This is a genomic window from Bacillus sp. 3255 (assembly GCF_031456485.1).
In the GTDB taxonomy this organism is placed as follows: Bacteria; Bacillota; Bacilli; order Paenibacillales; family NBRC-103111; genus Paenibacillus_E.
In genome coordinates, this window is record NZ_JAVDUS010000030.1 from 1 (window position 1) to 57,671 (window position 57,671).

General features: G+C 53.8%; 46 protein-coding genes (1 of these 46 running past the window's edge). 37 read left to right on the forward strand and 9 right to left on the reverse strand.

The window, feature by feature from the left end; all coding sequences use genetic code 11:
• Positions 1-633 precede the first annotated feature (633 nt).
• The 15 genes from J2X61_RS33305 (at position 634) to J2X61_RS33375 (ending at position 22,275) form a co-directional block, all read left to right on the forward strand.
• Positions 634-1,590, forward strand: coding sequence for an ABC transporter permease (locus J2X61_RS33305; RefSeq protein ID WP_274469805.1), 957 nt, complete (start codon positions 634-636; stop codon positions 1,588-1,590).
• 24 nt (positions 1,591-1,614) lie between these two features.
• Complete coding sequence (locus J2X61_RS33310) at positions 1,615-2,499, forward strand: carbohydrate ABC transporter permease (protein WP_274469804.1); 885 nt, start codon at positions 1,615-1,617, stop codon at positions 2,497-2,499.
• Positions 2,500-2,554: 55 nt separating this feature from the next.
• Complete coding sequence (locus tag J2X61_RS33315) at positions 2,555-4,090, forward strand: extracellular solute-binding protein (RefSeq protein WP_274469803.1); 1,536 nt, start codon at positions 2,555-2,557, stop codon at positions 4,088-4,090.
• Positions 4,091-4,210: 120 nt separating this feature from the next.
• A complete protein-coding gene (locus J2X61_RS33320; RefSeq protein ID WP_310194487.1) occupies positions 4,211-6,496 on the forward strand; it encodes a helix-turn-helix domain-containing protein in 2,286 nt (761 codons plus the stop codon).
• 190 nt (positions 6,497-6,686) lie between these two features.
• Positions 6,687-8,393: an S-layer homology domain-containing protein gene (locus J2X61_RS33325; RefSeq protein ID WP_310194489.1), complete on the forward strand. Its 1,707-nt coding sequence runs from the start codon at positions 6,687-6,689 to the stop codon at positions 8,391-8,393.
• Between the two features lie 3 nt (positions 8,394-8,396).
• Positions 8,397-12,797 carry a 3-keto-alpha-glucoside-1,2-lyase-like domain-containing protein gene (locus J2X61_RS33330; protein WP_310194494.1) on the forward strand — a complete coding sequence of 1,467 codons (4,401 nt, stop codon included), beginning with the start codon at positions 8,397-8,399 and terminating at the stop codon, positions 12,795-12,797.
• A gap of 97 nt (positions 12,798-12,894) precedes the next feature.
• Entirely contained in the window at positions 12,895-14,316 is a 1,422-nt protein-coding gene (locus tag J2X61_RS33335) for a glycoside hydrolase (protein ID WP_310194497.1), read from the forward strand.
• Positions 14,317-14,820: 504 nt separating this feature from the next.
• Positions 14,821-16,449, forward strand: a complete 1,629-nt coding sequence (locus J2X61_RS33340) for an ABC transporter substrate-binding protein (RefSeq protein WP_310194500.1) — start codon at positions 14,821-14,823, stop codon at positions 16,447-16,449.
• Complete coding sequence (locus tag J2X61_RS33345) at positions 16,437-17,411, forward strand: ABC transporter permease (protein WP_274469797.1); 975 nt, start codon at positions 16,437-16,439, stop codon at positions 17,409-17,411. The genes J2X61_RS33340 and J2X61_RS33345 overlap by 13 nt, the downstream gene beginning before the upstream one ends.
• Complete coding sequence (locus tag J2X61_RS33350) at positions 17,408-18,265, forward strand: ABC transporter permease (protein WP_274469796.1); 858 nt, start codon at positions 17,408-17,410, stop codon at positions 18,263-18,265. Before J2X61_RS33345 ends, J2X61_RS33350 begins: the two co-directional genes overlap by 4 nt.
• Positions 18,266-18,290: 25 nt before the next feature.
• Positions 18,291-19,208: an ABC transporter ATP-binding protein gene (locus J2X61_RS33355; protein WP_310194503.1), complete on the forward strand. Its 918-nt coding sequence runs from the start codon at positions 18,291-18,293 to the stop codon at positions 19,206-19,208.
• A complete protein-coding gene (locus J2X61_RS33360) occupies positions 19,198-19,797 on the forward strand; it encodes an ABC transporter ATP-binding protein (protein WP_310194505.1) in 600 nt (199 codons plus the stop codon). Before J2X61_RS33355 ends, J2X61_RS33360 begins: the two co-directional genes overlap by 11 nt.
• Positions 19,798-19,862: 65 nt before the next feature.
• Positions 19,863-21,074: a chromate efflux transporter gene (gene chrA, locus J2X61_RS33365; RefSeq protein WP_310194508.1), complete on the forward strand. Its 1,212-nt coding sequence runs from the start codon at positions 19,863-19,865 to the stop codon at positions 21,072-21,074.
• A gap of 38 nt (positions 21,075-21,112) precedes the next feature.
• Positions 21,113-21,883 carry a putative protein N(5)-glutamine methyltransferase gene (locus tag J2X61_RS33370; RefSeq protein ID WP_274470872.1) on the forward strand — a complete coding sequence of 257 codons (771 nt, stop codon included), beginning with the start codon at positions 21,113-21,115 and terminating at the stop codon, positions 21,881-21,883.
• A gap of 113 nt (positions 21,884-21,996) precedes the next feature.
• Positions 21,997-22,275 (forward strand): chorismate mutase, encoded by a 279-nt coding sequence (locus J2X61_RS33375; protein ID WP_274469793.1) that lies wholly within the window; start codon positions 21,997-21,999, stop codon positions 22,273-22,275.
• A 60-nt stretch (positions 22,276-22,335) separates the two neighbouring features.
• Here J2X61_RS33375 and pdxR read toward each other — a convergent pair whose 3' ends face one another.
• Positions 22,336-23,799 (reverse strand): MocR-like pyridoxine biosynthesis transcription factor PdxR, encoded by a 1,464-nt coding sequence (pdxR, locus tag J2X61_RS33380; RefSeq protein ID WP_274469791.1) that lies wholly within the window; start codon positions 23,797-23,799, stop codon positions 22,336-22,338.
• Positions 23,800-23,906: 107 nt separating this feature from the next.
• Here pdxR and J2X61_RS33385 point away from each other — a divergent pair, with 107 nt between their 5' ends.
• The 3 genes from J2X61_RS33385 (at position 23,907) to J2X61_RS33395 (ending at position 27,441) form a co-directional block, all read left to right on the forward strand.
• Positions 23,907-24,791, forward strand: coding sequence for an arylamine N-acetyltransferase family protein (locus tag J2X61_RS33385; protein WP_310194513.1), 885 nt, complete (start codon positions 23,907-23,909; stop codon positions 24,789-24,791).
• A 108-nt stretch (positions 24,792-24,899) separates the two neighbouring features.
• Entirely contained in the window at positions 24,900-26,078 is a 1,179-nt protein-coding gene (locus J2X61_RS33390) for an MFS transporter (RefSeq protein WP_310194515.1), read from the forward strand.
• 121 nt (positions 26,079-26,199) lie between these two features.
• Positions 26,200-27,441, forward strand: coding sequence for an SH3 domain-containing protein (locus tag J2X61_RS33395; protein WP_310194517.1), 1,242 nt, complete (start codon positions 26,200-26,202; stop codon positions 27,439-27,441).
• 61 nt (positions 27,442-27,502) lie between these two features.
• Here the strand turns inward: J2X61_RS33395 and J2X61_RS33400 are convergent, their stop codons facing one another.
• The 5 genes from J2X61_RS33400 to J2X61_RS33420 form a co-directional block, all read right to left on the reverse strand.
• Entirely contained in the window at positions 27,503-28,738 is a 1,236-nt protein-coding gene (locus J2X61_RS33400) for an MFS transporter (protein ID WP_310194518.1), read from the reverse strand.
• A gap of 144 nt (positions 28,739-28,882) precedes the next feature.
• Positions 28,883-29,356, reverse strand: coding sequence for a MarR family transcriptional regulator (locus J2X61_RS33405; RefSeq protein ID WP_274469780.1), 474 nt, complete (start codon positions 29,354-29,356; stop codon positions 28,883-28,885).
• A 162-nt stretch (positions 29,357-29,518) separates the two neighbouring features.
• Entirely contained in the window at positions 29,519-29,737 is a 219-nt protein-coding gene (locus J2X61_RS33410; protein ID WP_274469779.1) for a hypothetical protein, read from the reverse strand.
• A 156-nt stretch (positions 29,738-29,893) separates the two neighbouring features.
• Positions 29,894-30,658, reverse strand: a complete 765-nt coding sequence (locus J2X61_RS33415; RefSeq protein ID WP_274469777.1) for an AIM24 family protein — start codon at positions 30,656-30,658, stop codon at positions 29,894-29,896.
• A 103-nt stretch (positions 30,659-30,761) separates the two neighbouring features.
• Complete coding sequence (locus J2X61_RS33420; protein WP_274469776.1) at positions 30,762-31,268, reverse strand: DUF6022 family protein; 507 nt, start codon at positions 31,266-31,268, stop codon at positions 30,762-30,764.
• Positions 31,269-31,422: 154 nt separating this feature from the next.
• On the opposite strand from J2X61_RS33420, the gene J2X61_RS33425 reads away from it, so the two are divergent.
• From J2X61_RS33425 to J2X61_RS33445, 5 genes are all read left to right on the forward strand, one after another.
• Positions 31,423-32,136 (forward strand): MerR family DNA-binding transcriptional regulator, encoded by a 714-nt coding sequence (locus J2X61_RS33425; protein WP_274469775.1) that lies wholly within the window; start codon positions 31,423-31,425, stop codon positions 32,134-32,136.
• Between the two features lie 33 nt (positions 32,137-32,169).
• Positions 32,170-32,679 carry a GNAT family N-acetyltransferase gene (locus tag J2X61_RS33430; RefSeq protein WP_274469773.1) on the forward strand — a complete coding sequence of 170 codons (510 nt, stop codon included), beginning with the start codon at positions 32,170-32,172 and terminating at the stop codon, positions 32,677-32,679.
• A gap of 20 nt (positions 32,680-32,699) precedes the next feature.
• Positions 32,700-33,413 carry a gamma-glutamyl-gamma-aminobutyrate hydrolase family protein gene (locus tag J2X61_RS33435; protein ID WP_310194523.1) on the forward strand — a complete coding sequence of 238 codons (714 nt, stop codon included), beginning with the start codon at positions 32,700-32,702 and terminating at the stop codon, positions 33,411-33,413.
• A gap of 97 nt (positions 33,414-33,510) precedes the next feature.
• Positions 33,511-33,867 (forward strand): VOC family protein, encoded by a 357-nt coding sequence (locus J2X61_RS33440; RefSeq protein WP_274469771.1) that lies wholly within the window; start codon positions 33,511-33,513, stop codon positions 33,865-33,867.
• Between the two features lie 293 nt (positions 33,868-34,160).
• Complete coding sequence (locus J2X61_RS33445; protein WP_310194527.1) at positions 34,161-34,643, forward strand: CcdC protein domain-containing protein; 483 nt, start codon at positions 34,161-34,163, stop codon at positions 34,641-34,643.
• Here J2X61_RS33445 and J2X61_RS33450 read toward each other — a convergent pair whose 3' ends face one another.
• Entirely contained in the window at positions 34,644-35,675 is a 1,032-nt protein-coding gene (locus tag J2X61_RS33450) for a stalk domain-containing protein (RefSeq protein ID WP_310194530.1), read from the reverse strand.
• Between the two features lie 187 nt (positions 35,676-35,862).
• Here J2X61_RS33450 and J2X61_RS33455 point away from each other — a divergent pair, with 187 nt between their 5' ends.
• The 10 genes from J2X61_RS33455 to J2X61_RS33500 all read left to right on the forward strand — a co-directional run bounded on the left by J2X61_RS33455 (position 35,863) and on the right by J2X61_RS33500 (position 49,226).
• Complete coding sequence (locus J2X61_RS33455; RefSeq protein WP_274469768.1) at positions 35,863-36,066, forward strand: hypothetical protein; 204 nt, start codon at positions 35,863-35,865, stop codon at positions 36,064-36,066.
• A 140-nt stretch (positions 36,067-36,206) separates the two neighbouring features.
• Complete coding sequence (locus tag J2X61_RS33460; RefSeq protein WP_379239967.1) at positions 36,207-37,316, forward strand: DUF3626 domain-containing protein; 1,110 nt, start codon at positions 36,207-36,209, stop codon at positions 37,314-37,316.
• Positions 37,317-37,390: 74 nt separating this feature from the next.
• Positions 37,391-38,398 (forward strand): DUF3231 family protein, encoded by a 1,008-nt coding sequence (locus J2X61_RS33465; RefSeq protein WP_274469765.1) that lies wholly within the window; start codon positions 37,391-37,393, stop codon positions 38,396-38,398.
• Between the two features lie 331 nt (positions 38,399-38,729).
• A complete protein-coding gene (locus tag J2X61_RS33470; protein WP_310194536.1) occupies positions 38,730-39,851 on the forward strand; it encodes a glycoside hydrolase family 88/105 protein in 1,122 nt (373 codons plus the stop codon).
• Positions 39,848-41,455 carry a glycoside hydrolase family 43 protein gene (locus J2X61_RS33475; RefSeq protein ID WP_310194538.1) on the forward strand — a complete coding sequence of 536 codons (1,608 nt, stop codon included), beginning with the start codon at positions 39,848-39,850 and terminating at the stop codon, positions 41,453-41,455. The genes J2X61_RS33470 and J2X61_RS33475 overlap by 4 nt, the downstream gene beginning before the upstream one ends.
• On the forward strand, positions 41,452-42,894 hold the full coding sequence (locus tag J2X61_RS33480; protein ID WP_310194540.1) for a glycoside hydrolase family 28 protein: 1,443 nt from the start codon (positions 41,452-41,454) through the stop codon (positions 42,892-42,894). Before J2X61_RS33475 ends, J2X61_RS33480 begins: the two co-directional genes overlap by 4 nt.
• 204 nt (positions 42,895-43,098) lie before the next feature.
• Complete coding sequence (locus tag J2X61_RS33485; protein WP_396135534.1) at positions 43,099-45,447, forward strand: helix-turn-helix domain-containing protein; 2,349 nt, start codon at positions 43,099-43,101, stop codon at positions 45,445-45,447.
• Between the two features lie 307 nt (positions 45,448-45,754).
• The gene (locus J2X61_RS33490) at positions 45,755-46,717 is read left to right on the forward strand and encodes an ABC transporter permease (RefSeq protein WP_274469757.1); all 963 of its coding nucleotides are present in this window, start codon (positions 45,755-45,757) and stop codon (positions 46,715-46,717) included.
• Between the two features lie 27 nt (positions 46,718-46,744).
• On the forward strand, positions 46,745-47,617 hold the full coding sequence (locus J2X61_RS33495) for a carbohydrate ABC transporter permease (RefSeq protein WP_274469756.1): 873 nt from the start codon (positions 46,745-46,747) through the stop codon (positions 47,615-47,617).
• A gap of 88 nt (positions 47,618-47,705) precedes the next feature.
• A complete protein-coding gene (locus J2X61_RS33500) occupies positions 47,706-49,226 on the forward strand; it encodes an extracellular solute-binding protein (RefSeq protein WP_274469754.1) in 1,521 nt (506 codons plus the stop codon).
• 580 nt (positions 49,227-49,806) lie between these two features.
• On the opposite strand, the gene J2X61_RS33505 is transcribed toward J2X61_RS33500, so the two are convergent.
• Together J2X61_RS33505 and yicI are read right to left on the reverse strand one after the other, a co-directional pair.
• Positions 49,807-50,148 carry a hypothetical protein gene (locus J2X61_RS33505; RefSeq protein ID WP_310194547.1) on the reverse strand — a complete coding sequence of 114 codons (342 nt, stop codon included), beginning with the start codon at positions 50,146-50,148 and terminating at the stop codon, positions 49,807-49,809.
• Complete coding sequence (yicI, locus tag J2X61_RS33510) at positions 50,076-52,397, reverse strand: alpha-xylosidase (RefSeq protein WP_310194549.1); 2,322 nt, start codon at positions 52,395-52,397, stop codon at positions 50,076-50,078. The genes J2X61_RS33505 and yicI overlap by 73 nt, the downstream gene beginning before the upstream one ends.
• A gap of 130 nt (positions 52,398-52,527) precedes the next feature.
• Here yicI and J2X61_RS33515 point away from each other — a divergent pair, with 130 nt between their 5' ends.
• From J2X61_RS33515 to J2X61_RS33530, 4 genes are all read left to right on the forward strand, one after another.
• Positions 52,528-53,406, forward strand: a complete 879-nt coding sequence (locus J2X61_RS33515; protein WP_274469746.1) for an AraC family transcriptional regulator — start codon at positions 52,528-52,530, stop codon at positions 53,404-53,406.
• 14 nt (positions 53,407-53,420) lie between these two features.
• Positions 53,421-55,178 (forward strand): sensor histidine kinase, encoded by a 1,758-nt coding sequence (locus tag J2X61_RS33520; protein ID WP_274469744.1) that lies wholly within the window; start codon positions 53,421-53,423, stop codon positions 55,176-55,178.
• Positions 55,175-56,278, forward strand: coding sequence for a response regulator (locus J2X61_RS33525; RefSeq protein ID WP_310194552.1), 1,104 nt, complete (start codon positions 55,175-55,177; stop codon positions 56,276-56,278). Before J2X61_RS33520 ends, J2X61_RS33525 begins: the two co-directional genes overlap by 4 nt.
• Before the next feature lie 160 nt (positions 56,279-56,438).
• Positions 56,439-57,671, forward strand: the 5' portion of a protein-coding gene (locus J2X61_RS33530) for an extracellular solute-binding protein (protein ID WP_274469741.1). The gene runs 486 nt beyond the window's last position; 1,233 of the gene's 1,719 nt are visible here — the first part of the coding sequence; it begins with the start codon at positions 56,439-56,441; the stop codon falls past the right edge of the window.

The following is a 57,671-nucleotide window of genomic DNA, read 5'->3' on the forward strand; positions in this document are numbered from 1 at the left end:
CGCGCCGGCCCGAATTCGCGGAATAAGGTCCGCTGTGTCCGTTAGCCCGCCGGGGAAGTGAGCGGCCAGGGAGGTGCTGTGCCGTTCCCCCGCCGTCGCTCGCGCTAACGGACACCACGGCCGCTATTCGCGCGCAAATCGGCGCGACGCGATTCTAACGGACACGGGAGTCCTTATTTGCCGGTTTCGGGGCAAATTCATGCCCGCCGACGCCAAATAGCGTCGCCGGTGTCCGTTAGAATTCCGCGCCGGCCCGAATTCGCGGAATAAGGTCTTCTGTGTCCGTTAGCCCGCCGAGGTCCAGTCGGACTAGTCGGGCCAACCGGCCGACCGACCGACCGGCCGGCACCCGGCAGCGAGTGCAGCGCAGACCGCCGATGAAAGAAGCCTGAGGCTCGGCCTCAGGCTTCTTTGGCGTTCCCTCAGCCCCGTCAAACAATGACTATCGCCGGCGGATAATGACTATATCAAGGGCTCAAGCCTTGATTTATAAGGGTTTTGCAGCGTAATACAAGACGTGCAGGAATGACTATGGACGGCAACGGAGGGAGTCTCCTATGATGCAGAGGTGGCAAGGCAAACCGCACTGAAAGCGAACATATCACCATGCAAGTGGTAGAAAGGAAGGGGTTTATGAGCACTCAAACTGCAGCAGCCCACACGGTGCTAAGCAAGACGACGTATCGCAAACAGCAGGCAAGGCGCATGCTGCGAAACCGGTGGCTCTATCTGATGCTGCTCCCCGGCATCTTATATTTTCTGATTTTTAAATATGTGCCCATGTACGGCGTGTTGATCGCGTTCAAAAATTATCAGCCGTTTCTCGGCTTCTGGGACAGCCAGTGGGTCGGCATGAAGCATTTTGACCGGTTTTTCGGGGATCCGCTGTTCTGGAAGCTGCTGCGCAACACATTTATTTTGGCGGTATACAATATCGTTTTCTTCTTTCCGCTGCCGATCGTGATCGCCTTAATGCTCAACGAGCTTCGTGTGGAGCTGTTCAAAAGGACCGTGCAAACGGTCGTGTACATTCCGCATTTCATGTCGTGGGTCGTTATCGTCTCGATTGTGTACTTGTTTTTTACGACGGAGGGCGGACTCATTAATGAGGGCATCAAGTTCCTTGGCGGTGAGAAAATCAATTTCCTGCTCAGTCAGGATTGGTTTCGAACATTCATAACCGCAGAAGTGATTTGGAAGGAAACCGGTTGGGGGACGATTATTTTCTTAGCCGCACTGGCGGGCGTCGACCCCGGACAATACGAAGCCGCCCGGATTGACGGGGCGAACCGGATGCAGCAGATGGTGCATATTACGCTACCGGCGATTCGGTCCACGATCGTGATTTTGTTGATTTTGCGTTTAGGCCATTTCCTGGACACCGGTTTTGAACAAATTTGGCTTATGCTGAACGCGATGAACCGCGAGGTGGGCGAAGTGTTCGATACTTATGTCTATGCGACGGGAATTTCGGAGGGCCAATACAGCTATAGTACGGCCGTCGGCTTGTTCAAGTCGGTTGTCGGATTGGTGCTTGTTGCCGCTTCCAATTATTTGGCCAAAAAAATGGGCGAAGAAGGCATCGTATAAGCCGTATGGAAAGGGGGCTGCCGAATGGTTAAGGACCGTTCGTTCGGAAGCCGGTTATTTGATTGTATCAATGTTGGATTGTTAACGATATTTGCGCTGGTGACATTCATTCCTTTCATTTATATCATCGCAGGCTCGTTCGCGACGCAAAAAGAATTGCTCCAGCGGGGGTTCATCCTGTTCCCGACGGAATTTTCGCTTAGCGCATACGAGTATATTTTCTCGACAGGCACGCTGATGCGCAGTATGGGCGTGACGATTTTCATCACGATAGCGGGGACGCTTATCAACATTATGATGACCTGTCTGATGGCCTATCCATTGGCCAGGAAGGACTTGGACTACCGCAAGCCGATCCAGCTCGCGGTCATCTTCACGATGCTGTTCGGCGGGGGGATGATCCCGACATTTCTGGTCGTCAAGCAGCTTGGCATGATCGATACGTACTGGTCGCTGCTCATTCCCGGTGCAATCAGCGCTTTTAACCTGATCATTATGCGCAATTTCTTCCAGCAAATGCCGGACGGCCTGGAGGAATCGGCCAAAATCGACGGCTGCAGCGACCCGGGCATCTTGTTCCGCATCGTGATCCCGCTGTCCCTGCCGGCGATTGCGACGTTCTCGCTGTTTTACGCCGTAGGCCACTGGAACACATTTTTCAGCGCCGTGCTGTACATCAACGATTCCACCATGTGGCCCATTCAAGTACTGCTGCGGCAAATTGTCATCATGTCCGACGGCGGAGGACTCGGCGATTCCACATCGCTTGCCGCCGACTTTGTCCAGCCGCCTGAGCAAAGCGTGAAGATGGCCGTTATCGTCATATCGACACTGCCGATCCTGGCGGTCTATCCGTTCCTGCAGAAGCATTTCGCCAAAGGCGTGCTGTTAGGTTCCGTGAAAGGGTAAACTGTTTCCACAGTTTCTCGATACATGTATCATATACAAAAAGGGAGGACGAAACATGAAACAAACAACAAATCCAAAAGCAATCGCCCTGGCGTCGCTGCTGACCCTGACGGCTGGAGTAGCCGCAGGCTGCGGAGGGGGAGGAGCAGCCGCTCCTGGCACAGGCAGCGCAGCGCAGCCATCCGCTTCAGCGGAAGCCGCAAAGCCGGCGGCTCCTTATAAACTGTCCATTATGATGCCGAGCTTCAATCCCGAGCCGATGTCGACGGATGGAGAAATTTTCAAAAAAATTCAGTCTGCCACCAACACGGAGCTGAAGCTCAATTGGGTACCGTCGGCAACATACTCCGACAAGCTTAGCGCAACGGTCGCTTCAGGAGAGCTGCCCAGCGTCATCACGGTGCTCAATCAGAAGGTTCCCTTCATCGTGAACTCCGTTCGTTCGGGCATGTTCTGGGAAGTTGGCCCGTATTTGAAGGATTATCCAAACTTAAGCCGCATGAATCCCATCGCCCTGAACGCGATTTCCATCGATGGCAAAGTGTACGGGATATACCGGGAGCGCGATTTGGCCCGTGACGGTGTTACGCTGCGTAAAGATTGGCTCGATAATCTCGGCTTGAAGGAGCCGAAGACGATCGATGAGTTTTATAAGGTGCTGAAAGCGTTCACGAATGACGATCCGGACAAGAACGGTAAGAACGATACGATCGGGCTTGTCGAGCAGCAGGTGCCTGCGGGCTGGAGAAGCATGCTGGCTTGGCACGGCGGTCCTGCCGATTGGGAAGTGAAGGACGGGAAGGTAACGCCTGCTCATCTGTCGCCTGCTTATCTGGAAACGATGAAGTTCTATAAGAAGCTCTATGACGAGAAGCTGATGAACCTCGATTTCGCAGTTGTCAAAGACGGCCGCCAAGTGATGAACAAAGGCACAGCCGGCGCATGGGTCGCCAATCTGAATGACGCCAACGGCATTGAGGAGCAGGCTAAGAAGGCGGATCCGAAGGCGAAGGTGACGCTGGTCGGTGCGCTGGAAGGGCCGAAAGGGCTGCGCAGCATTGCAGGCACAGGGTCTTACGGGATCTTCATGATTCCGAAAACGTCCGTGAAAACGGAAGCGGAATTGAAAGCGATCCTGAACTATTTTGACAAGCTGTCCGATAAAGAGATGCAAAACATGCTGTATAACGGCATCGAAGGCCGCCAATATACGGTAGAGAACGGACAGTACAAGAAAACGGCGGATCCGAAGATGCTTGTCGAATACGGAATGGGCGATTCTTCGCAGCTTGCCGTGTTAAGAGATCAGGTCACCACTTTCGGGCCGGAGCTCGTGCATCAGCGTGATATTGTGTGGAAAGAAAATGCGAAAATCGCGATTGAGAATCCGGTCAATGCGTTCATCTCCGACACCTACAGCGAGAAGGGCAAAGAGCTGGAGAAGCTGATTGAGGATGCCAGAACGAAGTTCATCATGGGTGCAATCGATGAGAACGGCTGGAAGAAGGCGGTCGACCAGTGGCTGCAAAACGGCGGAAGTAAAGTGATTGAGGAATATACGGCCGAATACAACAAAGCTGCCAAGAAGTAAAGCTGCAGGCCGGTTTGGCAGGAGGGTCTGTGATTTATCCCCATGACGCAGACCCTTAATGATATACTGAAAGATAACGGACAGGTCACCCAGAAATGCCTTCGGAGGAGATAATCGGGCATGAATACACATCCATATTTACGAAAACTGATCGTGCTTACGCTCGTTGTGGGGGCTTTTCCAGTGCTTATCTTAGGGTGGTACTCCTATACGTATTCATCCCGCACGGTGCTGGAAAAAGTGAACGAAAGCAACGAACAGTTGTTGAGACAAACGCAGCTGCGGGTCGAGCAAACCTTAAAAACGATCGATTACTCAGCCTCGCAGCTGCTGAACACCCCAATGGTCTCGGGCGCCATCGGCAAGAGGCTTGCTTATACGGATACGGATCTGATTACGGATATGTACGATAGTTTGATCGGGATCCAGACCTTTGAGCTCGGGATTAAGGATGTTTTCCTATACAGCATGGAGAAGGATTGGTTGATTTCCAACTCGGGTCTCAATGAGCACAGCCAACTGAAGATGAAGGATCTTTTGCAGGATTTCGCCCGTATGCACCAAGGCTCCAAGTGGGTTAGCATGGATGTTTCCGAATATGTCGAGGCCGATCCCGGACTGACGAGCCATCCCCAGACGATCATGAACATCAAGAAATGGCCGATTAACTCGCTCAATCCACAAGGCATGCTGGCCGTCATGCTAACGGGCAAGGAAATGAACAATTTGATTAATTTGGACGGCAGCTCGCATGGGCAAATCTATATTGTAGATGAAAACGGCAAAATCGTTGCTCACTCGGAAGCGGGTTTGATCGGCAGCGATTTATCGCATGAAGCATATATGCGCCAAATCGCGGAATCCGGCGAAGGGACAGGGTTGTTCACATCCCAAATCCACGATGAAGATATGTCGGTGTCCTACCGGAAATCCACGTATAACGGCTGGATTTACATCTCTGCGCTGCCGATTAGCGAGCTCACGAAGCGGGCGCAGGGGATTGCGTGGACATCACTATGGGTGAGTCTGATCGCCTTGATCGCCTCCGTCGTCGTCGCCGTTTTCGGCACGCGGAGCGTTTACAGGCCGGTACGGAGCATCTACCGTACATTAACCAATGAGAAGACCGTTCGCGGGGCGAAGGACGAGTTCGGCGTCATTCGGGAAGGCATCCAGTCGCTCTTGACCAATCAATCGAAGATGCAGTTCCAATTGGCCGGTCAGCAGGAGCATATGACGGAACTGCTCGTTCGCAAAATGCTCGCCGGCGAGGCGAAATCGTCGGAGATTCAAGATCGGCTTCAATATTACGGCTATACGCAGGAATGGGACCGCATGCGCGTCCTGCTTCTGCAAATCGATGACTTGTCGGGCAGCCGTTTTGACGAGAAGGACCGCGACTTGCTGCTGTTCGCCATCGGCAATATCGTGTCCGAGCTCGTGCCGAGCCAGGAACGGCTTGCGCCGATCGTGTATCAGGATGCCGTGCTGCTCATCGCCGGTTCGCAAGCAAGCTCCGAGGGGGCTTTCAAGGAAAAGGTATACGAGATCGCCGTATCTATACAAAAAGCAGTGAAGCGGTACTTGTCCATCGAAGCCAGCGTCGGAATCAGCCGAAGCTTCGCGCATTGGATGGATGCCGAGCAAGGCTATGCGGAGTGTGTGGCAGCCTTGAAATACCGCGTTCAGCTCGGGAGGGAGGCGGCATTGTTCATCGAGGACGTGCAGCCTAATAAAAGCAAGGACGTTCATTATCCCAAAGAATCCGCTGCACAGCTCATCGATGCGATTCAATCGTTCGAACCGGCTCGTGCGCAGGAGGCATTGGCTGTATTTATTGCGAATGCCTCGCAATCCGCCGGCAGCCACAACGATTATCAGCTGTCTTTGGTTCGGCTGCTGGTCGATTTGATCCGCTTGCTGCAGGATTCAGGCATATCGTTGTATGAATTGAACGAGAGGGAGCGGTCGTTGTTCGACGACCTGCTTCATCTGCACGCGCCCCGAGACATTGAAGCCTGGTTCTTCGAACAAATTATCGAGCCTAGCGTCCGGCTGCTGGAGCAGTCAAGGGATACGCAGTTCCGCACGATATCCGATGAGGTGAAACGGTTGATCGAGGACGAGTTCGATACCGATTTGACGCTTGAGAAGTGTGCGGCCCGAATCAATTATCATCCGCAGTATATCAGCCGTGTGTTTCGTCAAGAAACGGGCATCAATTTCGCCGACTATTTGGCCCAATACCGTCTTCATATGGCAAAACGTTGGTTACGCGATACGAATATGACGGTGACGGATATCGCTGACAAGCTGAAATATAACAATCCGGCTAATTTCATCCGGTACTTCCGCAAGATGGAGGGAATAACTCCCGGACAGTATCGGGGGAAGCCGGAAAGGTAACAGGCGGTCTTCGGGTCCCCGCTCGACGAGGGGGAGGGATCTGAAGACCCTCTTATAAGGACATGCCGAAAGCGCTTACCTGTACGTGGCGAGACGAGGAAAGGCGGTCTCTTCGGTATGCCTTGTTTAATAACCTATTATTTGCATTGGAAAGAGAGGGATTAGTCGATTGATAAGGCGAATAGCATGCATGGCAGTTCTGGTTGCGAGTCTGTGTTCGTTCAACCATGTGTTCGCTGCTGTACCGTCGACCATGCTTGCCTCCATCGCGCCTCAGAAACAGGGCGATATGTTCGTCGTTCAAGGAACGACAAGCTTGGAGGAGGTCGTGGTGCTCATTCTGCGTCCGAATGAGACGATGCTGGAAATGGATCAGCTGAGCAAGGAGCAGCTGCGCGCGGGCAAGACGGTGACGCTGCCTGCCGATAGTCCTGCCGGTACGTATACGGTGAAGGCGGGCGCAGGGAGGGATTGGGCCGAAACGGCGTTTGAGGTCGCAGCGAAGGACCGCCCTGAGGAGCCCGGACCGGGTTCAGAGCCTGGACCAGGTCCGGGCCCCGGTGGCGGTGAAGCCGGTGGCGGTGAAGCCGGAGGCGGTAATGGCGGCAACGGCAGCAACGGCAGCAGTGGCAGCAGTGGCGGTGGAAATAACGGAAATAACAACGGAAATAACGGCAGTCACGGGTCTGGAGAGGCAACGAGCCCATCCGCAGGCGGCACCGTCAAGCTGGCGGTGCTCCCTGCCGGCAAGCCGGACGCATCCGGATTGGCCAGAGCAGCCGTAGGGCAAGCGGAGATCCAGTCCGCTTACGACGAAGCAGGCAAGGCGTCGTCTTCTCCGAAGGTGATTCTGGAAGTACAGCACACGGAGGGCGCTTCCGGCTACGAGATTACGCTGCCGGTCTCCTTCCTGACAGCGGGCGTTCCGGGAAGCAAGCTGGAGATCCGGACGGAGACCGGCCGTCTGCTCTTGGCAGGCGGCATGTTCAAGCCGGACGAAGCAGCGGGTGTGAAACAGGTGACATTCACAATCACGCTGGCAAGCAAAGATGCGCTGCCGGAGAAGGTCAAGTCCGCAATCGGCGGCCGCCCCTTGATTGATGTGAGCGTGATGCTGGATGGCCATCCGGTCGCTTGGTCGAATCCGGATGCCCCGGCCGTGATCTCCATCCCGTACGACGCTGCGCCTGCGGAGCTGAGCAATCCGGACGGCATCACCGTTTGGCACATCGACAGCAAAGGGAATGCGGCTCCCGTGACAAGCGGCAATTATGACGCTGAAACCGATACGGTTACGTTCAAGACACCGCACTTCAGCCAATATGCCGTCGTCTATGCCGTGAAGTCGTTCAGTGACTTGTCCGGCTACCCCTGGGCCAAGAAGCAAGTGGAAGCGCTCGCCGCCAAAGGTATCGTGACTGGGGTGACAGACGATGCGTTCGTGCCGGAAGCTGCGGTCAAACGTGCGGACTTCGTTCTGCTGCTGGTAAGAACGCTAGGCTTGTACGCTTCTTTCGAGGAAAATTTCAACGATATTCATCCTGACGATTATTACTATGAGGCGCTGGGCATTGCTCGTAAATTAGGTATCGCCGACGGTTCGGGCAAAAACCTGTTCCAGCCGGATAAAGACATTTCCAGGCAGGAAATGATGGCGCTTACGGCGAGAGCGCTCGGTCTTGCTAACAAGCCCCAAGGTTCAGGAACCGCCGCCTCAGCAGCCCCATTCAAGGATGCCGATCAAGTATCGGCGTATGCGGCAGCTGCCGTGCAGGCGCTTCTTGCCTCCGGCTACATCGAAGGCAGCGGCGGCTTCCTGCACCCGCAGCGGAGCACGAGCAGAGCCGAAGCGGCCGTCATGCTGTATCGGATTTATAGTCAAACAAGGGGGTTATAACGAATGCTGATTAAGCTGAAAAAGATATGCGCAGTATGGACGGCAGCCGCTTTGCTGGCTGCAGCCGCCGCCGGTCTCGCGCCACAGCCCGCTCAGGCGGCGGGCATCGAGCTCGAGGCGGATTATGCGGTGTCGGAAGGACCGCTGGTCCGCACGGAGCAATTCAACAATACGAACTATACCCCGCTGCCGGTCCACGTCGTGGATGAACTGAAGGGGCTGAAGACGAAAGTCGTACGCGATTTCGTGAAAATCAACTGGTACTACAATAAAGATGCAGCGAACGGCGACTATTTGGCTTATTCGATCGACGATCCGCGCAACGCCGACAATCCCGACTTGCTCAGCGCCCGTAAGGAAACGTACGATTTCATGTCGCAATTCTCGGAGTCGCTCTTGATCTCGCTTGCTTATTCGTACGGAGGCGATGCCAACCCGGCCAAGAACAGATTGATCGCCGGGGAAACGGAAATGAACTGGCCGGAATTCGATAAGGCGATGAAGAAAATCATTTATACGCTCAAGACGAAAAATCCGAAGCTGGAATACATCGAGGTAGGCAATGAGCCGAATCTGGAGCCTGCCTTTTACGGACATGTGAAGGACGATATTCCCGGCTACATGCGGATGTACCAAGGCATGTCCGAGGCTGTCAAATGGGTGAATACGCAAGGTCTTGCCGGTCAGTCGCTGAAGGTCGGCGGGCCCGTGCTGTCCGGATACAATTTCGAGAAGCAGAAGCAGTTCGTCGACATCAGCTATGCGAACGGCTATCAAGTCGATTTCGTATCTTGGCACCGCTATCAAGAGGATGTCCGCATGAACGAAACGCAGGAAATTCAAATGAAGAATTACTTGCGCCAGTATTACCCGAATGCGATCACGATCGTAAGCGAGTACGGCTGGAAAGGCGGCGGCGGGCTGAGCGATGCGACGAACAATGTAGGCCTTGCCAAGCAAGCGGCCTTTATGACGGATTCGGCTTATTTCTACGCGCGCGGAGGAACAGACATCCCGATGAACTGGGTGGCCGTGCATACGCTGAACGCCTACTTCAAAAACCAGTTCGACGTCGATTATGCACTCAGCAACGGAGATACGTCGAACTGGCAAACCTTTACCAGCCGCAATGACAAGCCGCTTCAATACCTTAATCTGCGCGGTTGGCGGGAGTCCGCATCTTCATCCAAGCCGATGAAAATCAAGGAAATCCGGTTCTTTGACAGCCAAGGAGAGCCGATTCCGATTCCTAACCCGGCTAATGATCCCAATATCGCAGCGGTCACGGACCAGGACGATTCGACGCAGTTCACACAGGCGGACTACTGGACTTGGCTGAAATTCGACTTGGGGCCTTCCGCTCTGGCAATCGCAAGAGTAGATATCAAGTGGGGCAACGCCGACATCAATACATTCCAACTGATCGGAACGGGAGATAAGCTGAATTATTACGAAGTGCTCGGCAAAACGTTCTATACACCGTATTTCAATACGATGAGGATGTTCGCCCGGCTCGGGGATACACGCGTGAAGACGACAGGCGGAAGTACGGATATCTACGGTACCCGGATGCTCGCCACCAAGAATAGCGACACCAAGGCGACGATGATGGTATGGAACAAGCAGGGCGATGGCACCGTATCTTCCAATGTCAATGTGCATGTGACCAATCTTCCGGCAGGCTTTCAAGGGAAAAGCGTGCGATACAAGACCTATGTAGTTGACGAAACGCACAGCAATTATGCGTACAACAAAACGGACGATCTGCAGATCGTTGAGGAATCGATTGTGAATGCAGCGGATGAAATCGTACTGGGACAAACGCTTGAGAAAAATGCCGTTATGCTCATCGAGCTTGAAGCGGTTGACCCCAGCATCAAGAATATTGTTTCCGCAGGCAAAACGGTTACTGTTTCCCCGGGGATGAGCGGCGGCTCGAATCTCGTCGACGGCAGCAGCGAGACATCTGCCATCGCTGCGAGCAGTACCTATCCGCAGTCGGTCGTCGTGGATCTGGGCAAAGCGTACCATTTGGCCGGAATGCAAATCGATTGGACGAACAGCGCTTCCCGAGGATTCCGGTATGCCATATCGACAAGCCTGGATGGCAGCTCATACACCGCAGCTGTCGATAAGACCTCGCCGGACTATGTCCCATCGCCTGGGAACAGTCTTGAATGGTTCGGCGGTAAGGCCCGGTACGTCAAGCTGACGGTAACCGGTTCCACTTACGACGGGCCGCTCTCGATCGACGAGGTGAAGGTTTTTGCGGAAGCGATGTACAAGAATGCGTTCGAAACCGCCGGGGAACGGGATCTGTCCTCCTGGACGATGACGGGATACAGCAGTGCAGCAACGCCTTGGACAACGATTACGGATAGCGTATATAACAATACGTACGTCCAACCGGTTAACGTGTATGGAGCAACGCCGAGTTTTGCGATTTTCGGGGAAGATTTGAAGGATTACGGCGTGGAAGCCCGGGTCAAGGTGGCTAATAGCGCTTACCAAGGCAATGTGCAGATGGGGTTGCTGGCAAGAGCGAGCACGTATAACAGCCATTATTATTTCAAAATGATTCGATCAGGCACCGTCCAACAGGCGGTGTTGGAGAAACGCATTAACGGAACGGCGACCGTGCTTGCCTCTTACAACCTGCCTTACAACATTGCTTCCGACAGATGGTATAAGCTGAATCTGGAGCTTGCCGGCAGTACGATCACAGGCTATATCGACGGCGTCAAGGTCGTTGAGAGTACGGATACAGGCCGGACCAGCGGCAAATTCGGTTTGAGAAGCCATGAAGCGCTCGCTGATTTCGACGATGTGAAGGTGTACCCGATTGTTCCGCTGCTCGGCGATATTGCCGTGAATGGCGTGACCATCCAAGGCTTCGATCCACGGATTAACCATTACACGGTTCTGGTGCCTTCTTCATCCAGCACCGTGAACATAACGGGGGCGGTGTACGGTACGGCGAATGCCGCCGTTGCGCCTGCGTCCGGGACGGTGACATTTGACAGGGTGGGACAAGAGAAGAAATTCACACTTGCCGCTCTATCCAACGAAGGCAGCGGAGCCAACTACTATACGCTGACGCTGCGGCAGGCTAGCTCGGATACGACGCTTAGCTCGTTAAGGCTCTCGGTCATTACCGACAAGCTGACGGCTCCGGGGCAAAAGCTGCCGGAAACGAGCATTGCGCTTGTTCCGGGGCAAACGGAATATCACATTCAAGTTCCGTCCAGAACCGGCTACGTGAAAGTCGTGGAGGCCGTGCCGACGGCAAGCAATGTGGCGAGGACGCAAATTACGGACGCTGTTCTAACGAATGGGACCGGGATCGCGAAAGTGCTGGTCACCTCGGAGGCGGGCACGATGACGGCGTATACGCTGCATATCCAAGCGAATCCGGAAGCGCCGGTTGGAACGATTTTGTACGAAGAGAACTTCGAGAACGGACAGTTTAATCAAGATAGCGCTGCCGGCTGGAGCAACGGGGCATCGCCGAACGGGGCCGCCTCTCATCTGCGGATTGCGGACGAAGACCAGGGCAAGGTGCTGGAGAAATATACGACGACTTCCATGGCTTTCACGGTCGGCCAGAGCGCATGGACGAATTATGAAGTGAGAGCAAGAGTGAAGGCTCAGGTCGGCACCTCGCTGCCTGGCGTCATCGCCAGGGCGTCGGACGACGGCAAAAACTTCTATATGCTGCGGATTCATAACGGCACCAACGGGTTGCCGGGAGGCAGTACAGGTTATATGGCACTGGGTCGCATTGTGAACGGAACCATCAAGGAGCTGGACAGCAAAAAAATTCCGTACCCTTATATCGTCGGCAACTGGTACCAGTTGAGATTGGTTGTGGACGGCAATCGCATCCAAGGATACGTCGATGACAATTTGATTTTCGACGAGACGGATAACGGCGCGCTGTTCCCATCCAACCCGCCGGCCTTGACGCAAGGCAAAGCGGGGATTCGGGTAGCGAATCAAGCGGCCAGAATCGATGATTTCCTCGTCGCCGAAATTGCGGAGGATACGGAGCCAGAGCCTGGGCCTGGGCCTGGCGCAGAGAAGCCTTTCACCGTTACGCAGAATGGTGCGCTGATCCGAACGCATGGCTTGAGCGCGAGCGTCGATGTTGCGCCCGCAGCGGGAGCAGCCGACCATGCCGGAACGGAGGTCGTTTACTTCCAGCTGGTGAAAGGGACGACGCCTGTCGCCCATGTGGCGCTGGAGAGCGATATCACTTCGGCCGGCCGGCTTACGGGACACTTCGATGTGGCTGATCCGGATAATACGAATTATAACGTTCGTGTCTTTGTCGTAGACAAGTTGGATTGGCAAGACGAGACCCTGCCGGTTCCGCTATCGAACAAGCTGGAATTGGTACGTTAATGACTATAGACGAAACGGTTTGAGCGCGCTTACAATTTGGGTATCCTCACTGGTAACGCGCGGCCGGGGAGGCAGCATGGCAAACAAGGAGTGAATAATGAGATTGAATAAGCTGAGATTAAGCGGACGTTCTATTAGTCTTCTCGCTGTTGTTTGGTTCGTTGCAAGCTATACGCTGAATCTTCCCGTCGCCGCCGCCGCCGAAACCATTGTGTTAACCAAGAGTACGACATACCAAACTATTGACGGCTTCGGGGCAGCGGCCAATAAACCGGTATACGACCTGCAAACCGGTATGAGTACGGCCGTCCAAAATGAAATCCTCGACAAGCTGTTTCTTAACAGCGGTTCCAATGCGGGACTCACCGTTGTCCGATGGGAGATTAATCCGTTCAAGCCCAGCGAAGATTCCTCGGGAGTCGAGATTTCGTATTGCGGCTGGAACGGCTGCACCGAGGATTGGACCACCGATGCGCATCAGCGCTGGTTCGCGGATCAAGCGCTTGCGCGGTACAGTCCCATGCAATTCTATGCGGTTCCCTGGAGTCCGCCATCCTGGATGAAGGATACGGGAACCGTGAAGGGCGGCCATCTGCTGGCGGCGCGCTATACCGACTACGCCAATTACTTGGCGAGATGGGTGCAGAAGTATAGGAATGACTTCGGCTACAATATCAAATGGCTCAGCATCCAGAATGAAGCTGATTACGAGAATGCGCAATGGGCGACAGCCCGCTATTTCAATGCGGAGATGGACAGCTTCGTCGGCTATTTGGATACGGCCCTGACCGCCAAAGGTGTAAGGCCGCAGGTCAAACTTACGGCTCCGGAGGCGACCTCGGAGAATGTAGCGATGAATTTTCTGAACAATATGCCGGCTAATGAAAGCAAACTGGATTATATAGCTTACCATAATTACGGTAATAACAATGCTGCGTTGTACGAGGAAACCAAGCCGAAGCTGATGACGGAATATAATTTCAAGGACGAGAGCAACAATCTTTGGAATCCCGGCGATGCGGCATACGATAACCAGCAGGCTGTCGACCTGGCGGCCAACATCCACCGGGCGTTGACAGCCGGCGGCATGAATGGGGCAAGAGGGTATCTGTACTGGTGGAGCGTCGGCAAGGATGAAAGTTTGGCCCAGCAGCTGATCAATTTGAATACGAGCAGCGGCACGTATGCCACGAGTAAGGTGTTGTATGCCATGGGCAACTTCAGCCGTGTGATGCGTCCGGGGTACGTGCGAATCGGGGCGGTGTCCAGCCATCCCTCGCTGCTGGCCGTTGCCACCAAGATCAATTCCACAGGCAAAGCGCAGCTTGTTGTCGTGAATACGTCTAGCTCCGACATCACGGCAACCGTGAGCGGGTTCGGCACATCCTCTGCGGCTGCGAGCAAGCTCAAGACGAGCGCCACGGATAATCTCAACAACATGGCGGATGTCGCTTTGTCGGGCGGCTCGTTTACAGCAACATTCTCGGCCAAATCCATCTACTCGTTTTCGGAGAAGTAGGTTTGGATCGGGACGAAGTCAATAGGCACCATTGACGGCAAGGACTTCCATTGAGCCATTTATATGGCTCGGGGAAGTCTTTTTTTACAGTCTGTATGATTTTTCGAATACAATTCCTGGATTATCGGTAAAAAGCCAGATTGTATTCTATATTTCATATACAATTAAGGATTTTTCCCTCTTTGTGCAATATGTATATGATTTTTCATATAGAATCTGGAGGGGAGTGCCGGGGCGGACCTGTTCGGTGACGGCTGTGCGGTCGAATAACATCGTGCTCAGCTAAGTCCCCGACACACGGGGAAGCCCCCCGTTATGCATGTAAATTCTGGATGACATAACCCGTCTGCCCTCCGTTATGCATGTGAATTCTGGTTGGATAACATAACCCGTCTGCCCCCCGTTATGCATGTAAATTCTGGATGACATAACCCTTCTGCTGTGTTACTATTTGATAAAATCGTGTTACTGCACACGTTAACATTGGAAAAAGGGGGAAGACGGATGAAACAAAGATGGGCTGCACTTTCCATGGCATTGGCGCTTGCTATTGGCCTAACGGCCTGTAAGTCGGATAAGCCGCAGCCGCAGCCAAGCGCACAGACAACTCCGACGGCCCAGACCGCACATAGCGCGAAAACAGAGCTGGTGCTCGCTATCGGGGGCGAGCCGGAGACCGGTTTCGATCCCACAACAGGGTGGGGTCGCTATGGATCGCCGTTGTTTCAGAGCACGCTGTTGAAACGGGATAGCGGGATGAACATCACGAACGATTTGGCGACGGGATACGAGGTAAGCGCGGACGGTACCGTCTGGACCGTGAAGCTTCGCCAAGGAGCGAAGTTTAGTGATGGCAAGCCTGTTACATCCGCAGATGTGCAGTATACGTACCAAGCGGCGGCGGCAAGCGGTTCGTCGGTCGATCTGAGCAATGTCCGGAGCGTTGAAGCGCCAGATGAGCTGACCGTGAAGTTTACATTGAAGGAACCGCAATCGACTTTTGCCCAGATGCTCGTGTCTACGGGGATTGTTCCCAAACATGCGCATGGGAAGGAGTATGCGATGAAGCCCATCGGCTCCGGCCCTTACAAATTGGTTCAGTGGGATAGAGGGCAGCAGCTGATTGTGGAAGCGAACGAGAACTATTACGGGACGAAGCCTTTTTTCCAAAAGCTCACGTTCCTCTTCCTTGGCGAAGATGCGGCATTCGCGGCTGCGAAGGCGGGAACGGTCGATATGGCGGCCATACCGGCTGCATTCAGCAAGCAAGCGGTGAGCGGGATGGAACTGATCGCCGCGAGGACCGTGGACAACCGCGGCATCATGTTTCCTTATGTGAAGTCCGGCGGAAAAACGAAGGAAGGCTATCCGATCGGCAATGATGTTACGGCAGATAGGGCTATTCGCCAAGCCATCAATCTCGCGCTGGACCGGAAAGCGCTGGTGCAAGGCGTGCTGGAAGGGCACGGAACGCCGGCCTACACGCTGAATGACGGGCTTCCTTGGTTCAATCCGGAGGCTGTCATTCCGGATGCCGATATGCCGGCGGCGATTAAGCTGCTTGCCGATAACGGCTGGCACGATACGGACGGCGACGGGATTGTGGAACAAGGAGGCTTGAAAGCCGAGTTCAGCCTGCTTTATCCGTCCAGCGACTTCACGCGGCAATCGCTGGCGATTGCGTCGGCGGATATGCTGAAGCCCTTGGGGATTAAGGTCCAAGCGGAGGGGAAGAGCTGGAGCGAGATTGAAATGCTGATGCATGCGAATCCGGTTCTTTTGGGCTGGGGAAGTCATGATCCGCTAGAAATGTACAATGTCTATAGCAGTAAATTCGGCGGCGTCGAGTATTACAACCCAGGCTATTACAGCAACTCCATGGTTGAAGATTACATGACGAAGGCTCTGCGGGCGACGGGCGAACAGGAGGCCTGGTCCTACTGGAAGAAAGCCCAATGGGACGGTGCAACAGGGCTGAGCGCCAAAGGCGATGCGCCTTGGACATGGCTGGTTAATATGGACCATCTGTATCTGGTCAAAGCCGGATTGGATGTCGGCAAGCAGAAGATTCATCCGCACGGCCACGGCTGGCCGGTCACGGATAACATTGAGGAATGGCGATGGAAATCTTAATTCGCAGAGGGTTCGGTCTCATAGGCTTGCTGTTCGCGGTAAGTGCGATTTCGTTCATGCTCGTACATTTGTCCCCGATCGACCCTGTTCAGGCTTATGTAGGAGCCGATATGCTGCGGGTCAGCGCGGAGCAGCGAGAGGCGATCATGCAATACTGGGGATTGAACGATCCGCCGCTCGCCCGTTACTGGAACTGGCTGACGGCTGTGGCAAGCGGGGATATGGGAACGTCTATGATCTATAGACGGCCTGTGCTTGAGGTGATCGGCGAGAGGTTCGCCGCATCTCTAGCGCTTATGGGGGCTGCATGGCTGCTGTCTGGACTCATCGGATTCACTGCCGGCGTACTTGCAGCGATGAACCGAAATACGCGGCTCGATAAGCTGATCCGGTGGTATTGCTACACGCTGTCGTCAACGCCAACCTTCTGGGTGGGACTGCTGCTGATGCTCCTATTCTCCGTATGGCTCGGCTGGCTGCCGGTCGGGCTTGCCGTTCCCGCGGGCGTCACGGCGGATCATGTGCAATTCATCGACCGCGTGCGGCATATGCTGCTGCCGGCGCTGACGCTAAGCGTCACAGGAATTGCAGCGATTGCGCTGCATACGAGAGAGAAGCTGCTGGATGTGATGGACAAGGAGTACTGGTTGTTTGCCAAAGCCCGGGGCGAGCAGGGGTTCACTATTTTCTGGCGGCACGGGCTTCGTAACGTGGCGATGCCTGCGATTACGCTGCAGTTCGCTTCGTTCAGCGAACTATTCGGCGGCGCGGTCCTCGCCGAGCAGGTGTTCTCGTATCCCGGATTAGGGCAGGCTGCCGTCGAAGCGGGGCTGCGCGGCGATATCCCGTTGCTGCTTGGCATCGTATTGTTCAGCGCGGTATTCGTCTATACGGGGAATACGGCTGCGGATCTCATCTACCGCTTGATTGATCCGAGAATGAAAGCAGGCAGGCGGTCATGAAGCAATCACAGCGCGCCGAACGGGCGCTCATGAAGCTTCACTACCGGCATAAGCTGCTTCTCACATCGGCGGTTGCCCTGCTCCTGCTTGGCGCTATTGTCGCAGCGTCCGTATGGCTGGATGCTTCCGGGCTAAGCACGGATCTGGGGCAGCGCAACTTGGGGCCGCAGGCACAGCATCCGTTCGGGACGGATTGGCTCGGCAGGGATATGCTGACACGGACGATCAAAGGACTTACGCTCAGTCTGGGGATCGGGCTGACGGCCGGGGCCTCCAGCGTAGTTATTGCAAGCCTGATGGGACTTGCCGCCGCGACGCTCGGGAGGACGGTCAACCGTGCCGTCAGCTGGCTGACGGATTTATTCCTCAGTGTGCCTCATTTGGTGACACTCCTCTTAATTGCCTTCGTGCTGGGCGGAGGGGCCAAAGGCATCGTGATCGGTGTCGCCTTGACGCATTGGCCGAGCTTATCCCGGGTGATTCGGGCCGAGGTCATGCAGCTTAAGGCTTCACCGTATATCGCCATCTCCCGCAATTTCGGCCGATCCAGCTGGTGGATCGCGACCAGGCACATGCTTCCTCATCTGCTGCCGCAGCTCTTGGTCGGCATGATTCTGATCGTGCCGCATGCGATTCTCCACGAGGCCTCGATCACGTTCATCGGGATGGGCTTATCGCCGCACGAGCCGGCGATCGGCATTATTTTATCGGAGTCGATGCGCTATCTGTCTTCCGGTCTCTGGTGGCTGGCTTTGTTTCCCGGATTATGCTTATTACTGCTCGTACGTGCGATTGCCATGCTTGGAGAGAACTTGAAGCAGTGGGTCGACCCCAGGCATGCGCATGAACAATAAAAACCAGACGGAAGGGGAATGACCGATGCTGGACATTCGGGATCTTTCGGTTCGTTTCAGCCGGTATGACCGGAGCCTGCGGCAGGTGCATACGAATGTCATCCATAATCTTCAATTGTCGCTTCAGGCCGGTGAAATTGTGGCGGTTGTAGGCTCCAGCGGCTCCGGCAAAAGCTTGCTGGCGCATGCCATTCTGGGCATTCTCCCCGGAAATGCCGAGGTGACGGGCTGCATTGCGTTCAAAGGCGAAGCATTGACCGCCGCGAGACAGCGCCGTCTGCGCGGCAGAGAGATTGCCCTGATCCCGCAATCCGTCCAGTACTTGGACCCGCTCATGCGTGTCGGAGAGCAGGTGCGGCAAGCCGCCCGCCTTGGCGACCCTGCGGAGCTGCAGGTGAACGCTTTCCGCAAATACCAGCTGGCGGATATCGTGGCCCAATGGTTCCCGTTCCAGCTATCGGGCGGCATGGCGCGCAAAGTGCTCGTGTCCACGGCCACGGTAAGCGGGGCCCGCTTGGTCATCGCCGATGAGCCGACGCCGGGCCTGGATGCGCCTGCGATGGCCGGAACGTTGGGCCGCTTCCGCCAATTGGCGGATGAAGGCTGCGCCGTCATGCTGATTACGCATGATATCGAGGCCGCCTTATCCGTCGCGGACCGGATCGCGGTGCTCTATGCGGGAACCGTGCTGGAAACGGCCCGAACGCGCGATTTCGCGGGAGAAGGGGAAGGGCTGCGCCACCCTTATACGAAAGCGCTGTGGAACGCGCTGCCAAGCAGACGGTTCGCAGCGCTGCCCGGCGCACAGCCGCTGCCGGATGCGCCGCAGGCGGGCTGCGCGTTCGCACCGCGCTGTGCGGAGGCAACCGCGCAATGCCTGGCGCTGGTCCCGGACATGCGGGCGGTAAGAAACGGCGAAGTGAGGTGTCATCATGCCACTTGAGGGGAAAGCGTTAGGGTATCGCTATGACCAAGCGTCATGGGTGATCCGGAATACGGATATTCGCTTGGAGGCCGGGGAGATCATCGGTCTTGTCGGACGGAGCGGCTGCGGGAAGTCGACGCTCGGGAAATTGCTGGCAGGTCACCTTCGTCCCCGGGAGGGGACGATCACCTGCGACGGCAAGCAGCTCACCGCGGGCGAGCGCAATCCCGTGCAGTTGGTGCTGCAGCACCCGGAGCAGGCGGTCAATCCGCGCTGGAAGCTGCAGCGCACGCTCGCCGAAGCGGGCGGCCTGGACGCCGGCTTGCTCGCCGAGCTCGCTGTCGAGGCGGATTGGCTGACCCGTTATCCGGGCGAGCTGTCCGGAGGAGAGCTGCAGCGGATCTGTGTGGCGAGGGCGCTAAGCTCCGGAACACGCTATCTGATTGCCGATGAAATGACGACGATGCTCGATGCGATCACGCAGGCGCAGATCTGGCAAGCGGTGGTCAGATGGGCCGAACGGCAGCGTGCCGGCGTTATGGTGATCAGTCACGAGCGAATTTTGGTAGATAGACTATGCAGCCGGGTGATAGAGTGGCATACTTAGAGAGTGGGTGCTAGAAGAGCCCGCTCTTTTTTGTGTCATTTCGCAGAAGCTGGGAGCTGATAATGATGGAAATGAAAGATGTCGGAAGCCAGCCGACAGGCAAGAGCAAAGCCGGAACGCTGCTGGAAATTTTGGCGGTTTCTACCAAACTCGGACTTACTTCGTTCGGGGGACCTATTGCTCACCTGGGTTACTTCCATAATGAATACATTCGCCGCCGCAAATGGATGGACGAAAGCAGCTATGGGGATCTCGTCGCACTATGCCAGTTCTTGCCCGGCCCTGCGAGCAGCCAGCTTGGCATGGCCATCGGGTTGATCCGCGGAGGGATGCTTGGCGGTTTGGCCGCATGGCTCGGGTTCACGCTCCCTTCGGCCATCGCGCTGTTCCTGTTTGCCATGCTGCTGCACGGCGCCGATATCGGCAATTCGGGTTGGATCCATGGTCTGAAGATTGTCGCCGTTGCCGTTGTCGCCCAAGCGCTCGTTAGCATGGGGCAGAAGCTGACACCGGATCGCACCCGAATAACGATCGCCATCGCCGCCGCAGCGGTGACGCTCATGTGGCAAACCGCTTTCAGTCAGATTCTGCTTATCGTGCTTGCCGGTATTGCCGGCATCCTGTTTTACAGCAATCAAGCGATGGCGGCCCCGACGACATTAAGCATTCCGGTTTCCCGCCGTTTCGGAGCGATATGCTTGGCGGCCTTTTTCGGGCTGCTAGTCCTTCTGCCGGCGCTCCGTCAAGTCGTAACGGCGGATTGGCTGTCCTTGTTCGACAGCTTCTACCGGTCCGGCTCGCTAGTTTTCGGCGGGGGGCATGTCGTTCTGCCGCTGCTGGAACGGGAGGTCGTGCCTGCAGGCTGGGTCTCGAAAGCCGACTTCCTCGCCGGCTACGGCGCTGCGCAGGCCGTGCCCGGTCCCTTGTTCACCTTCGCCAGCTACTTGGGAGGAGTGGCAGACGGGTGGGCAGGTGCGGCGATCGCGACGGTCGCTATTTTCCTCCCGGCATTCCTGCTGATCGTAGGTGCGCTGCCTTTCTGGAATTCGCTGCGCAGCAGCGCCAAAGCGCAAGGGGCGCTAGCCGGAACCGGCGCAGCGGTGGTCGGCATTCTGCTGGCGGCGCTCTATCATCCGTTATGGACGTCGGCGATTCTAGCGCCTGCGGACTTCGTGCTGGCTTCTATATTATTTGTCCTGCTTGTCTTCTGGAAGGTGCAGCCATGGATTGTCGTGCTGGCCGGAGCCGCAGGCGGAACGCTGGCGGTATTCCTGTGAGCGAGTTCAGGCGTCTCGAGGACGCGAATAGGGAGAGGTTGTTTGCCCGGGTAACGGCCAAGCTTCGGGCTGCCGGGTGTGTGTACGCCGAGGAGGAGTGCCGGCTGCTCATGGCAGCCGCACGGGATGCGGACGAGCTTGACGACATGGCGAACCGGCGGGCTGCCGGCTTGCCGATCGAGCACATCATCGGCTGGGTGGAATTCGGCGGGCGCCGGATTGCGGTGGACCCGCACGTGTTCGTCCCCCGTTACCGGACGGAGTTCCTGCTCCGGCAGACTATCGGCTGCGCGAAGCCGGGGGACGTTGTGCTCGACCTATGCTGCGGCACAGCTGCATTAGGGGTGGCGCTGGCCGCCGCCATGGAACGCATCGAGCTGCACTGCGTCGATATTGACCCGGCGGCGGTGCGCTGTGCCCGCCGCAATGCGGCAGCCGTCTGCGGCCAAGTGTACGAAGGCGATCTCTTCGCCCCGCTGCCGGCAGCGCTGCGCGGGCGCATCGACGTCGTCGTGGCGAACGCGCCGTACGTGCCGACGGACGCGATCAGGCGCCTGCCCGCCGAAGCCCGCGAGCACGAGGCGCGCACAGCGCTGGACGGCGGCGTCGACGGGCTTGATATTCAGCGGCGGATCGCTGCCGAGGCTTTGCGCTGGCTGGCGCCCGGCGGGTATTTGCTCGTCGAAACCAGCGAGCAGCAGGCGCCGTACACCGCCGGAATCTTTGCAGACAACGGGCTGACGCCGCAGGTGGTCAGCTCCGAGGATATGGATGCCACCGTGGTCATCGGAACGAGGGCAATCTTGTAACTAGCAGCCTCCTATTGCTAATAGAATCAAGGATATGATATTGTTAGAATCATACCATTCCTTTATTACATAAAAGCGATGAAGCACAGGATGAAATGTGGAGGTACATTCAGATGACAAGACTAGACCAATTGAGAAACGAAATCGATCAAATCGATCAGCAAATTATAAAGCTATTAGCCCAAAGATTTCAATGCACAGAGGAAGTCGGTATCTACAAAGCGGAGAATCAGCTGCATGCCCAGGATCCCGGCCGCGAATCCGAGCAGTTCCGGAAAATTCGCCAACTCTCTGAAGAGAGCGGCATCAATCCGGCGTATACATCCGAAATTTACAGACGCATTATGGATATTGTCATTTCCAGACATCAAGAACTTGTCGTAACCAAATAACGGAATCACCGCACCGAACCGGCAGGCAGGAACTCTTACCCAGAGTCCCGCCTGCCTTTTCTATTGGATGGACCAACAGGGGCCCCAAGCCTTGTGAAGATGACGTATCCCCAATTCGATCTCCGTCTCGCTTAAACCGCCAAAGCCGATATAAATTTGTGGAAACCCCGGGGCAGGGTCCCCCGATTGCATCTCCAGCGAATCATACACCCGGATGCGTTCATTCGCCGCCATCTTGACCAAATCCTGGGAGGTGTACGTCGTTTTTACGGTCATTTGGATATGCAGTCCTGCACTGTGTCCGGTAATTGTGATGTGCGGACCGAACGTTTCATTCAGCAGACCGATAAGCTTGTGATGCTTTCTTCTGTACACGCTGCGGACCCGGCGAATATGGCGGAACCAGTGGCCTTGCTCGATAAAATATTGCATGGCCAATTGATCGACGCTGGACGGGGCATACAGCACATGTTTCCTTTCCTTCAATTGGCTAAGTAAACCGCTCGGCAGCACCATGTAATTCATGCGAAGAGCGGGCGTGAACGCTTTGGAGAACGTCCCGATATAGATGACGCGCGCATGGCGATCCAGTCCTTGCAGGGATGGAATGGGCTTGCCATGATAGCGGAATTCGCTGTCGTAGTCGTCTTCGATAATGTAGGCGCTGCGCGACGCAGCCCAATGCAGCAGCTGCTCCCGCTCGGCGTAGGGCATGACACAGCCGGTTGGGTATTGATGCGACGGGGTGACGTATACGGCCTGCGCCTCGCTGCCGTACAGATGCTCGAGCGATAGGCCTGCGGCATGAACGGGGATTGGCAGCGTCTCGAAGCCGGCATGGCGAAAGGGCTCCTGGACCGGCGCATACCCGGGATCCTCGAAGGCAATCGGCAGGTCGCGGGGGAAAAGCTTGGCGAGAAGGCCCATCGAATAGGCGATGCCGGTGCCGATGACGATCTGTTCCGGCCTGCAAACGACGCCTCGGAAATTCCTTAAATACGCTGCCAGCACCGTGCGGAATGAGTACTCGCCCATGGGATTCCCATACTTGGATATACGCCCGAATGAAGTGTCCCAGGCCGTCTGAAGCATCTTCTTCCAGGTGCGAACCGGAAAGGACGGTTCATCCGTCAAGGACACCCGGAAGTCGACGAGGTAGTTGTCCCTCGGCCGTAGAGAAGCTGCAGGATTGGGGGGGATTGAACCATGCGCAGGCTTGTCTCCGGGCATAACAGGGCTTGAACCGGGATCGGGATCCTGCGCAAGCCCGCGTTCATGCTCGAACCCCCTTCTGACATAGAGACCTGATCGCGGCTTGCTGATGGCATAGCCTTCTGTCACCAGCATTTGATAGGCCGTTTCAATCGGCGTTTTGCTCATATTGAACTGAAGCTGCAGCGACCTGACGGAAGGCAGCCTCGATTCATACGCCAGCGTACCGCTGCGTATTTGGTCCCGGATTTGCGTGTACAGCTGCAGATAGAGCGGGCGGGACATATCCGTTGAAAGGTTAAGATTCAGCATGACCGACCTCGTTAACTGTCTTTTTATTTGGTTAGAATCTGACCATTTCTTAGTGGTCAGTTCTATTATATAGTAGAAATATACAGTTGTGGAAGGCGGTAGATGCAATGTTAACGAGAACGGAAATAACCGCATACTTAGCGCGGTTAGGCATTTCAGATATTCAGGCTCCGACCCGGGCCTACTTATTCGAGCTGCATAAGGCGCATGTCGCTATGATTCCTTGGCAGACTCTCGATATCTATGCGGGCAAGCCGATGTCCATCGATGTGCGGGAAACCGCCGCACTGATGATTCAGCAGCGCAGCGGCTATTGCTTTCATTTGAACGGCGCTTTCGGCACGCTGTTGCGAAGTCTTGGCTACCGCGTTTCGTGGCACCGGGCCGGCGTGCAGCCGAAAGGGGAGAATCCGCGTGTGAACGGGTTTCACCTCGGCGTAACGGTCAGCCTTCCTGACGAGGCAGGCGAAGAGGAGCGCTGGATCGTCGATGTCGGTCTTGGCGATATGCCTTATGAGCCGCTGCCGCTGCGAACGGGAGACTATCCGCAAGGGCATGAGACGTATCAAGTGCGGGCCTCCTCTGTCGCCGAGCATGGCTGGCGCTTGGAGCACGAACCGCAGTTTGCTTTCGCCGGGGTTGATTATGCGCCTGAGGTTGTGACGGACTTGGAGGTGTTCAAGCCGAACCATGCGCATTACAGCCGCTCGAGCGATTCGCCTTGGATCGAGCTGTTTCTGATGCGGCAGCGCAACGCCAATGACACCAACGAGCTAAGGGGCTGTGTCTGGAAAAATTGGGACGCCTCCGGCATCCAATCGTACGAGATCGGCAGCAAGAGCGAATGGCTAGACGTGATGGCAGCCGTTTTCCATGAGAAGCTGGTTCATTACTCGAGTTCGGAGCGCTCGGAGCTGTGGCGAAGGGTTCGGGAGCAGCATGAGGCTTGGAAGAGACAGAAGGAAAGCGCGGAGAGCCGGTCTGACAGCTAATGTCGGCCGGTTATTTTTTTATGCAGGATAACCAACAGCCCTAAGCGAATTATTTGTCGATAGTGATCGGTCAAACTTACCTACATACTAGAAGGCGGCTGGAAAAGAATGCAAATAAGCGGTCAAATGAAGCGGCTGCTGCTCATGAACGCAGCGTCCACGATTATCTTTAACTACATCGGGATATTTGTGAATCTGTTTATTTGGGAGAAAAACAACAATATCTCTGAAGTGGTATGGTTCAACTTAATGATGTTCGTCACGTGGACGGTTGCGTTCGCTGTGGGATCAAGATTGTTAACGAAATATACGACACGGGTATTGATTCGGACGAATGCCGTTTGCGGCGGTATTGTCTTCCTGCTGCTATCGGTGCTGGAGCTGGACAACCGGCTTCTATGGATTACCATCATTGCCGTGCCGATCGGCGTTATGTGGGGATTTTACGCCTCGGCGCAGAACATTACGCTTAGCGTTTATGGGAAAGGAAGAGATTTCGAGCAGTACTTTTCCATTGCCAATATTATTAACCAGCTCGTTTCTATTATTAATCCGATTGCTTTTGCCTTGATTATTCAATGGATCGGGTATTCGGGTTCATTTCTGTTGATGTTTCTATTTGTGGCTTTGCTGCTGTTCGTCTCGTTCCATATTCCGCACATTACGTTGGCCGGTGAGCCGGAGCGATTGTTCCAAGGGATCCGATTCCGCAGCGTCTTCTCCAGCAGCGCGCTCCGCTGGATGGTTCCTTCGCTGCTTGCCGCAGGTATTTTCCTGCAGTTTCAAGTGCTGTTTGCGCTGGTCTTCACGTTCTCCGTTTCCGAAGATAAGCTAATTATCGCAGCGTTGAACGTGCTGTATGCGTGCTTCGCCATCGGGGCGATGATGCTGTACAGACGTCTGAAAGTTCGCGAAGGCGCATGGCTGGCCATCGGCATGTTATTCGTATCGGTGGGCTTTCTGCTGCCGCTTATGCCGAAAGCGCCGATTCTGATCGTTTCCAATATTTTGACGACGATCGGCATGTTTTATTTCGGTACAGTGTGGAACACAAGGCAGTTCCGAATTATTGCGAAGCATACGGCGATCCAGCAGGCCAAGATTTTCCTGTGGCGGGAATGCTTCTTGAATGCCTCGCGAATTGTGCTTCTGATCTTGGCGTTGTCCGTGAAAGATATTCGCGGGGGCGCCTTCATCGCCTTGATTGTGCTGGCGCTTGTCAGTGCGTTCGTAGTTCCGTATTTCTCAGGAAAAAGCACGGAGGCCTTCGAGCGGCAGGCGGAATAAACGAACAGGATGACGCATTCATTTGCAACTTTTTTACGGAGCGAACGTCTAACTATATATTCCAAATACTAGGAGGTGGGTATCCTCCGTTGTATGTTTGCCTGAAACTGGAGGTGCGTGAATGAAACTTAGTTTGGCCTTATTATGTGGAATAAGCGCAATCGTTTGGAGCGCGGCGCCTATGGCCTCTGCGGAAGCCTGGGAGCCAACGCTGCCGGAGAAGATCACTCTTTTGCATGAAACGAAGCTGTACGCCAGCCCTCATGAAGACTCCCCTTCGTGGGCCTCTCTGTCCCCTCAGGACGTTCCAACTGTCGCAGCCGAAGCCGATTGGTATAAGCCTTTCCCTGACCGGCCGAAATGGGTTAAGATCCGCACGAGCTGGCTCGGCGACCAATGGGTGCAGGTCGATTGGCCGGAAATCGGCTGGATGGTGCCCAAGGATGAATATTTGGATGTAACAGGCGTCATCCCTCTATACAATAAGCCGGAGTATGGTTATACCGGAACGACGCTTTCCTCGCAAATTGTTCATACGAAGGGAATTTTCTACCGTCCGCTGCAAAATCCTTCGTGGCTATTGGAAACGTGGATGGGGGATAAATGGTTTACGCCAACAGAGGCTTTGGTAATCGAACATGTAACGAAGTTATCTCCTCCTGTGAAGGTGAATGTCCAAGGAAAAGCATCGCTGTTCAAGGCACCGGTTCATCAACCTTATATGGGAGACGCGGAAGCGATAGATCCCCAGAGCTTGGAGGCGACAGCCCAACAAGGGGATTTCTATAAAGTTACAACGCAAGACGGGAAGACGGGTTGGATATCCAACCGGTATGAACAGCCGTCCGGCACAGAGACCGTCAATCAGAATATCGAGCTGAAGAACCGAACGCTCACCTACGCTTATCCGAATCTGCAAAGCAGGCTGGAGCCGCTGGCACCGCAAACCGTACATGCGCATGCCAAGATGAAAGATGTATGGGGCAATACATGGTATCTGATAGAGACATGGCAGGGCGATGCATGGATGATGGATGAGGGCACAGAACGGAATCCTGATAAGATTGCCGGAGACAACCTCGGATTCATCGATGTCTTACCCACAATGGTGTCCAGCGATAAAAGCGTCTCGGGCCGTATCTATGTAGCGAGCCTGCCAAAGTACGAGGGCTATGGCGGTTTCAGCTTCACTTTGCAAATGTTGGACAGCAAGGGAAATGCGATCGCAAGCGCGGAAGCAAGTGTGACCGGCGTACAGCCAAATGACGATGTGCCGTTCACGGCGAAGCTGGACCGGTTTGACGACACCATGGTTAACTATACCTTCAGACTTACCAACGTGAATTTCATTAAAGCCTATTAGCGGCAAAGTCATAAGGCACGTGATCGTTAGAAGATCCGTGCCTTAAAATAATTGAGACCGTTTATATCACAACTCGTGTCCTCTTATACAGAACGGGTATGGCCGCTGCGATAAGGATCATGCCCATGAAAGCGGGTGCGGCATGACCAAGCGATACGTAGATTTGACCTCCAACGATAGGTCCAATCATTCTTGCTAAAGCCTGAATAGATTGGCTGCCTCCCTGAATCCTTCCTTGTTCGCTAGCCTCGACAGACTTAGAGAGCATCCCATTAAATGAAGGCCCAAAGATTGAATCCCCGAAACCGAATATAAACATGCCGATGATAAAAAGCGGATAGAAGGAGAACAAAGCGGATAGCGCAATAAAACCGTAGCCGATTATCTCCGAAATCATCCCAAGTATGGCTATCTGTGCATCATTCCGTTTTATCAAAAGCTTCGGCATGATGAGGCCTTGTGAAAGGATATCCTGGACACCCATTATTGAAAACATAAGTCCGATTCGTGCGGGCATCCAGCTGAAAGTATCCAAGCTAAATTGTGAAAAAACGGCTTGTAAAGATCCATTGGGGATCCAAAGTAAGAATGCTGCGACAAGCAGTCTTCGTAAGTTATTCATGGCAAGCACACTTGCAAGCTGCTTAAATGGATTCAATCTTACCAGGGTAATCTTGCTCAGTCTATTCTTCTTGGCAAGGCTCTCTGGCATATATAAGATTCCATAACCAACCTGCAATATAGTGATGATTGCCCCAACATACATGGGCGTAGAATTGCCGAACTTGGCAAGTAATCCGCCTAAGGTGGGGCCGATGACGGTGCCTGCCCCTACAACCGCACTGGCCCATCCAAAGTATTTGGTTCGCTGTTCCGGAGGAATAATGTCGGCAAAATAGGCGAAGATCGTGCTTATACTCCCTCCCGTGATACCTTCGATGATGCGGCCGGCAAATAGTACCCATAGCGCTCCTCCGAGGCCAAAAACGAGGTACCCGATTGCGGAACCCAGCAGGCAAATTAAGAGTAATGGACGACGGCCATACCTGTCGCTCAATGCTCCAAGTGCGGGGGCCGCGGCAAACACGCAGACGGCATAAACGGAAGTCAGCAGCGTAACAACGATAGCCTGAGCTTCCGGATTGCTTATATAAGGCTGCACTAAGAATGGAACGACTGGTGCTACGATACTGAAGCCTATTCCGCAAAGAAACACCGACATGAGACCGAATAGTAAAGCCCTTTTATCTACGGTTTGTTCGATGTTCTGTTCACGGTGTGCTCTACATTTGAACATGGAAATCTCCCTTCAAAAGTCAACGTTTTGTTTCCTTGTTAACAAAGATACCGACCTTTTGTTTCCTTGTCAACAAAATGATGATAAGAAAGAGGCAGCTCGTTCTCCATAGAGGCCGGCTGCCTGTGGTTTTACAATTCAAGTTTATTCCGATTTCATATCTATATCTTGTTTCTTTATTTCTGCATCCAAATGCCTACTATACTTTTCCAAGAAGCTGAGCATACTGTCATATTGTTCCTCGGTTACTTGCTCAAATACGACTTTGTCCCGCGCTCGAAACTCTTGGTGCAGTTCCTCATGGATTTGGTCAACCACTTTCCCTTGCTCCGTAAGCCTAAAATAAATTTCTTTCTTGTTATCCGGCTTCTGGTAGCTTTCGATCAAGCCTTTTTCTATGAGCTTCTTCGTTATTTTACTTATGGCACTTCTAGTCATATAAAAGGACTCCGCCAGTATGGTCACGTTGGAATCTGCATGTTTGCCGATGTATTCGATGCAATGTACTTCAGAAGGCTTATGGCCCTTAAGACTGTCTTCCATCTTAAACTTATTCAGCCAAACCATCTTGTTTAATACATTCCTGAAACCCAGGATGACCTGATCTTCTTTGTTCATGGCTTGTCCTCCCGCCTGTTGGTGCACTAACCCTATTATATTGAAGTTTGTGTCTATTTCAACACTATCAAGCAAATAGGGCTTTGAAACGGAAGTAACTCGTTTCAAAGCCCTATATGTCTATAGCAGGAACCGCCGTTGCACGAATGGTAAAGATACTGCCTATTGCGGGTTCGCTTCAATTTTACCGCCAAGCCACTCGAATTCGTACTCGAACTGAGCCGTCGAGCCATAAACTTCCGGTGAGTAAGGAATAACGACAGGATTCATTTCCGTAGGTTGAAGAGGCTGTTCGACGGTGAGCAGTTCATTCGCACTCACGCCGATCGCCGTAAGGAAAAACAAAGCAATGCCTATCCAAGCGATGTTCACTGTCTTCATCGAACCCGAGCCTCCGCTTCCGCTACAAGGATTTATAGTTTCATTGTACGCAAGAATTGTCAGAGGCAAATTAGCGGAATGTAAATATTGCGTTGATTTATGACCATAGAGCAATGGCCGCCCAGGGATAACCCCGCCAGCGCAGCCATTGCTTCTTCACTTATAAGCGGACAGCGGGGCCAGCCAAACGAGACCGGTTCCCCGGTACACATTGACGAGTCCTTCGCCGGATGCCGCGGAACCGAGCAGCGATTTGCCCGACCGTTCTACCGTAAAGTCCAGCGAATGCGACCACATCATGGCGAAATTCCCGTCGACGCGGAGCGTATCGTTCTTCAGTTCCACAATGACAGCCTCCTCCGCAGGAATCGGCGCCTCTACGACGAGCACACCTTTACCTCGGGCGCTGAGATTGAACAGGCCTTCACCGCCGAGAGCGGCGGAAGACAGATTTTTGCGGGATACGACCTGGGTTTGGAGCGATGTCTCGCAGGCCAGGAACAGCCCGTCATCCAGCACGATATGGTCATTGTCGACGTCGATCAGCCACAAATATTTGTAGGTCGGCTCCATCATGATGGTGCCTTGACCCCGGTACACGGGTTTGACGGCACTTTCTCCGGTTACGGCGCCTGCCACAAGATTGCGGAGCAGGCCGCCCGCGCCTCTCACTCCGGAGGTCATCTCGATATTGCCCACGTAATACTGCATCGCGCCAGCGCTCATCATGATTTCCCCATTCAGTTCGATCATGACTTGTCTCTTCTTCATATTGCTCTTGGTCATGTAGAAGTTGGCTTGTGCGTCGGCAAGGGTGGTGCTGCTCAAATCCTGTTGATACTCGAGCACGCTGAAAGGTCCCAGCTTCTCTTTGATGACGACGTTGTTATTGTCCGTTAAATTACTAATGGTGAATGCCATATGAATGCCTCCGTCTTAAGATTGGCGATTATCGCAGCTCTCTATCATTCAGGCGAAATCTATCACATTCATACGAGAATCAAAGAAAAAAGTTACAAGAAAATCAAGTTTGGGGTCGCTTGCCTTGTTTATGAAGGATGGCGGATACGATGGCGCGGCGTTCCGTTTCTGCGAAAGCTTCGAACTTGGGCTGCTCCGGTACGTTGAATTCCAGGTGAGAGTGGGCAAATGACAGAACGAGCGTGCCGATGGGACGGTTATGCCGATTGTTCAGCACAATCCAGAAGATTCGCATTTCATGCCCGGGACTGCCCCATTCGGCTTTCTCCATCGAGTCTCGAAAATTAAGGCATCCCGCAATAACGAAATCTTCAGCGCCGGGAGGTTCTGCGTGATGAAATCCGCAGCGCTCCAGCTGCTGCCATGCCTGCGGGATAAGACGCTCCAAATACATCCCATAGGTGGAATCCTCTAATTCAGGGAACAAAGCTGCGAGCTCTTGAACATTCGCCTGAAATACGTTCCTCCAGCTGTGCTCTATATAATCGGATAAAACTGCGGCCAACTGGCCGATCGACATGTCTGGATTTACTTCATTGAGCATTCGCATATACGTATACCTCCAACGATTTATAGTTTCAGCTAGATTGTATAACATTCAAGCAAATGCGAAGGTTTTGCCATTTTCATGTGGAATATTATGGTCATGCCAGTTACGAACCTTACAAGCTGTTTAGGCATGCATCCTTATCGAGGGGGATTTCATGAGCCGTATGAGCCGCACCTTACGTCCGGCGGAAATCGCTAACCAATTAGGCATCAGCACCAGCTCGCTCAGAAATTACGAAGCAAAGGGCATTGTCCCTCCAGCCAGCAGGGCTTCCAATGGTTACAGGGTCTATACGGACGAGCATATCGCTTATTTCACATGTATTGTCGCCATGTCGCCGGGGTTCGGGATGGAAATCACCTCGGAGGTGCTCATCCTGCTTCAGCGCCAAGAGCTGGGGGCGGCGCTTTGGCTGATCAATGCGGCCCAGGCAGCCACGCATGCGGACAAGCTTGTGCTGGAGGAAGCCGAGGGATTGATGAGTAAGCTCGCTCTAAGCGGAAGCGCAGAGCCGGGATGGATGACGATCGGAGAACTGTCCGCAACGGCAGGTATCCCGACTTCGACGCTTCGGTATTGGGAACAAGACGGATTAATCGCCGCGGCGCGTCATGAAAACAACAACTACCGGAAGTATGACAAGTTCCAGGAAGTGAAAGTATGGATCCTGAAATCGACGCAAAAAGCCGTGTATTCCGGCGATACAGTCCGGCTTAAACAAGCGGTCCGAGGCCTTCCAGCCGGACATTGGCAAGCCATGGAAGCGGTGATTGCAGCTGCTCGGGCAGCGCTAGCTGAACGTAACCGGGAGCAGCTAAGAGGGCTGCATAGCTTGCATAATCTCTGTTCGCGGCTTAAGCTGGTTTGAATGATTTGAATTCTCAAGAGGAGGAGACCGATTGTGATCGTCGTAGAAACCGAGAGACTCATACTTCGTCATCAAACCGTCCAAGACGCGGCCTTTATTCTTGAACTGCTGAACGACCCGTCCTGGATTCGGAACATAGGCGACAGAGGTGTAAGGACGCTGGAGGATGCGCGGACCCATATTATCGACGTCCCGATGAATGCATATGCCGCTCTGGGCTTCGGTTTTTATTTGACCGAGCTAAAGGATGGAGGCATCCCGCTGGGCATTTGCGGATTGGCGAAGCGGGATTTCATGGAAGAGGTAGATATCGGGTTTGCTTTCCTGCCCAGATATTGGGGGAAAGGATACGCCTATGAAGCTGCTTCCGCAGTGATGGGTTACGCCAAAGAAGTAATCGGATTAAAGCGTCTGGCCGCGATTACGGCGCTAGATAATCGTCCTTCAGCCAAGCTATTGGAGAAATTGGGGCTGAAGGATGAAGGGACCATTCCCTATGCGGGTACGGAGGAACAAGTCCGCTTGTTCGCGGTAGATCTATAAAGAAATTAGGGGGGCTTACTGTGAGAAAACCGTTGATCGGCGTTTTACCTTTAGTGGATACGGATAAAGACAGCTACTGGATGCTTCCGGGATATATGAAAGGCATCGAAGAGGCCGGAGGCATTGGGGTTATGCTGCCCATGACAGCGGACCCGGAGGTCATCCGAACGTTAGCCGGAACGTTTGACGGCTTTCTTTTTACAGGAGGACATGATATCAATCCGGAACTATACGGTGAGGCAATCGATGGTGTGTGTGGAGAACTGTGCGAGGAACGGGACGTGATGGAGAAACTCCTGTTCGATGAAGTGCTGAAGCTGGATAAACCGGCCTTCGGGATTTGCCGCGGCTTGCAATTGTTTAACGCTTTGCTCGGAGGAACGCTGTATCAGGATATTCCTGCGCAGCGAAGCGCCGGCAAGCTAATTGCGCATAAACAGCAGCCTCCGTACAGTGAGCCCGTTCATGCCGTCGTCATAGCGGATGGAAATCCGTTATATGAGATTGTCGGTAAAGAAGCTCTGATGGTCAACAGCTATCACCACCAAGGCATCAAACAATTGTCGGAGCAATTGCAGGCCGTCGCCTATGCGGAAGACGAATTAATCGAGGCGGTTGCCATGCCCGGCAAGAAATTCGTGATGGCTGTGCAATGGCATCCTGAGTTTTGTTATCAAATCGATGAGCCCAGCTTCCGGTTGTTCGCTGCATTCGTGAGCGCTTGCGGGCAATAACATACAGAATGGGCGCGCTTGACAATAGGCAGTTTCCTTATTCTACCAATCTATGCTACACTAGTGGATATTCTGGCATATAAGGAGATTGAATGGCATGAGTCCGATTTCCAGTAAAGCAGGAGCTATTTTCATCCCGGTAAGCAGCATCATCGATGCGCGCGAATGGTATTGTTCGCTGCTAGGTTTGGAGCCTTCATTTGAAATTATTAACGGCCATCTGTGTTGCATTCCCTTCGATAATAACGGCTTGAATCTGATCTTGGACAGCCGCATTTATAACGAGGATACTTACTTCAGAAGCCCGGCGTTTCATTTTAACGCGGATGACATTCATCAAGCGTACCAGTTCGTTCAGGACCGTCAGATCGAGCTTGTTACAGGTATCGAACATGGGCATTGGTTTAATATCAAAGACCCGGACGGCAATGTGTTGATGATTTGTAAATGCTAGGGTTACACAACGGTCTTTATATTGAAATTATTACGCGTTTTGCGAGTCTAACGGACTGGAGAGCCGTCATCTGCGCCGACCCTGATGGACATGGGGAATATCGGGCAGATAACGGCTTCTGTGTCCGTTAGATTTTTTTATGCGTATAGAATGGCGAATAACGGCGTCTCAGTCCGTGATCGGGCTCCGTATGACAAAGGTCACCTTAATTCGGTGACCTGATTCACTGTCGAACCGTTCCCCGAGAGAGGATAATAGGATTCATAATAAAACCTCTAAGGGAGTGTTCGATGATGAATTCAACCATATCGATGGCGGTATCGGCAGTAATCTTTTTCTTTATTTTACGCGGGCAATGGAGCGGGATGCGCAAGCCGCTTGGCAAGTCAGGCGCAGCGCTGTTACTGCCAATCGTGTACATTTCCACATCGTTCATGCAATTGTTCGATCCTTCTCTGCATATTCGCGAGGAGCAGGTCATTCTGTCGCTTATCGTGGGAATGATCATTTCCATTCCGCTTATCAAGACGACTAATTTTGAAGTGCATGATAACGGAGAAACGTTTATTAAACGCAATCATACCGTTTTCGTCCTGTTGATCGCGATCTTCGCGCTGCGCTTCATCGCCATTGCGACAATCCACGCCATAGAGCCAAGCACGCTTAGCTTTATGTGCAATCTAATCACATTCGGCTATATCGCAGCTTGGCGGGTGGCTAGTTTCGTGAAATTTCGCATGGTCAGCTCTTCCAAGCCAACCATGTTGAATGCTTAGCTAGAATAATCGCTTGGCTTTTACAAACCGTTTCTTCCATTTGTCATCAAAATCAGCGATATGGACGCCAAGTTCTTTGGAATACGTATGGAGAATCTTGCCGTCCCCGGCATAAATGCCGACATGCCCGATATCGAGCCCGCGGGCGGTGAAGAAGAGCAGGTCACCCTTGCGAAGCTCGTCAAGTCCGACATCTTTCCCTACCTCGGCTTGTTCGTAGGAGACTCGCGGAAGGTCGATGGATAACGCCTCCTTGAACAAATATCGGACGAAGGAAGAGCAATCGAACGTGGCGGTTTGACTGGAGGAAGCGCCGAATTCGTAAGGCGTTCCCAAGAATTTGACGCCAAGCGCGATCAGCTCATCGGCTTTCTGTTCGGCAAGCGCCGGAGCGGCGTAATCGGTGTACTGCGGGTCGGCGGAGAGGAAGCCGATGGCTCCGTCTTTCGTCTGCACCTCCAGCCAATTCGCGTTCAGCTCTCGAATAACATGGATGTTCTCCTTCTTGGGTATCATTCGGAGCACTTGCGAACCGGTATTCGGAGCGTCCCTCAGATTGACGCCATATTCGATAGCCGTTTCGTAGCTTTTGGCCGAAGAAATTGTAATCGATCGGTCATAGTCGTGCCACTTGACAAGATTGCCGAGCGTTTCGCTTATTAAACGAAGCGGAATCATCGTGTTGCCGGCAATAATTTTGCCGGAGATGGGCATGTCGAGTGTTTGTTTATTTTTGGATGCCGTCATGGCGCCGATCTGGTATGTAAACTCGATGTTATCTTTCACTGCGGTAACGGTGCGGGTCGTCTCGTCCCAAGACACCTTGGCGCCTTCCGCTTCAAAAATGGCGCGCAGCGGAACAAGGCAGTAGCCGTCTTCGATGACGGGCGGGGTCTCGAAGGACAACAGACGGCCGTCCAGGTAAACGGATGGATTGCTGTTCGCCTCCGCATGAACGACGGCACCAGGCAGCAGCCCGGTCATAAGCGCTATACAAGCGGCTCCGGTTTGGAGCCCTTTTTTTATTTTCATGATATCGCTCCTAACAAGTTAACTTATACATGTATAGACGCAGCTTATCGCTGGAGGGTTGCCATCCAATTTGTGGAAAAGGTCATTGCATCGATATAGGTGCAGACGTTCGGCTCATTATGGGGTAAAATGGTGAGAGGAATGATCTTACGTACCATAACAGCTTAGAAAGGGTTGCTAATTGAACATGAAGGACATGGTGAGTCTTTCCATCGGGGGTTCGTATGTCGTCGAACCGGATAACCCTAGAAAGACGAAGAATAGAGGCAGAAACTGTACAATACTTGCCTTTGAGCTGGTGGATGATGAGTTGGAGGTACGCGTCGTCTTTCACGACACGAATCGGGAAGCTTCTCTGAAAGTGAGCGATTTGAAGGCGATTACGGAGTGAACACACACACCGAAGAGATCACTCCAGCTGCTTCGAAATAAGGACATATAAGAACAAGCTCCCTCATTTGATGATGAGGGAGCTTGTTCTGCTGTTTGGTATGTTAGAATCAGGATAACGCACGTACAGGAGGTATGCATATGAGTGAACTGACCAGCGCCCAGCTCCAAGCGATGGAACACATCACGCGGTACGCCAGAACGCGACAAAAAGAGGCGAAGCGGGTCATAGATGATATCCTGCAGATGTCCAATATATCCAGGGAAACCTATGAAGAGGCGGTCGCCAAGCTGAAGTCCCGGGCTCGAATTGCGCTTCATTTTCATCCGGACCGACCGGCTCCGCATCATCGCAGTGTAGCCGAAGCGCTGCTCGAGCAGGGGCACTATAGGAGCCAGTTCGAAACCGGGATCTCGAGCGGGAGCGTATCCGCTTATCCGGGAGGAGCCCGCGATGTCTGGGAGGCTCGAATGTTCGGAGGCGCCTATCAGGCCGAAGGCGTATCGAACGGCCAACGCCCCAAGTACGGTGCGCTCGCACTTTGGCCGCATCCGGATGGGCCGGCTCCCAGGTTCGGCTCGTGTTACTTCCTCCTCTCGCCCAAGACGGCTGCACGCAGCACCTATACGTATCTGGATTCCCACCAAGACCCGAAGGAAAAAGGAACGTATGCGGAGTTTGACGATATCACCGCCGCACTCTTGAAGGACGCATTCTTCGAAGAACGCGCCATCGGAGAGAAGAACACGAGCCCCCGCAAGCTGATCGATCAACTGCTGAACGGCCTGGAGCAGCCATTCCAAGCTGCTGCGGCCATGAAGCCTAGCCGCAATCTGAATCATTACATAGAAGCTCAAGTTCATGGCACGATTGATTTGCAGACTGACGTCGATATGCTGGTAGCGGATCCATCCTTCAAGACGGCGCCGACAGGCCGAATATTGGAACAGCTATGCTTCAAGTACGGCATCACGCTGTATTGGCATAGGGGATTCGCCATCCGTGCGGAAGATGTGCCTGCGGATTTCCGAGGTCCGAGCATGCCCTCGCTGGCCAGACGGATTGCGGTGAACGGACGCGTCGATGCGAGCGCCATCGGAGCTGCGGCGCTTGATTTGAAGAGCCGTCCGGAAGCTTGGCTTGACCGGGGCTGCTATGAAGACGCGGTTCAGGAATTGAAATATATGTGGCATATCTTAGTCCGTTACGGTGACGCTGCCGGGCGAATCGGCGACCAGGGATCGTCATAACTTTCGTACGCTTCTTTGTGGATATTATTTCCCGCATAGGAAAGAATATTGCTAAAAACAAAGGAGCGTTGTACATGGAAGCTCACAAAATCCCCTTGACGTCATCCGAAATCGGAAATTTGTGGATGGCTTATCAAGAGAAAACAATGCTGCTCAGATTTCTGGAATATTTGCGTGAACATGCCGACGATGCCGACGTTCAGCGAATTATCAATTTCACATACGAAGGCGCGCAAGGATTTGTAAATGAAATAACGCAGCTCTTCCAAGCGGCAGGAGCCGCGGTACCGATTGGCTTTACGGCAAACGATGTTCATCCGGGTGTTCCCAAGCTGTTCGACTTTCTATATGAGCCGATGTTTCTGCACATGCTTAGCAAAATAGAAGTCAATCTGTTCGCCCTGCATTCTACGATGTCTTACCGCGAGGACGTCAAAAAGCTGTATAGACAATTAACGGCGCATTCCCAAGACGTCTTTGATCAAAGCTCGCAATTGCTGCTGGATAAAGGCGTGCTCGTCCGTCCTCCGTTCATGTCCATGCCTACGGAAGTCAACTTCATTAAAGACGAGAGCTATCTGACCGGGTTCAAATTGATCGGAGAGACGAGATCGTTGAATGCGATCGAAATCTCGCTTCTCCATCATGCCATTGAGACGAATTTGACCGGCATGCAGTTGATGATCGGCTTCGCGCAAGTGGCCAATGATCGGGAAGTGAAGAACTATTTCATCAAGGGGATGGAATTGTCCAAAGATGTGGAGACGACGCTGGGCGAGTTTCTGCGCCGCGACTACATCGAGCCGCCGGCTACGCACGCAGGGAAGGCAACGAATTCTACCGTGTCTCCGTTTTCCGACAAGCTGATGATGTATTTGACGAATCTGCTGGGCGCATTCGGCCTCGGCAGCAACGCGCTCGGCGGAGCGTTCAGCTTGCGCAGCGATTTGCCGCTGACGATGGCTCGCACGGCTCAGAAGATTTTGCCTTTTTTGAAAGAAGGCGGGGAGCTTATGATTAAGCACGGCTGGATGGAGGAGCCGCCGCAGGTGGAAGATCGCAGGAAGCTGACGAGAGCGTGAGGGAAGCATACAGGCAAGAACCCGGGACTCCATGAGGAGCCACCGGGTTTTTTTATTCCTGCAGACAGCGAATAGTCTTCAAACAACTAGTTAAACTCGTCATGGGGTCCTTTTTGGCAGGTAAAATGCGGGGAATGTCCGTTACATATGCAGGATGCAACCAATGTGCCCGAAGCAACCTGTTCACCCGGGCCATGCTGTGGCTCTCGGTTTCAATGCCGCTCTAGCGAACTGGTTATCTCAACTGCATAGGCTGACATGCCATCTTCGAGCATAATAGCTGTAGTCACGGACGATATGCTGGGCAATAAGTGGAAGGCGGGAAGAGCAGATGAAGGAATCAGGGAATTGGTCAGTCAAAACGGCACAAACGATCATGGGCAACACAAATGAAAGAGGTTACCATCCGGAAATAGAGCAGCGCTGGATGTATGTGAACGGAATGACTTTGAAAGCCTTGCTGAACGTCGGGGATCTTACCGGGGATGAAGCTTATGTGGAATATGTCCGGAAGCATATGGATTTATTCGTTCAGGAGGATGGTTCGATTCGAACTTACACCTTGGAGGATTACAATCTGGATCAGATCAATCAGGGCAAGGCGTTGTTCGCGCTATGGCGGAGAACATCCGAGCCGAAATATGCCGGGGCGGCGGCTAGGCTGATCCGGCAAATCAAAGGGCACCCGAGAACGAGCGAAGGCGGCTTCTGGCATAAAAAGATATACCCGTACCAAATGTGGCTGGACGGGTTATATATGGCGACTCCGTTCATCGCGGAATATGCCAAGACATTCGATGCACCGGAGTTGTTCGACGAAGCGGCTAGGCAGCTGCTTCTGGTCGAAAAGCATACGCGGGATGTCACTACGGGGCTGCTGCACCATGGCTGGGACGAGAGCCGTGAACAGCGTTGGTGCGATACCGATACAGGCAAATCGCGGCATTTCTGGTGCCGGGGCATGGGCTGGTATGCGATGGCCCTCGTCGATGCCTTGGAACACTTTCCGGAGGAGCACCCGCAGCGCGGAACGATCATCGGCATTTTCGAACGGATGATGGGGGCGCTTGCACGGGTGCAGGATCCGAACACAGGACTATGGTATCAGGTGCTGGACCGTGGAGCGGACGGAGCCAACTACTTGGAAGCATCGGGGAGCAGTATGTTTGTCTATGCGGCAGCCAAAGGCGCGCGTTTGAAATATCTCTCCGGTTCCTTCCAAACGGTCGCGCACAAAGGGTATCAAGGACTGCTGAACGAACTAGTAACAGAAACACCAACAAGTGTTCATGTGCAAGGGATTTGCCATGGTGCTGGACTGGGCGGTAATCCGTACCGGGACGGCAGCTATGAGTACTATTTGGAAGAAGCGGTTGTGAGAGATGTGCTGATGGGCATGGCGCCGTTTCTGCTTGCCAGTGTAGAGATGGAACGAGGAGGAGATCGCAAGTGAGTATCAGTGAAAGCCTAATAAAGCCGGTATGGTTCGCCGATCTGGGCGACGGCACGTACCGCAATCCGATTCTATGTGCGGATTATTCCGATCCCGACGTCATTCGCGTCGGAGAAGATTTCTATATGACGGCATCGAGCTTCGTCAGTTCGCCGGGACTGCCGGTTCTTCATTCCAAAGATCTCGTCAACTGGTCGTTGATCGGACATGCCGTTCAGCAGCTGCCGGGCGGATACGATGACCGGGTTCGACACGGCGACGGCGTATGGGCTCCGGCCATACGGTACCATGACGGCCACTATTGGATCTACTTCAGCGCACCGGATGAAGGCATTTATATGACGAAGGCCGTCCATCCTGCGGGGCCTTGGTCACCGCTTCACATGGTCAAGGAAGTGAAAGGCTGGATCGATACCTGCCCGTTCTGGGATGACGACGGGCAGGCATATCTCGTGCATGCATTTGCCCGCAGCCGCTGCGGCATTAAGAGCATGCTGCAGATCTGCCGGATGTCGGCGGACGGCACTGCGCTGCTGGACGATGGTGTCATTGTGTTCGACGGGACCGAGAGCCATCCGACGATTGAGGGGCCGAAGCTGTATAAGCGCAATGGTTATTATTATATTTTTGCTCCTGCCGGAGGCGTCTCCGTCGGTTGGCAGACGATACTTCGGTCCAAGAACATCATGGGGCCTTATGAGGACAAGATCGTGCTGCATCAAGGCGATTCTCCGGTCAATGGTCCGCATCAAGGAGGCTATGTGGAGCTGGAATCCGGCGAATCGTGGTTTCTTCATTTCCAAGATAGAGAAGCCTACGGACGCATTGTTCACCTGCAGCCGATGGCCTGGGAGAACGATTGGCCGGTTATGGGGATCGACGCGAATGGCGACGGGATCGGCGAGCCGGTTCTCGTGCACAAGAAGCCGGACGTAGGGCGCTCTTGGCCGTTGGCCGTACCGGAAACAAGCGATGAGTTCAACGGGCAAGAGCTGGGCTTGCAGTGGCAGTGGCAGGCGAACTACCGGCGCGAGTGGTACTCGCTGAGCGAGAACCCGGGGCACCTGCGGCTATTCGCCTATGAGCTTCCTGCAGGAAGCGCAACGTTGTACGATGCGCTGAACGTCGTCTGCCAGAAGCTTCCTGCCCCGCAATTCACGGCGACGGCATCCATCACGCTCTCTCCCGGATTCGGCAGGCAGGACGAGATGGCCGGCTTGACGGCGTTCGGGCATGCTTACCGATATGTGGCAGTGCGGCGCTCGGAACAGGGGCTCGAGCTTATCCATGTGGAGGGCCGGGGCGACAAGGAATCGTCGAATGAACAAGTCACGGACCGTGCCGGACTTCCCGCAGACGTGCACACAGTGTATTTGCAAACAACGGTCGTTGAGGAAGCCGTCTTCAGCTTCGCCTACAGTCTGGACGGCGTAACCTTCGCGAAGATCGGCGGCGAATTCACAGCGGAACCAGGCCATTGGGTCGGCGCGAAGCTGGGATTGTTCTGCTTGCGAAGCGGCGGCGGGGAACAATCGCCGGAACGAGCTTATGCAGACATCGACTGGTTCCGATTCAGCGATACGAATGGAGGAATGACCGAATGACCACGCATACAATAAACGGTTCTTGGACCATGCCGGAGGTGCTCCTGCCTCAAATTCCGGACCGCAGCTTCTTGTTGACGGATTACGGAGCCATCGGCGACGGGTTGGCGGATAATACCGAAGCCTTTCGGCGTGCCATCCGGGCATGCTCCGAGGCTGGGGGCGGGCGGGTTATCATCCCAGCCGGCGTATGGGTAACGGGACCGCTTAAGCTGGCCAGCAGGCTGGAGCTGCACACGGAGGCAGGCGCCGTCGTATTGTTCACGAAGGATTTCACGCAGTATCCGCTGGTGATGTCCACCTTCGAAGGCATTCCGACGGTGCGCTGTCAATCCCCGCTCGACGCCGAAGGGCTGGAGCATATTGCGCTGACGGGCGCAGGCGTTTATGACGGCAACGGAGAAGCCTGGCGGCCGGTCAAACGTTGGAAGATGACCGCGCACAAATGGGATAAGCTCGTCCAATCGGGCGGCGTGACGGATCACGACGGGGAATTCTGGTGGCCCTCCGAAGCGGCCATGAACGGGAGAGCGCAGACGGAGCAGCTTGTCCGGGAAGGGAATCATGATCCGGCTGCATATGCACCTTACCGGGACTATTTAAGACCGAACCTCCTGAGCTTCCGCAAATGCAAATATGTGCTGCTGGACGGTCCGACGTTCCAGAACTCGGCCGCTTGGTGCCTGCACCCGTGGGCATCGGAGCATGTAACGATTCGCCAGGTGACGGTGCGCAACCCTTGGTTCGCCCAGAACGGAGACGGACTGGATCTCGATTCGTGCCGGTACGCCCTCATCGAGAATTGCACATTCGATGTCGGCGACGACGCGATTTGCATGAAATCGGGTAAGGACGAGGCCGGCCGTGCATTAGGCATGCCATGCGAGTATGTCACGATTCGGGGCTGCACCGTGTATCACGGACACGGCGGTTTCGTTATCGGCAGCGAGATGTCCGGCGGCGTGCGGCGCGTTCGGGTATCGGACTGCACGTTCATGGGAACCGATATCGGTCTGCGGTTCAAAAGCGCCCGCGGCCGGGGTGGCGTGGTCGAAGAGATCGAAATCAGCCGTATCCGGATGACACAGATTGCGGGGGAGGCGATCTCCTTTCATCTGTTCTATGCAGGCGTGGAAGGGTCGGGCAGCGCCCATAACGATGTGCATCCCGTCACGGAGGGCACGCCGATTTTCCGCAACATCGACATTCGCGACGTCGTCTGCACCGGTGCACACACGGCGCTGATCGTCAACGGTCTGCCCGAAATGCCGCTAGCCTCCGTACGCCTCAGCAACTTCCTGGCAACGGCGGAGCGGGGCGTCATCGCCCACTATGCGGATGACCTGCTGCTGGAAAATGTACGTTTGCAAACGAGCGAGGAGGAGGCTATTCAGCTGCATCATTGCCGGAATGTGCAGCAGATAACCAATGCGCTTTAGATAACCTGATTGCTCGCGGATAGCTTGCATGCTTGGCCAAACCCCTTATACTATAAGGGGTTTTTCGCCGTGGATGCATAAAGTTATCTGCAACACATAGTCAGTTACAGTTGATTTTGATAATGTAAGCGATATCACGAGTGTGATTGTCTTGATGGGTCGTAACGAATGTGCAATACTTGTAATATTTCGTATTGGAAGGTTGTGTGGATCTTGCACAAATATTTGCTCCGGCTTCTGGGATTCAGTTTAATCCTAGGTGCGCTTCCAACCATTTTTATCGGGATCGCTTCTTACTATATTGCGACGCGGGATGTTGAACAGAAAGTCAATGAAGCCAATATGCAGCTGCTGCTGCAGACACAGCTTCGTGTGGAACAGACGATCAAGTCGCTCGAGGTCACGTCCCTGCAATTCATCAATTCTTCGCTTGTACGGGAAGTGATGAACGAATCGCTGACGGGGGAGGACTTCATCCGGGTGCGGGAAGTGATGACGGGGCTGTACAATCTTCAGTCCAAAGCACTCATTAGTGAAGCTTATCTCGTCAATTTCGAGAAAAACTGGGCGGTTACTCTAGACAAATTGAAGCAGGCCGACCGTCTGGACAATTATAAGGAATTGATGGTGTATGCAGGGCAGCCCGAGAGCATGTTCTGGAATACGAGCCTGCTTGAGCGAGCACCCGAACCCATTGGGGACGAGCAGGGGGACGGCAGCGGACCAACGGACCGCCCGGCAGCTGCGGACAGGCTGAGTCTCATTTACAAAATTCCGGTCATTCCGAAAACCGGTACCCCCAAAGGGATGCTGGTCGTGCAGGTTCCAGCGGATGAAATTCGGGGCGGTCTTTCCACCAACAAGCAGCTGGGAACTAACTATGTGCTCGACCAGCGGGGCAACGCTTTTCTGTCGAAGCAGGAAGACCAAACGGCATATTTGGGAATTAATGCGATGATTAAAGAGCGGTTGAACGGAGATCCGGACAAGCGGGGCTTCTTCAAGGCCAAGCTCGGCGATGAGCAAGTAGGCGTCACGTACCTGTCGTCCGGTTATAATGCCTGGACCTTCGTCTCGGTCGTATCCATTGCCGATATGACGCAAGCCAGCAAGAAGATCGGCTTGCTTACCGGGGCAGCCTGTGCGCTCATTTTACTGTTCGTGCTCGCGATAGCCTTCTATGGAAGCAAAAGAATGTATTCCCCTATCCGCAATTTGCTGGAAGTGACGAGGTCTTACGAGGTGGAGCCTGCTGCGGAGCAGACGGCGGCCAGAACGGACGAGCTGGCGTATATCCAGCAAAAGTTCCAGTCGCTCGCGGTTTCGCGCGGACGGCTGGAGAAGCAAATGCAGGGCCAATCGGTTCATTTGAAAGAGTTCTTCGTGCTTAAGCTGTTCACCGGGCAAATCTCCGACGATGATTTCATTCATCGCGCTCCTATGTACGGATTTCCTACGGATTGGAGCTCCCTCGGCGTCATGACGCTGCAGATCGATCAACTGCAGGAAACCAGGTACGGAGAGCAGGACCGCGAACTGCTGCTCTTCGCCATCAATAATATTGTCGGCGAATTGCTGCCCGTCCAAGCGAGGTTCAGTCCGATTCTGCTCGGTGAATCGCAGGTTACCCTGCTGAGCCTGGATACCTTGGATCCGCAGGAGTTGAAGGAGCGCTGCTATCGGACAGCGGAGCTCATCAAATCTAATGTGAGCCAGTACTTGCAGCTGCAGGTCAGCATCGGCATCAGCAAGCCGTACCGGAAGCTGTCCGAAACCGTCAAAGCCTACGGCGAGAGTCTCGCCGCCTTGAAATCCCGCATTTCGCTGGGACCGGACATTATCGTTCATTTCGAAGACATTGAAAGCAGCGAACGCGCCGAATCCGCCGTTTACTCGCATTTGAAGCTGATGGAAGACCAGCTGCTGCAAGCGTTGAAGGACGTACAGCCGGACAAAGCGATGGACGTGTTCCAGACGTACTTGTCAACGCTGCTGAACAAAGACGGCTTCTTACATGAGCATCACATCCTGCTGCTGCAGCTGATGTCCCGTATTATAACCGTTGTGCAGGATCAAGGCATTTCGGTGAAAAAGGTGCTGGAAGGCGATTCCGCCGTAGAACGGCTGCTGAAACTTCAAACACGGGAAGACATCGCCGTCTGGTTCCAGAGCAAATTGTTCGTCCCGATCATGAATATCCTGTCGGAGAAGGCGGATACGCAGTATTTGAACATCGCCGACCGGTTGGTTCGGATGATTCAAGACCAGTACGATCAAGACCTTACGCTGGAGTCGTGCGCAGCGGCGCTCAATTTCCATCCTGTGTACTTAAGCCGTGTGTTCAAGAGGGAGATGGGCATACCTTTCAGCGATTATTTATCCGATTACCGGATGAATATGGCCAAGGTGATGCTGGAAACGACAAGCCTCAAAATTTCCGAGATCGGCGAGAAGCTGCAATACAAAAATATCAGTGCATTTATCCGCAATTTCCGCAAAACATTCGGCATGACGCCGGGCAGTTACCGGGAGCTGCTGGAGAACAACAAATGAGCCAAGAGCCGTTTCCTTCTGCGATGGTCAATCGCGAAGAGGGCGGCTTTTTGTCGTTTCAGTGTGATCTAATCTCTAGTTACGCCAAGGCGATTGAGCGTCAGCGGCTTCGCTCCCGCCGGCGTGCCCGGGTTTCCTGTTGCACACACGGGGTTATGCAGGAGATATCGCAAGCGTCTGCAAGCGGGCTGGAGAGGGCTGTCAGCCTGAGCGGAGCACAAGTTGTCTGCTAGGTATTTCTATTCATGTGAAGCTGGTCAATAATCAGGGCATATCGGTTTTCCGAGCTGGAAGGAGAAGAGAGAGCATGAAGGAGACAGCTATACCATCAGCAGCGCCCGCATCGCTTGGGCAGAAGCTGCGCAGAAGGGAATGGGTCAGGGATGTAATCAGAGATAAATGGCTCTATTACATGCTGCTGCCCGGGGTTGCGTATTTTCTAATCTTTAAATATGTGCCGATGTACGGCATTATTATGGCTTTTCAGGACTACAAGCCGCATCTGGGATATGCGGATAGTCCTTGGGTCGGTCTGAAGCATTTCCAGCGGTTTTTCAGCGAGCCGCAATTCTGGATGCTTTTTCGGAACACGGTCGTTCTGGCTATCTATAATCTGGTCTTTTTCTTCCCATTGCCGATCGTACTTGCGCTGATGATGAATGAGGTTCGCAGAGAGCGCTTCAAACGGTTCGTGCAAACGCTGGTGTATATTCCCCATTTCGTATCGTGGGTCGTGGTCGTCGGTATATTCTACATGCTGCTGACAACGGAAAACGGCATTCTTAATGAACTATTGTTCAATTTAACGGGACACAAAATCGCTTTCCTCATGGAGCCGGAATGGTTCAGAACGATGATCGTCTCGCAGTCTATCTGGAAAGAGGTCGGCTGGGGCACCATTATTTTCTTGGCGGCGTTGTCGGGCGTCGATCTCCAGCTCTACGAGGCGGCGAGAATGGACGGCGCGGGAAGATGGCGCCAGCTCTGGCACATTACGCTGCCGGCCATTTCCAGCACGATCGTCATCTTGCTTATTCTGCGGCTGGGGAACTTCCTCGACGCCGGGTTCGAGCATATTTTCCTCATGCTGACGCCGACGAACCGCGAGGTCGGAGAAGTGTTCGACACTTATGTGTATATGAAAGGGTTAAGTCAAGGCCAATACAGCTATAGTGCGGCTGTCGGCTTATTCAAATCGCTGGTTGGGCTGCTGCTCGTTCTGGGCTCCAATTGGATGGCAAAAAAATTCGGTCAAGAGGGCGTCTACTGATGCCGCTTGCGATGGAGGTTGCACGACATGCATTACGACAAAACGCTTGGAAACCGCATTTTTAACATTGTGAATTACAGCTTGCTGCTGATTATCGCGCTGGTCTGCGTGCTGCCGTTCGTATACGTGCTGGCGGTTTCATTCACGAGTCCCACCGAAGTGGCCAAGGGCGGCATCATATTGTTCCCCAAAGAATGGTCCTTGTCGGCGTATAAATATATTTTCTCCACGGATACGCTGCTTCGCAGCTTAGGGGTCTCCATCTACATCACGGTAGTCGGTACGATTATCAATCTTATTTTTACGGCGCTTATGGCGTATCCGCTGGCCAAATCGAAGCTCAGAGGCCGCCAAACGATCCTCCTTGCCGTGCTGTTTACGATGCTGTTCAGCGGGGGCATGATCCCTACGTATTTCGTTGTGAAAGGACTGCATCTCACGAATACGTTATGGTCCTTGATGATTCCGAGCGCCATTAGCGCATTTAACCTGATTGTGCTCAAAAACTTTTTCCAACAAATTCCCGACGGGCTGGAGGACTCGGCCAAAATCGACGGCTGCAACGATCTGGGCGTATTGTTCCGCGTTGTGCTGCCGCTCTCCATGCCGGCTATGGCGACGTTCGCGCTGTTCTATTCCGTTACGCATTGGAATCAGTTCTTCAATGCAATTCTGTACATTAACGATAACGCCAAATGGCCGATTCAAGTATTGCTGCGGGAAATCATCATGCTGGCGCAGAGCCGCATCGGCGATTCCGGGTTTGATGAAGCCGAGATTCAACCGCTGACCATCCGGATGGCCGTCATCGTGTTCGCCACGCTGCCGATTCTGCTCGTGTATCCGTTCCTGCAGAAGCATTTCACGAAAGGCGTCTTGCTCGGCTCGGTCAAAGGCTAGCCTATTTACACTCTGCCTGTTTTCGCTAGAAGATAGGCGGAGATTGAAAATAGAGTATAATATAGGGATAACGAAAGGGGAAAGCTCGATGAAAAGAAATCAAGTAGCTCTGACGATGGGAACGGTGCTGCTGCTGTCCACGCTGCTGTCTGCGTGCGGAGCCGATTCCAACGGGAACGAGGCGCAAAGCACGGCCGCTGCGGAGGATACGAAGCCGTTTCCGCTTACGCTGGTCGTCAATCAGGTCGGCGAGGTGCCGGCGAAGGACAATGACATCGAGAAGGCGATCAAATCTTATACGAATACGGATCTGCAAATTCAATGGATTCCGGCTTCCGCCTATGACGAGAAGGTGAACGTCATGATCGCATCGGGCGAGCTGCCGAAGCTCATCAAGCTTAATTACAGCAACCCGAGCATGATCAGCTCCTTGAAGTCCGATCTGTTCTGGGAAGTCGGTCCTTATCTCAAAGATTACAAAAACCTGCAGGCCCAGAACAAGCTGTTCTACGACAATATAATGGTCGACGGCAAACTGTACGGCATTCCGCTGTACCGTGATCTGGGACGTGCCGTCATTCATTACCGCAAGGACTGGTTCGATGCGCTGAACCTTCAGTCGCCCAAAACATTGGATGATTGGTACAATGTGATTAAAGCGCTTACGCTGAATGACCCTGATAAAAACGGCAAAAACGATACGTACGGCCTCATGCTGGAGAAAAAATACAACCAGGATGTGAGCTCCACACTGACGCGTATTTCGGTTTCCCAAGGCGGACCGTCCAAGTGGAAAGTGGAGAACGGCGTGTTTACGCCGGAGTTTGTGACCGAGCCTTTCTTTGAGACGATGAAATTGTTCAAGCGCTTGTATGATGAGAAGCTGATCAATCAGGATTTCCCTGTTGTCGATACGACAGAGGTGGATAAAGCTTATGAATCCGGCCGCGCGGGCATTCGAATTTCAGGCGGTAACGCGCAAAGCTGGCAGGACAAAATCGTGAAAGTCGTGCCGAACGCAGTCATCGAAGCGGCTGCCGTCGAGGGCGCGAGCGGACGCCGCGTTCCGGGCGAGAGCGGCAATGCAGGCTTCCTGGCGATTCCCAAATCTTCTGTCAAAACGGAAGCGGAGTTCAAGAAAGTGTTGGCCTTCGTAGACAAGCTGCTCGATCCGCAAATGGCGAATTTGATCGTCAAAGGCGTGGAAGGCAAGCACTACGCGGATAAAGGAGAGTTTACCGAGCCGCTCGACCGCGAAGCCGACTTGAAAGAAGTGAAGCCTTACCGGGATACGCTGCCGCAGCGTGGCGAAAGCTACAACATCACGAAGATGATGAAGCAGCCGGATCTGTTCCGCCGGAGTCAGAAAATCGGCCAAACGAATGAGCAGTATATCGTGCCGAATCCGGCGTTGACGCTGAACTCCGCGACATTCTCCGAACGGGGCAAGGAGCTCGAGCAGATGATTACGGATGCCGAAACGAAGTTCATTATGGGTAAAATCGATGAAGCGGGCTGGAAGGCTGAAATCGAGAAGTGGAAAACGGCCGGCGGCAGCAAAATGATTCAAGAGTATCAAGAATCGTATGCGCAGAGCCAGAAGAAGTAATTGAAAAAGGAGTTGAGCGGCTTGTTTGCGCTCAACTCCTTTTTGTGTTGGCCGGGGGCTGGCGGCCGGCCGGGATGGCGAGTGCCGGGGCTGGCGGGACGAGAGTGATGCGGGCAGGGCGAGAATTTCGCGGGCAAGGCTGGTTCCGCGAGGCGCGGCTAGCCCACCCAGTCCCGGTCAGTCCTGGACGGGCACGGCCGCGGCTCTAACGGACACAGCGGCGCTTATTCGGCGGAAATGGGCCGCTTTCAGACGCTAACGGACACCAGTGCTGTTATTTGCCCATTCTAAGCGTGATATCGCCTCGAATTGGGCAAATAAGGTACGTGGTGTCCGTTAGAGCTCTGGCGAGGCGGATACCGCGCAAATAACGGCAGCTGTGTCCGTTAGCCTCGCGCCTCCGCCTCCACGCGCACCTTGCTTCCTGCCGCCAACCGGTCCCAGGCTGGTTCCGCGAGGCGCGGCTAGCCCACCCAGTCCCGGTCAGTCCTGGACGGGCACGGCAGCGGCTCTAACGGACACAGCGGCGCTAATTCGGCGGAAATGGGCCGCTTTCAGACGCTAACGGACACCAGTGCTGTTATTTGCCCATTCTAAGCGTGATTTCGCCTCGAATTGGGCAAATAAGGTACGTGGTGTCCGTTAGAGCTCTGTCGAGGCGGCTACCGCGCAAATAACGGCAGCTGTGTCCGTTAGCCTCGCTCCCCGCCGCTGCTCCCGCCGCCGCATCCGCTCCCGCATCCGCTCCCGCATCCGCTCCCGCAGCCGCACCCGCAGCCGCGCCCGCTGCCGCATCCCGCCAGCCGCGCCGCGCGCCAATTCCGCCCGACGAGGCTGCGCGCCTGCAGCCTACAACGTTACCGCAATATGCGTCTGCCCGAATTCCGGCGTAATTTTCACGCCGAGGGCGGTCCGCTCCCAAGCGGCTCCCTCCACAGACCGAACTTCGTCGATGCCTCTAAGCACGATCGTATAAGGCTTCGCTGCGCCCTGCACGGCGAAGCGGATCCCGCTGCCGCTGCGCTCAGCCCGGACCTGCAGCTGCAGCTGCGCTCCGGTGTCATAGACGAGTGCCGATGCGCCGGCGCCATCCTGCAGCTCGAACAAGTGAAGCGACACGCCGTCGGCATACGCGTAATCCGGCTTGACATCGTTCGCGCCGATAGCCAGCAGCGTGTTCGGCTTCACAAGCAGCGGCAGCGACGTGTAGTCATGGACTTCTTCCTGCCATGTGCCGCCTTCGACGATGCGGCCGGTGAAGAAGTCGGTCCAGCGTCCCTCCGGCACATAGTACATGACCTGGCCACGGTCATTGAAGATCGGGGCCACGAGCAGACTGTCGCCGAGCATGTACTGGGTATCCAAGTAATGCGTGGACGGATCTTCCGGGAAATCGAGCACCATGGCGCGCATCATAGGGATCCCGTAATCGGCGGATTGAATCGCGCTGCCGAATAAATAAGGCATCAGCCTGCATTTGAGCTTCGTGTAATGGCGGAGCACGTCGACGGCTTCTTCGTCGAACAGCCATGGCACGCGGTATGATTCATTGCCGTGCAGCCGGCTGTGCGAGGAGAGCAGGCCGAAGGCGACCCAGCGCTTGTAAATATCAGGCGGCGCCGTGCGCTCGAACCCGCTGATATCATGGCTCCAGAAGCCGAAGCCGGATAAGCCGAGCGAAAGGCCTCCGCGCACCGATTCCGCCATGGAATCGTAGTTGGCCGAGCAATCGCCGCCCCAGTGAACCGGGAACTGCTGACCTCCAGCCGTAGCGGAACGGGCGAACAGCATCGCTTCGTTCTTGCCGAGCTTCTCCTCCAGCACTTCGAAGACGGCTTTGTTGTACAGCAAAGTATAGTAGTTGTGCATTTTGAACGGATCAGAGCCGTCATGGTAGCGGACATTCGTCGGAATGCGCTCGCCGAAGTCGGTCTTGAAGCAGTCAACGCCCATGTCGATCAGCCTTCTCAGATGGCTCTTGTACCACTCGGCCGCCTCGGGATTCGTGAAATCGACAAGGCCCATGCCGGCCTGCCAGAGATCCCACTGCCACACATCGCCTTCCGGCGTACGGACCAGATAGCCCTTGTCCATTCCCTCTTGGAAGAGCGGCGATTTCTGTCCGATATACGAGTTGATCCAGACGCAGATCTTGAGTCCTTTGTCCTTCAAACGCTTCAGCATCCCGGCAGGATCGGGGAACATATCGGCGTCCCATTCGAAGTTGGTCCACTGATATTCCTTCATCCAGAAGCAGTCAAAATGGAAAACATGCAGCGGAAGATCGCGCTGAATCATCCCGTCAATGAAGCTGTTCACGGTTGCTTCATCGTAGTCGGTCGTGAAGGAGGTCGTCAGCCACAGGCCGAAGGACCAAGCAGGCGGCAGCGCAGGCTTGCCCGTAAGCTTGGTGTAATTATCCAGCACATCCTTCAGCGTCCGGCCGCCGATGATGAAATATTCCACACTTTCGCCGGGCACACTGAACTGGACCTTCGAGACGACTTCGGAGCCCACCTCGAAGGAAACGTGCTCAGGATGGTTGACGAATACGCCGTATCCCCGGCTCGAGAGATAGAAGGGAACGTTTTTGTAAGCCTGCTCGCTGCTCGTCCCGCCGTCTTCGTTCCAGATGTCGACGGTTTGCCCGTTCTTCACGAACGGCGTAAAACGCTCTCCAAGTCCGTATACATGCTCCCCAACGCCTAGATCAAGCTGTTCTCTGAAGTAAACTTCCTTGTTAGCCGTTGTGATATGTCCGGGTCCTTTGAAGTTGGATCCTGTCAGACGTTTGTCTTCGAAGAAAAATTCGGTTCCCCATGCCTCGCTTTTCTTCATTTTGACACGAAGATTACCGGATTTCATCGTTACGTCGGTGCTGCTCTCGTCGATTTCGACCGGAGCGGCCCCATCGTGGAACAGTTCGAACTGCGGCCCTGTTGGCCGCTTCCCGGCATGATGCGTCCAGCGAACGCGTATGACGTCCGCCATCGGCGAGCTAAGCTCGCAAGTGAGCAGCGCTCCGTTGAGCGTATCGCCTTTACGCGTAATTTTGCGGGCGGCGGCGTAGATCGTCAGTTCGTTATCTTTGCGCTGTACCTCGCGAACGTCTAGCGGATTGAGCACCGTATAGCCTTCTTTCGCCATCCAGTAGCCATTAGAAAATTTCATTGCCAACATCCTCTCAATATATTTTAATATAAGTATATTGATTTGAATCCAACAATCCTTCCGTAATATTGCTTGATTGTATCAGTATTTTGACATTTGACGGAATGAAATTGAAAAGGAGGACATCGCGATGCAGCAAGCCCATCTCAAAGAAGACCGCGTCCATGGCGACCCGTTGTATCCGATTCGCGTATACGAGATTCATTGCCAGCCCGGCGAAGAATTATTGGAGCTTCATTGGCACGATGAGCTGGAGTTTCTGATGCTGACTCAGGGGAGCGCCGTCTTTCGCGTGTCGATGGATGAATATGAACTGAAGGCGGGAGAGGCGATTTTCGTGAATGCCGGACAGCTTCATTCCGGTTTGATTGCCGGTGATGAAGCGTGCAGCTTCAAGGCGGTGGTTTTTCATGCCGACATGCTCGGCGGGGAGCGGTTCGATCTCGTTTGGGAGAAGTACATTCACCCGCTTATTCAGCAGAAATATGGCATCCCCGTGCATATCCGCAACCGCTTGAGCGAGGAGAGGGAGCTGCTGGAGCTGCTGCAGCAAGTGTTCGATTTGAATTTGAACGAACGCCCTCTATATGAGCTATCGACCAAAGCACACCTGCACATGCTGATTGCCAAGCTTTTGACTTTGGGCGGACCGTCGCTTACGGTGCAGTCGCCCCCGGTTAACCCGACACATATCGATCGGATCAAACGAATTATTGAATATATCCAAGCGAACTACAGTCTGCCGATCCGGCTGGAGGAACTGGCGGCGCTCGTTTCGTTCAGCGAGTCCTACTTCTGCCGGTATTTCAAAGGCTTCACAGGCAAGAGTCCGCTGGAATATTTGAATCAGGTAAGGGCGCAGCGTGCCGCCAGTTTGCTCAAGGATACCGATAAAAAAATAACGGAAATTTCGCTCGATGTCGGATTCAACACGCTCAGTTATTTTATCGGCGTCTTCAAAGCCCACTTTGGCTACACGCCTTCCGAATATCGCAAAAGAGAAAGATAGGGGAGTGATTGCAGGTGTTCAGCAAGCTGCGGGAAAATGCAAGGGCTTACTTCTACGATCGATTAACACTCAAACGACGAATTTTTATCATTTTCCTGGGCAGTACGCTCATTCCGTTCCTTTGCATTGTACTTATTTCGTATTACACGATTTATTCCATATTGACGAACAAAATTCAAAACGGGATCCAAAGCAACCTCAAGCAAGTGGAGCTTTCCCTGGAAAGCACGATCTCCAACTTGAATCATGTCTCTCAGCAGCTTGCTTTTGCAGGGAGCGTCGGTAAGAAGCTGGACCAGATGCTTTCGCTTCCAGCCGAGCAATCGTTCGAGCGCTCCAAGATGCTCAGCGATTTGAAGGACGAGCTCAGCTTGGTCACTTTTACCAATCCGAATATCGGGCTCACCTTTTACTATTTTCAGAAGGACCATACGATCGATTTGGAAAATATGGGGGTGAAGGATTCTTTTTCCCCGGATACCTTACCCTTGTTGGCGGCGTACTCCGGCATTTCCTATTATGGTCCCCATATCAGCAACAATCGGTTCGATAACAATTTCGTGCTGTCGGCGCTCCGCAAAGTCGATTTGCCCATGCGCGACGATGTTTATGTTTATATCGAAACAGGCTTTCATTTGACCCAAAATATTCTCAATAACGGTCAGTTCGGCGGCGGGAACTATCACGTTTTCCTGGACAATAACGGCCGAATCGCGTACAGCGAGCTGCCGCAAGCGTTCGTCAAGGATACCATATTCCCCAATTTCTCGCAGGACAAAACGAACGGTACACAGAACGAATTTTATTGGTTCAGACAGGTCAGCAATCAAGGCTGGAGCATCGTGTCGGTCATTCCTAAGGCGGATTACAATAAGGAAATGAATCAATGGTTCGTACAAATCGGGCTGTTTGCGCTTCTTTTCCTCGTGATTAGTATGTTGATGGCATGGCTGTTATGGAAAATGGTCTATGTGCCGCTTAACGGCTTTAACCGGGAAATCAAGCTGATGGCCCAGAATCGGGTTCAGACCGTCACGGTCCGCACGAAAATACCGGAGTTCGATTTCCTGCTCAACCAATTCCGCCAAATGAAAGAGCAGATTTGGAACCTGTTCGCTGAAGTCGAGCGCAAAGAGAAGCGCAGGGTCGATCTGGAGGTGGAGAAGCTGCTGTATCAGATCAACCCGCATTTCCTAATGAACACGCTGGATACGGTGCATTGGTTGGCGCTGATGAACGGTCAGACGGAGATCGACAAGCTCGTCTCGTCACTGAATAAGCTGCTGCACTACAATCTGGGCAAGCTGGGCGCAGCTTCCACGATTCAGGAAGAGATCGAGGCGCTCAAGCAGTATTTGACGCTCCAGCAGATTCGTTACGATTTTCAATTCGATGTCCAAATGAATGTGGATGAACAAGTATGGAGCATGCCGATCCCGCGTTTCATTCTCCAGCCGCTGGTTGAGAATTCGCTGTACCATGGGCTCAGCGATGACGGTTACATCCGGGTCGATGTCAGCTTGACCCATGCCATTCAAATCTCGATTCGCGATAACGGCGCCGGCATGACGGAAGAGACGATTCGCAAGCTGCTGGATCAGCCGGACACCGAGAATAAAAAGGTCGGAATGGGCATCGGGCTGAACTATGTTAAGCGAATGCTCGAATCGCAGTACGGCGATAAGGCTTCATTGAGCATTCAGAGCGTCCTCGGCCATGGAACGACAATTCATGTTTCTATACCTATTGTGGAGGTGCTATCCCCAGCATGATTAAAGTGATGGTTGTTGACGACGATAAATTGGTCCGGAAAGGGCTGATGTCCGCGATGCCTTGGCGCGATTTCGATATGGAGGTTGTCGGAGAGGCCAGCAACGGCGAGAAAGCGCTCGAGTTCATGGCAGACAATAGCGTGGATTTATTGCTGACGGATTTGGCGATGCCGGTCATGTCCGGCATTGAGCTGCTCAAGTTCGTTCGCAAGCTATACCCGAGCATGTATACCGTCGTGCTCACCTTTCATCAGGATTTTGAATATATCCAGGAGGCGCTGCGGCTTGGAGCCATCGATTATATTGCCAAGGTGCAGCTGGAAAAAGAGCGCTTCGAAGAAGTGCTGGGCCGAATTCACAAGCGCATAATGGAGGATGCCAAGCATGGACTTCCTGCAGCGGATGATTTCTACGAGGCTCCGCCCATGGCGCATGGGGGGACGGAAACGCCGGCAGCTGCCGGTAAGGACGCCGAACAAGTGAAGGACATGTGGGCGAGCCATGAATGGCTCCACCAGGACGCGGTGTTCGCCGCTCAGCTGCAGCAGTTGAAACAGCTGCGGCTGCCGCAGACGAAGCTGATCGGTTTGCTTTATGCGCTGACGGATAAGTGGAACCTGCTGTTTCATCCTGTTGATACGGCAGCGATTCAGCTGCCCGATGCTTTTGAAAGCTGGCAAGGGGTCGAAGCTTGGCTGACGGCAACGCGCGAGATGATTCGCAAGGCGATGGAGAAGCCGGCGTTCTCGCAAGAAGTGGTCGATAGCGTGATGAAGGCTGTTCATATCGTGAGCGAAGAAATGAAGGAGCCGATTACGGCGGCGATCGTCGCGAAGCGGGTCAATATGAGCAGAAGCTACTTCAGCCAATGCTTCAAAGAAATCGTCGGCGTCAACTTCAGCGAGTATATCCGCAACAAGCGGATGGAGAAAGCGAAGGAGTACCTCGTTTATACGAACAAAACGATTCTGTGGATCGCCGAGAATGTCGGCTACATGGACGAGAAATATTTTAGCCGGACATTCCGCGAACAGACGGGTTATTTGCCAAGCGAATATCGCGTACAAAGCGGAGCAGGTAGAGAAATGTCCGATCACTAGGGGGTCATCTGTTAGAAACGCACAGGAAATGAAGCGCGATTGTCTGAAATCTCGGTCATTTTCCCAACTAAACGTGTAACCGTTTTCCATCCTTGTTATGTGCAGTCATATGATACTTTTAGGATGTAGACAAATTCCAGAAACGAAAGAAGGGGACATAATGAGCAAGACAAATAAGAGCTTATTGCTAGTACTCGCGGGAATGATGGTAGCGCTGTCCGCCTGCTCGGATGCGAATAACGGGAAGGAGTCGCCGAAAGCGTCAACCGCTCCCGCCCAGACAGGGACGGCGGCAACGGCCGGGCAATCCGATGCGGGGCCTTTCACCAAATCGGCTAACCCGATCACGATTCGTATCGGCAAAGATGTCGATGCGGCGGACAAGAGCTTGCCGGCCGGAGATTCGCCGGAGAACAACCAGTATACCCGTTATATCAAAGAAAACCTTAATATCGACACCAAAATCGTGTGGCAGGCAGCCGGCGGCAAGGACTACGACCAGAAAGTGAATCTGTCCATCGCCAGCAACGATTTGCCTGACGCACTGGTGGTCAAGGATACGCAGTTCAGACAAATGGTCAAAAGCGGCCAACTCGCAGATTTGACGGAGGTCTACAAGAAATATGCCTCCCCGGCACTTAAGCAAATTATTGATTCCACACAGGGACTTGCGCTGAAATCCGTCACGGTGGACGGCAAAATGTATGCCCTTCCCAATGTGACCACGGAATCCGATATGGTGCATATGATGTGGATTCGCAAGGATTGGCTGGATAAATTGGGTCTCGAGCCGCCGAAAACGATGGATGACTTGGAGAAAGTGGCCAAAGCTTTCGTCGAGCAGGATCCGGACGGCAACGGCAAAGCCGATACCATCGGGATTACCGGCCCGCAGCTGGGCGGCTTGCTGAACGCGGATTTCATTAACCCGAACAATAACAACTATGGCTTTGATCCGATTTTTGCTTCGTATCATTCGTATCCTGGCTTCTGGGTCAAAGGTGCCGACGGCAAAACAACCTACGGATCGCTTCAACCGGAAACGAAGCAGGCGCTGGCCAAGCTGCGCGACCTGTACGCCAAAGGGCTGATCGACAAAGAAATGACGATCCGCAAAGACGCGCAGGAGCTGATCAAGAACGGAACCTCCGGCATCTACTTCGGATTGTGGTGGGCAGGCGGATATGGTCCGTTAGCCGATGCGATCAAAAACAACCCGAAGGCCAACTGGCAAGCTTACACGGCGCCATTGGACGTGAACGGCGAATTTACGCCGCACATGGGGAATCCGACGAACCAATATCTCGTTGTTCGCAAAGGCTATGAGCATCCGGAAGCAGCCATCCAAATGGAAAACCTGCTGCTGCGTGACGAGTCCAAGTTCGATGTGAAA

Excerpts from the sequence above, each read along its gene's own strand:
- yicI (WP_310194549.1), bottom strand. The coding sequence starts at position 52,397 with ATGAAATTTTCTAATGGCTACTGGATGGCGAAAGAAGGCTATACGGTG.
- J2X61_RS33500 (WP_274469754.1), top strand. The coding sequence starts at position 47,706 with ATGAAAAGAAATCAAGTAGCTCTGACGATGGGAACGGTGCTGCTGCTG.
- J2X61_RS33320 (WP_310194487.1), top strand. The coding sequence starts at position 4,211 with ATGAATACACATCCATATTTACGAAAACTGATCGTGCTTACGCTCGTT.
- J2X61_RS33350 (WP_274469796.1), top strand. The coding sequence starts at position 17,408 with ATGAAGCAATCACAGCGCGCCGAACGGGCGCTCATGAAGCTTCACTAC.
- J2X61_RS33425 (WP_274469775.1), top strand. The coding sequence starts at position 31,423 with ATGAGCCGTATGAGCCGCACCTTACGTCCGGCGGAAATCGCTAACCAA.
- J2X61_RS33335 (WP_310194497.1), top strand. The coding sequence starts at position 12,895 with ATGAGATTGAATAAGCTGAGATTAAGCGGACGTTCTATTAGTCTTCTC.
- J2X61_RS33490 (WP_274469757.1), top strand. The coding sequence starts at position 45,755 with ATGAAGGAGACAGCTATACCATCAGCAGCGCCCGCATCGCTTGGGCAG.
- pdxR (WP_274469791.1), bottom strand. The coding sequence starts at position 23,799 with ATGCTGAATCTTAACCTTTCAACGGATATGTCCCGCCCGCTCTATCTG.
- J2X61_RS33390 (WP_310194515.1), top strand. The coding sequence starts at position 24,900 with ATGCAAATAAGCGGTCAAATGAAGCGGCTGCTGCTCATGAACGCAGCG.
- J2X61_RS33375 (WP_274469793.1), top strand. The coding sequence starts at position 21,997 with ATGACAAGACTAGACCAATTGAGAAACGAAATCGATCAAATCGATCAG.
- J2X61_RS33405 (WP_274469780.1), bottom strand. The coding sequence starts at position 29,356 with ATGAACAAAGAAGATCAGGTCATCCTGGGTTTCAGGAATGTATTAAAC.
- J2X61_RS33445 (WP_310194527.1), top strand. The coding sequence starts at position 34,161 with ATGAATTCAACCATATCGATGGCGGTATCGGCAGTAATCTTTTTCTTT.
- J2X61_RS33465 (WP_274469765.1), top strand. The coding sequence starts at position 37,391 with ATGGAAGCTCACAAAATCCCCTTGACGTCATCCGAAATCGGAAATTTG.
- J2X61_RS33340 (WP_310194500.1), top strand. The coding sequence starts at position 14,821 with ATGAAACAAAGATGGGCTGCACTTTCCATGGCATTGGCGCTTGCTATT.
- J2X61_RS33470 (WP_310194536.1), top strand. The coding sequence starts at position 38,730 with ATGAAGGAATCAGGGAATTGGTCAGTCAAAACGGCACAAACGATCATG.
- J2X61_RS33480 (WP_310194540.1), top strand. The coding sequence starts at position 41,452 with ATGACCACGCATACAATAAACGGTTCTTGGACCATGCCGGAGGTGCTC.
- J2X61_RS33460 (WP_379239967.1), top strand. The coding sequence starts at position 36,207 with ATGAGTGAACTGACCAGCGCCCAGCTCCAAGCGATGGAACACATCACG.
- J2X61_RS33455 (WP_274469768.1), top strand. The coding sequence starts at position 35,863 with ATGAAGGACATGGTGAGTCTTTCCATCGGGGGTTCGTATGTCGTCGAA.
- J2X61_RS33325 (WP_310194489.1), top strand. The coding sequence starts at position 6,687 with ATGGCAGTTCTGGTTGCGAGTCTGTGTTCGTTCAACCATGTGTTCGCT.
- J2X61_RS33385 (WP_310194513.1), top strand. The coding sequence starts at position 23,907 with ATGTTAACGAGAACGGAAATAACCGCATACTTAGCGCGGTTAGGCATT.
- J2X61_RS33420 (WP_274469776.1), bottom strand. The coding sequence starts at position 31,268 with ATGCGAATGCTCAATGAAGTAAATCCAGACATGTCGATCGGCCAGTTG.
- J2X61_RS33440 (WP_274469771.1), top strand. The coding sequence starts at position 33,511 with ATGAGTCCGATTTCCAGTAAAGCAGGAGCTATTTTCATCCCGGTAAGC.
- J2X61_RS33450 (WP_310194530.1), bottom strand. The coding sequence starts at position 35,675 with ATGAAAATAAAAAAAGGGCTCCAAACCGGAGCCGCTTGTATAGCGCTT.
- J2X61_RS33330 (WP_310194494.1), top strand. The coding sequence starts at position 8,397 with ATGCTGATTAAGCTGAAAAAGATATGCGCAGTATGGACGGCAGCCGCT.
- J2X61_RS33310 (WP_274469804.1), top strand. The coding sequence starts at position 1,615 with ATGGTTAAGGACCGTTCGTTCGGAAGCCGGTTATTTGATTGTATCAAT.
- J2X61_RS33495 (WP_274469756.1), top strand. The coding sequence starts at position 46,745 with ATGCATTACGACAAAACGCTTGGAAACCGCATTTTTAACATTGTGAAT.
- J2X61_RS33395 (WP_310194517.1), top strand. The coding sequence starts at position 26,200 with ATGAAACTTAGTTTGGCCTTATTATGTGGAATAAGCGCAATCGTTTGG.
- J2X61_RS33345 (WP_274469797.1), top strand. The coding sequence starts at position 16,437 with ATGGAAATCTTAATTCGCAGAGGGTTCGGTCTCATAGGCTTGCTGTTC.
- J2X61_RS33305 (WP_274469805.1), top strand. The coding sequence starts at position 634 with ATGAGCACTCAAACTGCAGCAGCCCACACGGTGCTAAGCAAGACGACG.
- J2X61_RS33410 (WP_274469779.1), bottom strand. The coding sequence starts at position 29,737 with ATGAAGACAGTGAACATCGCTTGGATAGGCATTGCTTTGTTTTTCCTT.
- J2X61_RS33355 (WP_310194503.1), top strand. The coding sequence starts at position 18,291 with ATGCTGGACATTCGGGATCTTTCGGTTCGTTTCAGCCGGTATGACCGG.
- J2X61_RS33525 (WP_310194552.1), top strand. The coding sequence starts at position 55,175 with ATGATTAAAGTGATGGTTGTTGACGACGATAAATTGGTCCGGAAAGGG.
- chrA (WP_310194508.1), top strand. The coding sequence starts at position 19,863 with ATGGAAATGAAAGATGTCGGAAGCCAGCCGACAGGCAAGAGCAAAGCC.
- J2X61_RS33515 (WP_274469746.1), top strand. The coding sequence starts at position 52,528 with ATGCAGCAAGCCCATCTCAAAGAAGACCGCGTCCATGGCGACCCGTTG.
- J2X61_RS33400 (WP_310194518.1), bottom strand. The coding sequence starts at position 28,738 with ATGTTCAAATGTAGAGCACACCGTGAACAGAACATCGAACAAACCGTA.
- J2X61_RS33415 (WP_274469777.1), bottom strand. The coding sequence starts at position 30,658 with ATGGCATTCACCATTAGTAATTTAACGGACAATAACAACGTCGTCATC.
- J2X61_RS33315 (WP_274469803.1), top strand. The coding sequence starts at position 2,555 with ATGAAACAAACAACAAATCCAAAAGCAATCGCCCTGGCGTCGCTGCTG.
- J2X61_RS33360 (WP_310194505.1), top strand. The coding sequence starts at position 19,198 with ATGCCACTTGAGGGGAAAGCGTTAGGGTATCGCTATGACCAAGCGTCA.